The organism is Ascidiaceihabitans donghaensis, from assembly GCF_900302465.1.
Taxonomy (GTDB): domain Bacteria; phylum Pseudomonadota; class Alphaproteobacteria; order Rhodobacterales; family Rhodobacteraceae; genus Ascidiaceihabitans; species Ascidiaceihabitans donghaensis.
In genome coordinates this window covers 2,622,151-2,677,509 of record NZ_OMOR01000001.1, presented here as the reverse complement: position 1 = coordinate 2,677,509, position 55,359 = coordinate 2,622,151, and the positions used below count along the sequence as shown (strand labels likewise).

Below are 55,359 nucleotides of genomic sequence, written 5' to 3'. Positions count from 1 at the left end.
ATCAGGAGAACCTGACGGGGACGGCTTTGGCTTACGCTCCATCTGGATCCATTCGCCGCACCGAACCCAAATCACGCGATGACTATGAGGCGTGGACGCCCGAATAAGGCGGATCACTCAAGGGGCAAACGATGGCGGAAAATACAACTGAAGTGGCCGTTGGCGGTATCGTTTTGGCCGCTGCAATGGGTTTTGCGATCTACGCGACGCAATTGGCTGGCGTATCCGGCCCATCAGACAGCTACCCGCTGACAGCAAGCTTTCGCAGCATCGAGGGGGTGAGTGTCGGGACGGATGTGCGTTTGGCCGGTGTCAAAGTGGGCACCGTGACAGACGTGACGCTTAACACGCAGACGTTCCGTGCTGACGCCACTGTGAATGTACAACAAAGCGTCGAGATCCCTGATGACAGTGCGATTGTCGTGGCATCCGAAGGTCTTCTGGGTGGTAACTTTATTGAAATCGTTCCGGGTGGGTCGCCTTTCAACTTCGAAGAAGGGGCCGAGATTACGGATACCCAAGGGGCGGTTAGCTTGATTTCGCTTCTGTTGAAGTTTGTCAGCGGCGGTGACGCGGAATGATCCTGCGCCTGTCTTTGTTGATTGTTGCATTGGCCACTGCAGGGCATGCACAACAACAAACAACAAGCGCTTCGGGTGCTGTCTTGCGGGGTTTGGACAAGATCAACGGGACCACCAAAGACATTGAAATCAAATCGGGTTCAGCCGTCGCATTTGGTAGTCTGAACATTGCATTGCGCGACTGCCGCTATCCGGTGGGCAATCCGTCCGGCAACGCCTTTGCTGCTTTGGAAATCGCCGAAACCGGAAAATCAGGTGCTGTATTTTCCGGCTGGATGATTGCATCGGCCCCGGCACTCAGTGCTATGGATCATTCACGTTATGACGTCTGGGTCATGCGCTGCACCACATCCTGAGGTGACACAGGCTGCAAAAACGTGGCTTTGCTGTATTGGGCATCCCTGAGCCGTTGGTGGTATTGTGCGCGGCTGATTTCGACCGCGCCCAAAGACGCCAAATGATCTGTGATGAATTGCGTGTCGAACAATTTGAAACTGCCGCGTCCCAAGGCTTCGACCAAACAGGCTAACGCAGTTTTGGACGCGTTTGTCCGCCGTGAGAACATGCTTTCCCCAAAGAACGCAGCCCCCAAGACAACACCGTATACCCCGCCCACGAGCACGTCGTCTTCCCAGATTTCCAAGGAATGGGCATGACCGCGTTCAAACAGTCGCAGGTAAAGCTGTCTGATTTCGCCACTGATCCATGTGTCGATCCGGTCCGCACATCCGTCAACCACGCCTTCAAAGTCATGATCGATGGTCGCGACCATTGATGTGCGTCGCATGTGTTTTGCCAGTGATTTCGAGATATGAAAGCCGTCAACTGGCAAGATGCCACGCTTTTTGGGATCGACCCAAAACACCTCAGGATCATCACGGTGTTCGGCCATGGGAAAGATGCCCATCCCATAGCCGCGCAGTAAGATATCTGGGGTAAGCGCAGTCACCCGGCTTGCAAATTGCTTTCCAGCCAGTGTTCCAACCAGTGGATGTTGTAGTCACCGGAATGGACATCACCGTTTTGCAAAAGTGCATGGAACAACGGCACAGTGGTATCGACACCGTCCACAATCAATTCACCCAAGGCACGGTTCAAGCGCGCCAAGGCTTCGGGGCGGTCGCGGCCGTGCACAATCAATTTGCCAATCAAGCTGTCGTAATAGGGCGGGATAGAATAGCCATCGTACAGCGCCGAATCCATACGGACCCCAAGCCCGCCGGGGGCGTGGTACTGTGTGATTTTGCCAGGGCAGGGCGCGAAATTGGGCAAGCGTTCTGCATTGATGCGAACTTCAATGGCGTGGCCGTTGATTTCCAATTCATCTTGCGTAAACGACATTGGCAAACCTTCGGCCACGCGAATTTGTTCGCGCACCAGATCGACACCAAAGATGGCTTCTGTCACGGGATGTTCCACCTGCAAACGGGTGTTCATTTCGATGAAATAGAATTCGCCGTTTTCATACAGAAATTCGATTGTACCGGCGCCGATGTAGTTGATCCGTGCCACGGCATCAGCACAGATTTTGCCAATCCGCGCACGTTCGTCGGGGGTGATCGAAGGCCCGGGGGCTTCTTCGAAGACCTTTTGGTGGCGGCGCTGCAATGAACAATCGCGTTCGCCCAAATGGACCGCTTTGCCTTTGCCATCGCCAAAGACCTGGATTTCGATGTGGCGCGGCGTGGTTAGATACTTCTCGATGTAGACTTCATCGTTGCCGAAGTTCGACTTGCCCTCGGCGCGTGCCGTCATGAAGGCGCTTTCCATGTCAGCGGCAGTTTGTGCCACTTTCATGCCTTTGCCGCCGCCACCGGCTGTGGCTTTGACGATAACGGGATACCCGACCTCTTCGCCGATCCGTTGTGCGTCCGCCAATGTCGGCACGCCGCCGTCGGATCCGGGAACGCACGGCACGCCCAGTTCCTTCATGGTGTCTTTGGCGGTGATCTTGTCGCCCATCACGCGAATATGTTCTGCGGTGGGGCCGATGAATTTCAGGCCATGATCTTCGACGATTTGCACAAAGTTGGCGTTTTCGGACAAGAAACCGTATCCGGGGTGGATCGCTTCTGCGCCAGTGATTTCACATGCCGCGATGATCGCCGGAATAGACAGGTAGGACTGCGGAGACGCAGGTGGTCCAATGCACACGCTTTCGTCGGCCATACGCACATGCATGGCGTCACTGTCTGCGGTGGAATGGACGGCTACAGATCCGATGCCCATTTCGCGGGCGGCCCGGATGACGCGCAATGCAATTTCGCCGCGGTTGGCGATCAGAATTTTATTGAACATGGATCGCCCCTTATTCGAGGATGACGAGTGGTGCGCCAAATTCCACAGCCGCGCCATCGTCGACGAGAATGCGTTTCACTTTACCGCCGCGCGGGGCAGGGATGTGGTTCATTGTTTTCATGGCTTCCACGATCAGCAGTGTGTCGCCTTCGGCCACGGTGTCGCCGACAGATACAAAAGACGGGGCGTCCGGTTCGGCCTGCAAATAGACTGTGCCCACCATGGGTGACGTGACGGCGCCTGGATCAGAGGCCGGGTCATCTTGTGGTGCTGAAGCAGCGGCGGCTGGAGCAGCTGCAGGCGCTGCGGCCACTGGTGCTGCCGCGATGTGTTGCACTGCGGGGGCAACGGCCACTTGGCGGCTGACCCGAACATTCAGGCAATCAGATTCGCCGTATTCACGTTTCACTTGAACTTCAGCCAGATCATTTTCACGCAGCACTTCTGCCAGTGCCTGAATAAATGCTACATCTGCGTCACGGGTATTTTTCGCCATTCTTCCTCAGCCTTTTCCCTATCGGTGCCTGTCCCTGCACCTTGATGGTTATGGGGTATCGCGGGCCGGTTATAGGGCAAGGGTTGACCTAAGGAAAGCGCCGTGATGCGGTGAATATAGGCACGGGTTTCCCAGCCTGTAAGGGTTTTGGCAATCGAAGGGTAGGCTTTGCAGTGAATCTAGGGCTTTTGTTGGCGCGAATGGCGCAACATTCGGCAGCGGCACCTGCGTTGTTTCTGGGGGAAACGCTGGTGGCGCGATACGACCAGTTTCATGACGCCGCGGCGTGCTTTGGGGGCTGGCTGAAAGGACAAGGGGTGCGTCCGGGGGACCGTGTTGCCGTGTTCATGCCAAATGTGCCGCAATACCTGATCGCGCTGTATGGCATTTGGTATACAGGTGCTGTGGCCGTTCCGATAAATGCGAAACTGCATGGTCAAGAAGCGGCTTATATTCTGGATCACTCCGACTGTGCGTTGGCGGTTTGTGCCGCGGCGCAAACGGGCGTTTTGCAAAAGGCTCAAACGGCGGTGCCGGTGATTGACGTCACCAAACAAGTGCCGCAAGGCGAAGCCATCGATGTCGCGTCGCGCAATCCTGATGATTTGGCGTGGCTTTTTTATACGTCTGGCACGACAGGGCGCCCCAAAGGCGTGCAAATCACACATGGTATGTTGATGGCGATGGCCTATGCGTACCAGTCGGATGTCGATCAGGTCACATCAGAAGATGCCACTATATATGCGGCCCCCATGAGCCACGGAGCAGGGCTTTATGCTGTGATGCATGTACAAAAGGGCGCACGGCACATCTGCCCTGTGTCGGCTGGTTTTGACGCACAAGAGGTGCTGGATTTGGCGGCTCATTTTGGCCGTGCCCATATGTTTGCAGCCCCCACCATAGTGACGCGCCTGACGGCCCACGCGCAAGCAACAGGGCAAGACGGGCGCGGATTGCGTACGATCGTATATGCGGGGGCCCCGATGTATGTGGCGGATATCCTCAAGGCGCGATCGGTGTTTGGTGATGTTTTTGTGCAGATTTACGGCCAGGGCGAATGCCCTATGGCGATAACGGTTCTGCCACGCGAAGACCTTGCAAACGATACCCACCCTGATTGGGCCGTGCGCTTGGCATCTGTTGGGCGTGCGCAATCTTGTGTCGAGGTGTCCATTGGCGATGCGCAAGGTCAAGTTTTGCCAGTGGGCGCACAGGGTGAGATCATGGTGCGCGGTGCGCCTGTGATGCCTGGTTATTGGCGTGACCGGCAAGCGACTGATGCGGCGTTGCATGATGGGTGGTTGATGACCGGTGACATCGGTGTCTTGGATGCTTGTGGATATTTGACGCTGAAAGACCGCTCGAAGGATTTGATCATTAGCGGCGGATCCAATATTTACCCGCGTGAAGTTGAAGAGGTTTTACTACAACACTCAGGCGTCGTTGAAGCATCTGTTGTAGGGCGCCCCCATCCCGATTGGGGTGAAGAGGTTGTGGCCTTTGTTGTGGGGCACGCAACACAAGCTGAGCTGGATGCAACCTGCCGCGCATCTATCGCAAACTTCAAAGCGCCCAAGGCTTATGTCTTTGTAGATGCCTTGCCGAAAAACAACTACGGCAAGGTTCTTAAAACAGAATTACGGGACCGGCTGATGCGGCGCTCTTGAGCCGTTGGCTCAAGTCGCCCCACCCACCGTCCCAAATCAAAGAAGTTCTACGACCTCTACGGGCGGCAGTGCGTCCTGAGGTGTCCAGAAGTTGTCGCCTGTCAAGCTGTCGGGCGCGACATTCAGGAACGTGATTTCGATACCGTCCGCATTGGACAGAATTTCTGCCCCGTAGAAGGTGTTGAACGTCTGGTACAGGCCAGAAAGGTCGAGCACAGCGTTGCCGTCTGCATAGGTCACGAAATCCAGCACGTCGGCATCGCCGTACCATCCAACAACCCCTTGCGACACAACTTGCAAATTCACCACGTCAGCCCCGGTGTCGAAATCGGTGATGACATCTTCGCCGCTGTCGCCGCGGAAAACGAAGACGTCCGCACCAGATCCCCCAACCAAACGGTCTTCACCGCGTCCGCCGTTGATCCGGTCCTGTCCGGTTCCGCCGTTCAACGTGTCATCGCCGTTGCCGCCCTGAAGATTGTCGCGGCCGTCGTTGCCCATGAGGCGATCGTTGTCGTTTCCGCCTTGTAGCAAGTCTTTGCCGTTGCCACCTACCAGTTTGTCGTCACCGTCGTGGCCCCGCAATGTGTCGTTGTTGGCGTCACCATAGAATAGGTCATTCGCATCACCGCCGCGTATCTCGTCGTTGCCTATTCCACCGCGCACGATGATTGCAGATGCGTTGACGGCGCTGAAATCCAGGCTGTCATCGCCAATCGGATTGATTGCAACGTAAAGATCATTGCCGCTGCCCAGAAAAACGCGCCCCATTGAGCCTGCGTTTTGCACCAGATCGTCGCCAGACCCCATGCGCAACGGCCCGGTGACCGAACCGTATGTGTCGGTATTCTCCAGATCAAAGATATGGTTGATAAATGTGTCGTTGCCTGCGCCCATGCGAATGTCACCGTTCATGACACCGATGTTTCCGATCAACCCTTCGCCACCGCCAAACAGCACAGGCACGTCGATTTCACCTACGTTGATGACGATTTGGGTGTTTGTCCCAAGCAATGAAATCCGCCCATTTTCCCCGATGATTGCACCGCTGTTTAGGACAACGTTAAAAGTGTTGTCGAAGGATACAAGCGATCCCGTCAGGACTGTTTCGACCTCGATCAAAGCGTCAAAACCGGTGAAGTCGAAAAAGCCTGAGGCGCTTGCGCCGTCCAGAACCAGAGTATCGGTGAAGCTTGCGTTCACTGTAACTGTTGGAAGGATTTGCAATCCATTGCGTTCAATTGTGATGTCATCAAAAGCTGGCATAATATTTCCCCAAAATTACCCATGTATAAAATGTGCCGCAATTTTGCCTTAATTTATTGGGGAAAGCGACTGCAATCAGTCAATGTTTCAACAATGGAAACAATTCAATCAGGCGTAGTGCATAATGCAAAAAAACCGCCCGAATGAGGGGCGGCTTTCGTGTTCAGGTTGAGAAACGTTAACCTAGATTGCGAGGTACTCTGCCCGTAATTGTTCGTTCTCAAGCACTTCAGAGGCCAGACCGTCAAAAACGATCCCCCCTGTGTCCAGAATCACGGCCCGATCTGCCAGCTTTAGGGCGCGCACCGCGTTTTGTTCGACAAGGATGGTTGTGATGCCCTGTTCTTTGATGATCGAAAGCGTCTTTTCGATCTCGTCCACGATCACAGGCGCCAACCCTTCATAGGGTTCGTCCAACAGCAGAACTTTGATGTCGCGGCAAAGTGCGCGGGCGATTGCGAGCATTTGTTGTTCACCACCCGACAGTGTCACACCTTCTTGAGTGCGCCGTTCGCGCAGGCGCGGAAACAGGTCGTAGACGCGGTCGATGGACCAGCCGATAGGGGGGGCGATCTGCGCAAGCTTCAGGTTTTCTTCGACCGTAAGGCCGGGAATGATCGAACGGTCTTCAGGGACCAGACCCAGGCCCGCTTGGCTGGCTTGGTAGCTGGACATGGTGTGCAATGGTTGGTGGTCCAACCAAATCTCGCCGTGGCTGACCTGTGGGTCGTCCATGCGGGCAATCGCACGTAGGGTCGTCGTTTTGCCTGCACCGTTGCGGCCCAAAAGGGCAAGGATTTCACCCTCATGGACGTTAAAGTTGATGCCCTGCACAATGTAGCTTTCGCCGTAGTAGGCGTGCATGTCCCAGATGGACAAAAAGGCCGGCGCGGTGGCGGCGTGGTTGGCGTTGCTTGCGCTCATGGTGGTGTTCCTTATGCCGCGTCTTGTGTCTCGCCCAGATACGCTTCGCGTACCTTGGGGTGACCTTTGATGTTGTCAGGTGTGTCTTCGACCAAGGGCGTGCCCTGGGCAAGCACGGTAATGCGCTGCGCGAGGGAGAACACCACGTGCATATCGTGTTCGATAATGGCGATGGTGATGTCACGTTCGTCGCTGATTTGTTTCAGCAGGTCGATGGTGTTGTTTGTGTCTGCGCGCGCCATACCAGCGGTTGGTTCGTCCAAAAGCAACAGGCGGGGTTCTTGGCTAAGGCACATGCCGATCTCGAGGCGTCGTTTGTCGCCCCGTGACATGGCCGCCGCGTGCATTTCGCGTTTGTCGGCCATGTTCATGTCTTCCAGCATGTGTTCGGCTGTGTCGATGATTTCTTTGTCTTTCATCATGTTCTTGATGGCGCTGAGGTGAAAGGCACCGTCACGCTTTGCAAAGCACGGGATCATCATATTTTCCAACACGCTGAGATCACCGAAGATTTCAGGCGTTTGGAATACGCGGCTGATCCCCATCTGGTTGATCTCGTAGGGTTTGCGCCCCAGCACGGACTGTCCGTCAAACATGACAGAACCCGTGTCAGGGATCAGTTTACCCACAAGGCAGTTCAGCAACGTGGATTTGCCTGCACCGTTTGGCCCGATGATCGCATGGACCGAATTTTCGGCGACGCTGAGGTTCACATCACCCAAGGCCTGCAAGCCACCAAAGCGTTTGTTGACGTTTTTAACTTCAAGGATACCCATTGATTTCGTCCTTATTCCGCAGGTGTGGTTTTGCCGTCAGGCGTGGAGGGGTCGGATTTTTTGCGACGGAACATGCCCGCGATGCGTTGTCCGCCTTCCACAAGCCCACCGGGCAGGAAGATGACAACCAGCATGAACACAAGACCAAGCGTCAGGTGCCAGCCTTTCCCGATGAACGGGTAGACCAGAGTGATCAGCAAGTCTTCGATGCCGTCAGGCATGAAGGCAAACCACTGTTCCAGAATGCCTTTGTTGATCTTGGACACAATGTTTTCCATGTATTTGATCAACCCGGCGCCGAGAACGGGGCCAATCAAAGTACCAGCACCCCCGAGAATGGTCATGATCACGACTTCGCCCGAGGCCGTCCAGAACATGCGTTCAGCGCCCACTTGGGTGTCCATCGCCACCAGCAAACCGCCTGCAAGACCGGCGTACATGCCAGAAATCACAAAGGCCGCCAGCGTGTAGGGTTTGGAATTCAGACCGGTATAATCCAGACGCTGTTGATTGGACTTCACAGCTCGCAGCATCATTCCAAACGGTGAGCGGAAGATGCGGATCGACATGTAGAATGCCACAACCATCAACACTGCGGCCAGATAGTAGCCTGCGTTAAAGGTAAACACCCAATCGCCCATATTCATCTGAAATCCGCTGTTCATTTCCAAACCGAACAGGTTGGCACGCGGGGTTTGGCCCTGTGGCACAGCACCGTCAAGGATACGCGGGTCTGTGTACTTGGGCTGCAAACCCGTTTCACCGCCCGTGATCGGTGTCAGAACCGAATAGGCGAGGGCATAGGACATTTGCGCAAAGGCCAGTGTCAGGATCGAAAAGTAGATGCCGGAACGGCGCAGTGAAATCCAACCGACCAGTAGGGAAAACAGGCCTGCGATGACAACCGAAATGACGATGGCCGGAATGACATTCATTGTCAGCAGCTTCATCATCCAGATCGCCGCATAGGAACCGACACCCAGAAAGGCCGCGTGTCCAAAGCTGAGGTAGCCCGTGAGGCCAAAGAGGATGTTGAACCCGATGGCAAAGATGCCAAAGATCACCAGACGCTGCATCAAATCGGGATAGCCCGCGTTGAACTGCGCCATGGCAGAGCCTTCAGGGAAGGGGTTGAGGATGAAGGGTGCGAAGAGGGCAAGGATCACCACGATGATCAGCAGGCCGAAGTCTTTTTTGTTAAGTCCAAGCATGTGATTAGTCCTCCATCACGCCTTTGCGGCCCATGAGACCACGGGGGCGTGTGAGCAGAATGATGATTGCCACCAGATAAATGATGATTTGGTTGATGCCGGGCACGATCTCGAGCACGACAGACATGGATGCAAAGCTTTCCAGAATGCCCAGCAAGAAGCCTGCAAGAACAGCACCCGGAAGCGACCCCATGCCGCCTACAACAACAACCACGAAGCTTAGAACCAGAAAGTCCATGCCCATGTGATAGTTGGGCGAATTGATGGGGGCGTACATCACACCCGCAAGCCCCGCGACTGCGGCCGCAATGCCGAACATGATGGTAAAACGTTTGTCGATGTTGATACCCAGCAGGCCAACGGTTTCGCGGTCTGCCATGCCCGCACGCACCACCATCCCGAAGGTGGTGAACTGCAAGAAGGCAAAGACGGCCCCGATGATCACAGCGGCAAAGGCAAAGTATACCAAGCGCCAGTAGGGGTAGATGATGGTGTTGGGATCAAAGCCCAAAAGCGATCCGAAATCATAGGACCCCGCAAAGGCGGCAGGCGCCGGTGTCGGGATCGGGTTGGCACCATAGTAATACTTGATGACCTCTTGCAAAACGATGGCAAGGCCGAATGTTACAAGGATCTGATCCGCGTGGGGGCGTTTGTAAAAGTGCTTGATCAAGCCACGTTCCATGATGAAACCAATGGCGATCATGACAGGGATCGAGAACAGAATGGACAGTGGCACGGCCCAATCAATGATGACATCTCCGGTTGCCTGTCCAAACCAGTCATACAGATAAGGGACTTCGACCTTGAGCGGGTTGCCCAGGAAGTCCTTTTGGCTTTCGTCCACAACGATGTGGCTCCAGGTCAGGATGCGGCTGAGGGTCACGGCGCAGAACGCGCCAATCATGAACAAGGCACCGTGTGCGAAGTTCACAACACCCAATGTGCCGAAGATCAGGGTCAGGCCCAAAGCGATCAACGCATACGCGGATCCTTTGTCCAGACCGTTTAGAATTTGCAAGACTATTGCGTCCATGGTGCCACCCTCATGAAGCGAAAGACCGGCCCTTTATGGCCGAAAATCGGGAAAGATCGGCTTTGAAATGCCGCTTAAGAAGAGGGCGGAAACCAGTCCCGCCCTCAAAGTGTTACGCTTATGCGCCCGGGTTACATGCACCCAAGGAACCGCCTGCCACTTGTGGGTGGTCTGGCGCGTATGTCACTTGCTCAACTGGTGTGACTTCAACGATTTCGAGAAGGTCGAATTCGCTTGTCGGGTTCTCTTTACCCTTCACAACCAGAACGTCTTTGAAGCACTGGTGATCTTCGGCGCGGTACAGCGTTTTGCCGTTGCCCATGCCGTCGAATTCAAAGCCTTCAAGCGCTTCAACAACGCCACAAGGGTTGAATGTGCCTGCACGTTCACACGCATCAGCATAGAGCATAGTCTGCACGTAGCATGTGTGCGCTGCCTGCGAGGGTGGGAAGCCGTACTTGGTGCCGAAGGATTTAACGAAGGCTTTGGAACCTTCATCCGTCAAGGACCAGTGCCAGTTTGTAGAGCCGAAGATGCCCTTAACGTTGGCGCCCGCACCTTTCGCCATCAGGCGAGAGTACAATGGAACAACAATTTCGAAGTTCTTGTTGTTGATTGTTTTGTCACGCAGACCGAACTGAACGGCGTTTGTGAGCGAGTTTACCATGTTCCCGCCGTAGTGGTTCAGAACCAGAACGTCAGCACCGGAGTTCAAAACTGGCGCGATGTAGGACGAGAAGTCTGTGGACGCCAGTGGTGTTTTCACTGCGTTTACTGTTTCCCAACCCATGGCTTCCGTGGAAGAGCGAACCGCTTCTTCCGTTGTGTAGCCCCAGTTGTAGTCGGCTGTCAGGTGGTAGGCTTTACGGTCTGTACCGTAGTTTGCCGCCAAAACTGGCGCCAATGCCGCACCGGACATGTATGAGTTAAAGAAGTGGCGGAAGCCGTTGGCCCGCTTGTCTTTACCCGTTGTGTCGTTGGAGTGCGTGAGGCCGGCCATAAAGATGACGCCCGCGTCTTGGCAAAGTGCCTGAACCGCAACCGCAACACCGGAAGAAGAGCCGCCTGTGATCATCACAGCGCCGTCTTTTTCGATCATGGATTTGGCAGACGCACGCGCCGCATCAGACTTTGTCTGCGTGTCGCCTGTGACGTATGTTACTTTCTTGCCCAGGATACCGTTGCCCTTAAGGGCTTTGGACGAGAACGTGTTCATCATCCCGGCGTCGCCTTCGCCGTTCAGGTGCTCAACGGCCAGTTCGTATGCGCGCAGTTCATCGGCACCTTCGTCGGCATAAGGGCCAGACTGTGGTACGTTGAAGCCCAGAGTGACTGTGTCGCCCTGCGGTGCGTTGGTGTACGCATGGCCATCGGCGCTGAGGTAAGTTGGAAGCGCGAGGCCTGCACCAGCGGCAGCACCCGTCTTCAGCACGCCGCGACGTGTGATGTTTGATTTGGACATAAAAATCCTCCCATGGATTGATTAGCTCAGACGACGTCTCCTCAGCCGTGCCTGCGCGTGCATTTTACATGCAAAGAGGTTATCGCTTGCTTTGCGTAAATTGCGCAATAAGTCCCTTGAAAATCACGATTATTTTGTAAATATTTGCACAATACCTCGGTATACCTTGTAAATAGTTTTATGCCGCGTTGCAGAAAGTTGTTGAAAAGGCAGGGTTTACGCAAGATTTGAGTGGAGAAGGCAATGGCACGTGAAGGGCTAACCGGAAGCAGGATCAGAGAAAGACGGACCATGTCCGGCATGCGGCAAGCCGATTTGGCCCGTGAAATTGGCATTTCCGCGTCCTATCTGAACTTGATTGAACACAATCGCCGGAGAATCGGTGGCAAACTGTTGGTCAACATTGCTTCTGCCCTTGGGGTTGAACCGGCAGCCCTTAGCGAAGGTGCAGAGGCCGCTTTGATCGCCACATTGCGCGAAGCTGCCGTGGGCAACGCAATATCGGAAGCCGAATTGGAACGTGCGGATGAATTTGCGGGCCGGTTTCCGGGATGGGCCGAAATTTTGGCAGGCGCACACCGCCGCGTGAATGCGCTGGAACGCACGATAGAAACTTTGACCGACCGCCTGGCCCATGATCCCCAACTTGCCGCATCCCTGCACGAAGTTTTGTCAACGGCCGCTGCCATCCGGTCAACGGCCTCCATTCTGGCGGAAAGCAAAGACATTTCAGACGAGTGGCGGGACCGGTTTCACACCAATATTGATCAGGACAGTCGGCGATTGTCAGACAGTTCCAAAGCATTGGTTGGGTATCTGGATGCAACGGACGGTCAGGATGGGTCGGATCTTGCCAGCTCTCCGCAGGAAGAAGTCGACGCGTTTTTGATCGAACATGGCTATCATTTTGCGTTTTTGGAAAGTGGCGCACAAACTCCGGAAGCTTTGATAGAAGACGCAACCCAGTTGACCTCGATGGCGGGCAAGCACATTGCTTTGGGGATTTTGAAGCAAATGCAGCGCGATGCGCGTCTGGTGGATCTGGGGGCACTTCAACAGGCTTGGTCAGATGTGGGGCCAGACCCCTTGCAGCTTGCGCATCACTTCAATGCGCCTGCGTCTGTTATTTTGCGCCGGCTGGCCACGTTGCCGGATTTGGCATCCGGATTTGTTGCATGTGACAGGGCAGGCAGTTTGCTTGTGCGCAAACCGATTGACCATTTTGCACTGCCGCGTTTCGGGGCAGCCTGTCCGCTTTGGCCAATGTTTCAGGCGATTGCGACGCCGGGGGTCTTTGTGTCGCATACCGTTCAGCAGGTCGGGCGCAACAATGCAGAGTTTTCGTGTTATGCCGTGGCAGAGCAAACGCAGCCTGCGGGGTATAACACGCCGCCTTTGGTGCAGGGCATGATGCTGATCTTGCCTGCAACATTAAATCGCGAAGATCGTTCAAAGCAGGGAAGCGGATCGCACGAAGGCAAAGGCGGACACCAAGACGGGACCCAAACGCCTTTGCACGTTGGCTCGACCTGCCGTGTGTGTGCCCGCAGCGCCTGTCCCGGACGCCGTGAGCCTTCAATCTTGAGCGAAGGCTTCTAACGCGTTTTGACATGACGCATAAAAGCGGCGATAGTTTCAGGTGACGGAACCGTGCGCTTTTGGGGAGGAGACGCCGCGATGGGCAAGCATGTGCTGCTGGTAGAGGATGAGCCAAACATCATCGAAGCGGTGAGCTTTCTTCTGAGCCGTGACGGGTGGCGTGTCGACACACATGTGGACGGCGCAACGGCTGTGGCGCGTGTGCATGAACTTTCCCCGGATTTGGTTGTGCTGGATCACATGTTACCTGGCAAAAGTGGTATGGATATCCTGACAGAATTGCGCAGCGACGATGCATTCCGGGACTTGCCTATTCTGATGTTGACGGCACGCGGACAAATGCGAGACCGCGCCTTGGCCGAAGAGGCTGGAGTGAGCCGCTTTATGACAAAACCTTTTTCCAACACCGAAGTGCTGAACGCTGTGCGCGATTTGATGCGGGTTCATTCGGCTGATGGCTGATCAAAATACGCCGCCTGTGTTTCTGGATCGGCGCAGCTACCGCAAGCGCCGCATGATGGACGCGATACGGCTGACCCCTGTTCTGGGTGCACTGCTTTGGATGGTTCCGTTGCTTTGGGCTGAAGGGCCGCAAGGTGCTTTGGACGGTGAAACTGTGCAGACAACACTGTCCAGTGCAATCAAATACGTATTTTGGGTGTGGCTTGGTTTGATCGTGTTGTCGGCTGCCTTGTGGCGCATGACACGCGATGACGTGGCGCGCATCCACGCGCCGGACACCGACAGCTGATGGCAAGCGTCAATCTTCTGATCGGGGTGTGTCTGCTTTATGTGACGGGTTTGTTTGGCATTGCTTTCTTGGCGGAACGGGCCGCATCCAAGGGCCGCCGCCCGTGGTTAAGATCACCGCTGGTCTATACGCTGTCCTTGTCCATCTACTGCACAGGTTGGACGTTCTATGGCGCTGTGGGCTACGCTGCACGGTCCGGGATGGAGTTTGTCACGATTTATCTGGGACCATCCCTTGTGATGATTGGCTGGTGGTGGGTGTTGCGCAAACTGGTGCGGATCGGCCGTGCGCAACGCGCAACATCAGTCGCGGATTTGATTTCGTCGCGTTACGGTAAATCCAACGCATTGGCCATCGTGGTGACGGTTATGGCTGTGCTGGGCGTCACGCCTTATATTGCTTTGCAATTGCAATCGGTTACCACGTCATTGTCCATTTTTGCCGATCCATTTGAAACGGCCGCGACGGGCGTGCAGGCGGGCATGAACCAGATATCGGCAGGCTTTTGGATCGCCCTTGGCTTGGCTTTGTTCACATTGCTGTTCGGGACACGCAACCTCAATGCCAACGAACGCCATGACGGGGTTGTTATGGCCATCGCAGTGGAAGCTGTGGTGAAACTTCTGGCGCTGCTGGCTGTTGGTGTTTTTGTTGTGTGGGGGGTTGCCGGCGGCCCGTCGCAAATGATGGCGCGTATCGACGCGTCCCCCATCGGAGCCTGGCAAATGGATGGCAGCCGCTGGGCGGCTTTGACGGCTTTGGCGGGGGCTGCATTCCTATGCCTGCCACGCATGTTTCAGGTTCTTGTGGTCGAAAACGACGATGAACGACACCTGCAAACAGCATCTTGGGCCTTTCCACTATACCTGATGCTGATGAGCTTGTTTGTTGTGCCCATCGCGGTCGTCGGATTGGATCTTTTGCCCGCAGGCAGCAATCCTGACTTTTTCGTTCTGACTGTGCCTTTGTCGCAGGGGCAGAATACACTTGCGATGCTCAGCTTTTTGGGTGGGTTTTCGTCCGCCACGTCTATGGTGATCGTGGCGACTTTGGCCTTGTCTACGATGGTGTCCAACCACGTGGTGATGCCGATTTATTTGTCTGCACAAGGGCAGGGGGCCTCTGTGTCGGGCGACGTGCGCCACGTGGTCATCTTGTCGCGGCGACTGTCAGTTCTGGTGATTATTGCACTGGGCTACTTTTACTATCGCTTGTCGGGGGGCGGTGGGGCTTTGGCCGCCATTGGCTTGATTTCCTTTGTCGGCGTTGCGCAGTTTTTGCCTGCCATGCTGGGCGGTATCATTTGGCGTGGCGCCACCCGCATCGGGGCGATGTGCGGACTGGTGACGGGGTTCGCCGTCTGGAGCTTTACGTCGTTTCTTCCCAGCTTTGGCAGTGATGGTCTGATCAGCAGCGCGGTGTTTGAACACGGGGCGTTGGGATTGAACGTTTTGCGGCCTCATGCCTTGTTTGGCATTGAGGGGATCGACCCCACCGTCCATGCGGTTATCTGGTCTATCGCCCTGAATATTATCGCTTTTATTCTAGGGTCACTGGTGTCATTTCCAACGCCGTTGGAGCGGTTGCAGGGTGCGCAATTCGTGAATGTTTTTGCGCATTCCGGTCAGGCCAAGGGGTGGTCCGCGTCGGTGGCGGAAAGCGAAGATTTGATGATTATGACCCAGCGCATTCTGGGGGCAAAAGAAGCACAAACCCTGTTTCGGGATGTGGCGAGAACCCAAGGGGTGCAAGGATTTTTGCCCGAACCTACGCCTGACTTTTTGCAAAGACTGGAACGCGAGCTTTCCGCTTCGGTCGGAGCCGCAACCGCGCATGCCATGATAGGCCAGCTTGTGGGGGGGGCAACTGTGTCGGTGCAAGACTTGATGGCGGTGGCCGACGAATCCGCGCAGATGTTGGAATATTCCAACAGGCTGGAAGAGCAATCGGCCGAACTGAGCCAAACAGCGCGGAAACTGCGCAATGCCAATGCCAAGTTGACGCAGTTGTCGGTGCAAAAAGATGCATTTTTAAGCCAGATCAGTCATGAATTGCGCACGCCGATGACTTCTATCCGCTCATTTTCCGAGATTTTGCGTGACACAGATGGTTTGGACCGGTCCGAGCAGACGAAGTACGCGTCAATCATTCATGTCGAATCCATTCGCCTGACGCGGTTGTTGGATGATTTGCTGGACTTGAGTGTTCTGGAAAACGGGCAAGTCAGTCTGAACCAAAGCGTTGGATCATTGGGCGATGTGATTGAACACGCAGTGGCCACGTGTGGTGTGGGGCAACGCCAGAAACTGATCGTGACGCGGCATCGGTCGCGCGAAAATGTTGTGATTCATACTGATTTGGACCGGCTTGCGCAGGTTTTCATCAATTTGATTACAAATGCACATAAATACTGCACAGCCCCGCAACCCGAACTGACAATAGACGTGGAACAAGACGCGGACGGAACATTCGTGCGTTTCAGCGACAACGGAACGCCAATCCCCGGAAACGCCCGGGACGTGATTTTTGAGAAATTTGCGCGAATTAACGACCAGGAAGGCAAGGGAGCAGGCCTTGGGTTGGCAATTTGCCTCGAAATCATGACCCGTTTGCAAGGTGCGATTTTTTACGAACCCATTCCTGATGGCAATTGTTTTGTCGTGCGTTTGCCCCAGGCAAAATCTTTGGCAGCACAATAGGCGACATTTTTTGGGCAAACAAATTTGCTTAAAATGAACAGCTTAAATCCGATGGTAACGAATGGTGGTTTATCTGGTGCCATAACAGCATCCCGCGAAAAACGGGCGGAGGCGATGGGTTCAAGCGAAACACAAACCATCCTGCGGCGCAAAGCGTCTGTCGGGCTGCAAGAGCATCAGGCGCGGGCGATGACCGCCGCCAAGGCTTTGCGCTTGACCGTAGCAAAGATTGCCGATGAAATTTTCGATATGTCGATGTCAGTGATTGGTATCGTTTCCGAAAAACGTGACCTTGATGGTTGTTTGGAACTTTTGGATGAACAGTCCCTTTTAGCCGCTTTGGATGGTCCCAACCGGACGCGTGGCGGTGTGGTGATCGGTGCGGATATTGTTGGCGGGTTAATCCAACAACAAACGATGTCTTTGGTTTCGGCCCCCTTAGGGGATCCCAGAAAAATGACGTCAACCGATGCGGCGATGTGCGCACCGTTGGTGGATGCCTTGTTTGAACGCGTGCCACCCCAGTTAGAGGTGAAAGAAGAACAGGCCATGATGTCGGGGTTTGCTTTCGGGGCGCGGGCTGATGAAGCCCGCATTCTTAGCATGTGGCTGGAGGCCCCCGAGTTTCACGTCATTCGGATGACGTTAGATATGGCCGGGGGGGTCCGACAGGGGCAGATGGTATTTATCTTGCCCGTAGTTGAAGATTTCGATGCGATGTCCTCTGACGCGGGTGCGCAGGATGCAGATGGTGATCCCGAACAGGCACCCTCTCTGAGTGACGCTGTTTTGTCCGTTCCTGCTGAGTTGCGGGTAGATGTCTGTAAACTGACAATGCCTTTGATGGACTTGGAAGCCCTTAAAGTGGGACACGTCTTACAACTGCCGCAAAATGGCTTTCCAGAGGCGAATATCACAACATTGACGGGGCGCGTTATCGGCAGCGGAACTGTGGGACAAGTCGAAGGCACCCGCGCTATGCGACTTAAACAAGAACCGATTTATGCATCCCAGCCCCGCCGCCGAACGGCAGACCGTGCGGGATTGGACCTGCCTGAAATAGAAGCATTGCCTGGAACCAAACAACGAAGTGGAGATGCACCCGCAGCTCTGGATACAAGCCCGCCCGTGATTGAATCGCTGCCAGCACTCACACCGGACGCGGCGCCGACAGCACTTGAATTACCGGATCTAAACGATCTGCCATCCGCAGAAGACCCGGCATTGACGGAGTTGCCAGACCTGAACGATTTGCCTGACTTAGCAACACTTCCTGATGTGCTGCCCGAAGTAGACGCATTGCCTGAATTGGACGATCTGCCTGATCTGGCCAGCCTTCCGGATCTCGCTGATCTGACGAAAACAGGATAAGTGCTGCGGCCAAGACGAAACCGCGAACACAAAAGTTGGCTGACCAAACGCATCGTTTGAGAAAGCAGTTTTAACTTACTTCAAGACTGGGCGGCGGCCACTTCAAGCGATGGGCGTAAAGCATCCAGTGCATAGCCGGCAGCACTTGATTTTGTCAGAATTTCTGAAATATCCACGCCCTTTGCCGCAGATCCCAACGCCCAAGCAACTGTGCAACGGGTACCTGAGGCACAGTAGGCCAGAACGGGTGTGTTTTCTTCCGCATAGGCCATGTGTTGGGCGATGACTTCGGCTGTCATCGTATGATGCGTCAACGGCAGATTATAAAAGACCAAACCGGCTGCATGGGCTGCTTTTTGCATTTCTGCAGCATGATGGCTTGGCGGGATCTCAGGGTCCGGGCGGTTGCAAATCACAGCTTTGAACCCTGCGGCGGCAATCGCTGGGAAATCGTTTAGGTCGATTTGCGGCGCAACACTATAGGCGGGGGTGATTTCACGTATATCCATTTCGATGTATTAAGTCCCTGACGGATGGGTGTCCAGTTGCACACTGGTTTTTGACGCCAAGATCATATCCGTCAGAGCGGCTGCTAAAAATAATGTGCCCAAGGCCAGATGACAAAAATATTCAAAAACACTTGTTTCTTGCGGGTGCCGGTCCTGTCAAAGAATACAAAGGCGCCCCGATAGGCCACCTGCAACAGCCACATACCAAGCTTGCGTCAATTCCACCGACACTCTGTCCAGAGCCATTCAAAAGGAACATGGACGTCTCAAAATCTATGAGAATGCAATTCCGACGCCGACCATCATCAGCCCGATCACGGACAAAAACAAAGCGCCGAGATTCATAGGCAGAACAGATTGCATCACCGATTGCAGCGCCGCATCGTCCAGATCAGCACGTTTTGCGCGAGCCACCTTTACGATGCACCACAAAATTCCAACCAAACCGACGATTGAGACGCATGCGCCGCCCCAAATAATGCCTTCGAACAGAGATAGAGTTTTTGTTTCCATGCGGGCGGGCTACCCTAAATCATACATTGGGGCAAGATCACCCATTGCCCCGACTGGGACGGGGCGGTATCTCGAAGCCCTTGCCACAGAGTTATTCGACAAAGGAACCAAGGCCATGACCGACACCGCCACAAACGCCGAAAGCTACCGCGTGACCGCTGACGAATTGCGCCAGTTCATCGAACGGGTAGAGCGGCTTGATGCCGAAAAGAAAGACCTTGCCGAACAGCAAAAAGAAGTGATGGCTGAAGCCAAGGCACGTGGTTACGACACAAAAGTGATGCGCAAGGTGATTGCGTTGCGTAAACGCGACAAAGACGACATCGCGGAAGAAGAAGCGGTGCTTGAAATGTACAAAGAAGCCTTGGGCATGGGGTAAACGCGCCGTTTCAGGGCGTTATCATAGTAACGCCTGGAATGCGCTGAATTTCCAAAACGTCTTCGTCGTAGATGTCGCTCATCTCGTCTATCAGGGCTTCTGTCCAACCGTAGACGTCCAGTTCTTCTTCGATCTCGTCTTCCAAAGCGAATTTATCCAAAAACGCCGCTATGACACGGCGTTTTTGCATTTCTGACATGCCCTTGTGGGTTTTTAGGTAGGTTCGAAAACGCTTCATGCCCTCATCGCTCATGATGCTGCTGAGTAAATCGAAACCGCCCGTGATTTTTTCACCGTGCTCAAGACCTGACATATCGCGAATGATCTGTGACCAAATCAAAGGCGCGTCTTCATTGCACCAAACAGTGATAGAAAGGCGTGGAGCCGCTTCGCGAATGGCTTTCAATGTCTCCGACCAACGCACCATGCGCGGATCGGTCCCGCCGATGAAGCCGGCCATGTCATCTTTCGGCGAATGTTGTAACAGCGCAGGCAGCAATGTTGCCGGATTGCGAATCGCTATGAACATTTCGATGTCATCGTGTGGAAACAGATCGCAAAAATGCCGCATCCGTTCAGGCGCTGTGTGGAAAATCATCCCACGAGACACAGATGCACGCGGCGCTCCGAAAATAAAGGGATGGCTTAGAACAACCCGGTCAGCCGTTTCATCGTCCAGAATTGCGTCAAGAACCACGTCCCTTGCTGCATCCGAGGCGGGTGCTGTTTGCAAAGCATTCAGAATTTCTTTCAGCAATTTGCGGTATCTGCTTGGACCAGGGACAACGACGCCTTTTTTCGACAACATGCTTGTGTTGCGCAACAAACACTTCATGAGCCGTTCTTCTTCGGTGAAGTGCGCGCCTGTGTGAAGAACCAGTTGCATTTTGCGTCAATTTACCCTGCTGAACCTGATATTTCTTATATCTGGTTTACAGGTTAATAAAACCATCAAAGTCCGTGCATTTTTCGTCTTGCGCGGTACGAAAACTTCCCTTAAACGACGCTCCAGTGCCCCTATAGCTCAGCTGGTAGAGCAATTGATTTGTAATCAATAGGTCCGCGGTTCGAGTCCGTGTGGGGGCACCATACCATCACAACACCAGAGTGTTCATGTCCGAGTATTCACGCGGATTTCTGCTGTGTTTGGCATCTAGAGATGATGGATAGCTTAGAAGAATTGACGTTTCGATAGAGTGCAGGTTTTATTCGGCTGCTTCGGCGTATGCAGAGGCCAAAAAATGTGTAGTGGTTCAAATGTATGAACAGCGACCGACAGTACATCCGAATAGTGCGCTGAACGACACCGGCGTAGAGGATCTCTGGCGCCGGTGTTCAAGTTGGGGGCCGCAGCTTTAGACCAGCGTTAGGTCGCTCGCCATTTGTCGCCCATCGCGACCTTCGGACATTTCAAACGTCACTTTTTGATTGTCTGCCAGTCCGGTCAAGCCTGACTGCTCTACGGCTGAGATGTGAACAAAAACGTCATTGCCGCCACCATCAGGTGCAATAAATCCATAGCCTTTTGTGGTGTTAAACCACTTCACGGTGCCATTGGGCATGTCCGTGCCTCCTTTTACCTTTACGCCCACTCTGAAAGTACAGAGCCATTCCTGTGGGCGTTTCGAACAATTCGCCTTGCCAAAAAATCACCCACGGATAACAAGATTGTCCGATAACCAACTAAATCAAGGAAACGACTTGGTATTCTTTTGTATACCAAAAGCGCATCCCTGACCGAGAGGCACGAAATGAAACTGTACGGATTGAAGAACTGCGATACCTGCCGCAAAGCCTTAAAGGCTTTGCCTGCTTTGGAATTGGTAGATGTGCGTGCGGATGGTATGCCCAAAGACGTATTGGAACGTGCTTTTCAACAGTTTGAAGAGGCTTTGTTGAACACGCGGTCGACGACTTGGCGGGGCCTGTCTGATAAAGACCGCGAAGGTGCGCCGCTGGATTTGATCGCAGCACACCCTGCTTTGATGAAGCGCCCGCTGATAGATACGGGCGACGCGCTTTATCTTGGTTGGACCAAAGACACGCAAGCCGCTTTAGGTCTCTGAGCGCGGCTGTAAAGCACGGTCAAATGACAGCGGGCCCGCCCCTTTGATCACCAATATCAAAAGCAACAGAACCCACAATGCGCGTTGGTCGGCAATCAATGCACCAGACGCCTTGTCGAACCACGCGCCAAGGTCTTTGCCGCCCACGCCATGACCTGTGACATCCACGATGGATTGCACAGCAACGAAGCCGATCATGCCAAGGGCAGACAAACGCGTCAAAAGCCCGACGACAATCAGGACCGGCAGAATAAACTCTGCCCAAGTGCCGCCCAAAGCAATCAGATAGTGCAAAATGCCCAATTGGCTTGTGTCATAGCCCACGGCTTCAACCGCCTTGGGGAAGATCTGGATATAGGCGCTGTCGGACAGTTGGAAAATGCCCATAATCCCATCGCCCAGTTTGGTTTTTGCCGAGACCCAAAAATAGGAAAACAAAACACCTGCAAACACGATCCGTGCCAGTGTGGGCAAAATCCAGTCGTTGCGTTCGATCGCGCCAAAAATGGCAGTGTGCAGCTTTTTCATCAGTTCAGTCCTTTGTGGTCAAATCAGTCAATGCGTTGTTCTGGATAAGCAGCGTCAGAAGCGGGCCAAGATCGTAGTCAGGCGAAACAGCGGCGGCTGCGTCTTGGGCATCCCCCATTGATCCCCCTTTGGCTGTGATACTGAGCCACGCCGTGTCTGCAGCTGTTATGGCATGGGGTTCGGGGTCAAATTCGCGTCGCAAAATCAAAACCGATTGTGCAATATTGCGCGGTTTTTCCGCGCCGCTTACCATGTTGAAGCGCCAGATGTCATGCAGGGGCCATTCGGACGGTATCACCCGCAAATGCGGTGCAAGCAGCAAAGTCGCGTCGTTCAGCGCCTCTGCGGGCACCTCGGCAAAGCGGCCGGGATTCATGGCAGTGCTGTCTGCCGCATGATAACTTTCGCGGATTGCGATTTCCAGACGGGCCACATCCGGAAGATAACCGATATGGGCAAGTGGTGCGAAGCCATCCAGAAAATCAGGCATTTGCCCGCCATAGAACATCATCAAAGGCGAGGACGGAGGGTGGGACCTTAAAAATAGTCCCGCCAACATGTCAAAGTTCTGGTCGCCAATCAATTTGACAAGGACCGGAAAGCTGGCGCGCAGCGCATCGCGCAACGCCACAGACACGTTGTTGCGGTACACATCGTATCGACGACCGGCGGGGGCGCCTGCGCCGTCTTGCACGTTGTCCGGCACGGGGGCCGCGCCATCCAGTAGTGCGCTGCGAAAGGTAGACAGCGTGGTGGAAGGATGGCCCGTCATCGCGCTGCCAAGTGAACCAATGCATCGGCGCCGCGCTGGGCTTCAAGACGCAATGTCGCCCAATCCGGCACATCGTTGTCCCATTCGATCAACACAGGGCGGGGGCCGGTTTTTACCAGCGCATAGTCCAATAGATCCCAAACGGGGTCTGCTGCTTCACATCCGTGGCTGTCGATCAGCAACGGGGCGCCGTGATCATCTTGGTCTTCGTCGTGTCCACCAACGTGGATTTCGCCAACAGCTGCCAACGGATAAGCGTCGATGTAGCTTTGCGGGGAATACCCAAGGTTTGTGGCAGAGATAAAGACGTTGTTCACATCCAGTAACAACCCGCAGCCGGTGCGCTGGGCAAGCTCTGCCAGAAAGTCTGTTTCGGACCATGTGCTTTCTGCAAAGGCCAAATAGCTAGAGGGGTTTTCCAACAGCATTTGCCGTCCAAGCGTGTCTTGGACCTGGGAAACATGGGCCGCCACACGGGCAAGAGTGGCGTTTGTGTAGGGAAGGGGCAAAAGGTCGTTCATGAACTCTGCACCATGGGTGGACCAAGCCAGATGTTCCGAAAAACTTGCAGGATTGGCCCATGTAATCAGATGTTTAAGACGGGCAAGATGGTCGGGGTCTAACGGGGTTTCGCCGCCGATCGACAACCCAACCCCGTGCACAGAAATTGCAAATGTTTCTGCAAGGCGGCGCAGCTGCGCCAACGGCCTTCCGCCATCGCCCATGTAATTCTCGGCATGTATTTCCAACCACCGGACAGGACCGGGGGCGTGCAACAGGTCGCTGAAATGTTGGGATTTATAGCCGACGCCGACCGCGTCGGGCAAAGGGCGGTGTGCAGGTGAAGTGTCCAGCATGGCAGGCCCTTTCGTCTGTCGTATTGGGTGGTTTGGGCGTTGTTGAACGCCCAAACCAAAACCGTCCGGTCAGAAAATTACGCAGGAATGTCGCGTGACAGTTCTTTCAGCGACCCTTCACGGGCGGAGCCGTCTGCTTGTGCAGGCAATTCGATTTCTGCACATGTGCCTGCGTCGACAAGTGTCCATGCGTTACCTTGATAATCCACTGTAGAGGTTCCGGCGCATGTCGTGCCAGCACCTGCGGCGCAATCATTTTCGCCAGCCAAGGAAACGCCGTAGCATTTTTCTTTGGAAGCAGCGTGTGTTGTTGTTGTGGTGGCAGCTGTCATTGCAGCGGCAACAGCAGACGCGAGGGCTACAGATTTCATTGTGTTTGACATGTTTTACGTCCTTCTAGGGCAGGTTTAAACTGAACTTGTGAAGATCAGTCTGGATGTATGCAGGCGATATTACCATTCACGAGCCTGTGTGTCACATGCGCGTCAGGGAATGGACTTTTTTCCACCCATAAAACAGGTGTTTCGTGATGAAATGTTACAGTCGGGCAGGGTTGATCCGCCCGACCTTGTAATATTTCAGCGCAAGTCAGGCGGCGTTGCATCGGCCTGCAACGTTTTTGTTACAGCGTCCAACGCTTCGACGCGTGTCTGTTTTTCGCCAAGGCGGCGTACTGTGACAGTGCGTTCTTCAACTTCGCGCGCACCGACGGCCAAGATAACCGGGACTTTGCCCACGGAGTGCTCGCGCACCTTGTAGTTGATCTTTTCGTTGCGAATGTCGGCTTCCGCGCGCACGCCTGCGGCTTTCAGTTGTGCAACCACATCATGCACGTAGTCATCGGCGTCCGAAATGATGGAGGCCACAACCACCTGACGCGGAGCCAACCAAAATGGCAACTTGCCGGCGTGTTCTTCGATCAAGATGCCGATGAAACGTTCAAAGCTGCCCAACGTTGCGCGGTGCAACATGACAGGGCGGTGTTTGTCGCCGTCTGAGCCCACATAGGTCGCGTCCAAACGTTCCGGCAGCACGAAATCGACTTGGTGTGTGCCACATTGCCAGTCGCGCCCGATGGCGTCGGTCAAGACAAACTCCAGTTTGGGCCCGTAGAACGCTCCTTCGCCGGGGTTCATTTCGGGTTCGATCCCGGCGGCGCGTGTGGCCGCCAAAAGCGCTTGTTCGGCTTTGTCCCAAACCTCGTCGCTGCCAGAGCGTGTTTCGGGACGGTCCGAGAATTTCACGCGGAAGTTTTCGAACCCAAGGTCTTTGTAGATCGAGGTTAGAAATTCGATGTAGACGGCGGTTTCCGATTCAATCTGGTCTTCGCGGCAGAAAATATGCCCATCGTCTTGGGTAAACCCGCGCACGCGCATGATGCCGTGCAAAGCGCCCGAGGGTTCATAGCGGTTGCACGATCCAAATTCGGCCATCCGCAGGGGCAGATCGCGGTAGGATTTGAGGCCCTGATTAAAGATTTGCACATGGCAGGGGCAGTTCATGGGTTTCAGGGCGTTCACAGCCTTTTCGCGCGCATGATCTTCGTCGACTTCGACGATGAACATGTTTTCCTGGTATTTCTCCCAGTGGCCTGACGCTTCCCACAGCTTGCGGTCCACGACCTGCGGTGTGTTTACCTCAACATAACCGCCCGCGCGTTGTTTGCGACGCATGAAGTCTTGCAATTGGGTGTAGATCAGCCAGCCGTTGGCGTGCCAGAAAATCTGGCCCGGCGCCTCTTCCTGCATGTGGAACAGGTCCATTTCACGGCCCAGCTTGCGGTGGTCGCGTTTGGCGGCCTCTTCCAGCATGTGCAGGTGGGCTTTCAGTTTTTCCTTGCCGGTGAAGGCCACGCCGTAGATGCGTTGCAGCATTTCGCGGTCACTGTCGCCACGCCAATAGGCACCTGCGATGGACATCAGCTTGAACGCGTCACCCGGCACTTGGCCTGTGTGTTGCAGGTGCGGACCACGGCACAGGTCCTGCCAGTCGCCGTGCCAGTACATGCGCAGCGGCTCATCGCCCGGAATGGCGTCGATCAGTTCAACTTTATAGGGCTCGTTGTTGTCTTTGTAGAACTGCACCGCGCGGTCGCGGTCCCAGACTTCGGTGCGCACGGGTTCGCGTTTGTTGATGATCTCTTTCATCTTCTTTTCGATGGTCAAAAGATCTTCGGGTGTGAACGGGTCCTTGCGGTCGAAGTCATAGTACCAGCCGTCTTTGATGACAGGGCCGATGGTGACCTTTGTGTCGGGCCAGATTTCCTGCACCGCACGGGCCATGATGTGGGCCAGATCGTGGCGGACCAGTTCGTTGGCTTGATCTTCGTCGGCCATGGTGTGCAGGGCGATGGAGGCGTCGGCGTCGATGGGCCATTGCAGGTCATGATGTGCACCGTTCACGGTCGCGCTGATTGCCTTTTTGGCCAATGATTTGGAAATGCTCTCGGCAACCTGCGCGGGGGTGACCCCTGCGTCATAGTCGCGTGCATTGCCGTCGGGAAAGGTAAGAGAGACTGATGCCATCTGGGCACTCCTCGTCAGTTTGGCGCCTACGAAACGCCCGGTTGCGGGTTATGTGTTCGGGCGGTGTTTAGACGGGCGACAAGTCTATGGTCAAGAGGGGCCGTAACTGTTTGGTGGGAAGCGTGCCGAAATCACCAGATTGAGCAGCGCAAAGATCATGCAAAACCCAGCGGCATATCCAAGGGCATCGATGGACCATGTGGTGATGACGAAACTGCCAATCGCGGATCCAATAGCTGCGCCGATGTAGATACAAGCGGCGGTCAGGGCCAAAACCACCGGTGCTTTCGGGCCTGCCAACCCGATCAACCGCATCTGCTGGCCTGCCATAAACGACCAACCTGCCATGGCCCAGATCACAGACAAGGCAAAAAATGCGGGCACACCAACGGGCAGATGGGAATACAGCGGCATGATGATCATTTGTGCACAACACAGAATGATCAGGGTTTTGTACCACCCCAGCCTGTCCGCCATAAAGCCCCCAAGAATGTTGCCCATTACGGCCCCGACCCCTGCCACAATCAGCGTAATCGAGATCATGTCGCGCCCCATGCCCATGCTTTGGCTGAACAGGGGCGTCATGTAGGTGAAGATCACATAGATCGAGCCCAAAAATAGCCCCGTAAAGGCAATCGCAAACATCATGCGTCCGTCTTTCAGGGTTGTGCGCAGATCGCCAAAGGTCACCGCCTGAAATTTCAGACCTGCAGGTACGAAATGCCAGATCAGAAAGATGCAGGGGATATTCAGAACCACAACACCCCAAAATGCGAAACGCCATCCAAAAGTATAGGCAATCCACGCGCCGGCTGGCACACCAATGACCTGCGCCAAACTAAAACCGAACATGGCCGCGGCCAGAACACGCGCCCGTTGTTCGGGGGGGTACAGTCCCGCAACCACAGCCGCCCCGACGGGGGTGAACATGCCCGCACCGGCAGCCGCCAACACCCGCGCGGCCCCCAGCATGCCAAGCGACGTTGCGACAGCAGACAAGATGCCAGAGATCAAAAAGAGGCTTAGACCAAAGGCCATCACACGCCGCCGTCCGATATGCCCTGTCATGCTGACCAACACCGGCGACAAAACTGCGTAGGCCAACGCATACACGGTCATCAAGATACCTGCGCGTTCCGGCGCCACGTTCAATCCTGCGCCCAATGGCTCTAGCACGCCGATGATGACAAACGCGCCAACACCGATCAGGAAGTTGCATGTCGAAATGACGGGCAGGATCATTTTGGGGGGCGGGGTGTCGGTGGATGTCATGGCGCACGATACGAAGCGACACAAAAAAAGAGCAAGCACATCGTCGCGTCGCGCAACCCGTTTAGGGTGAATGGTGTAAAAAGCGACAAAATGTCCTTGATTTGCGACGATTTGCTGTGGACTCTGGGGGCCAGCCCCTTAAATAGTCCACTATAGGAAACTTTTCGCAACCAACGCCCGAGGGTCACATGCCTGCATACAACACGTCATTTGAACTTTCCGTCGAAGACCTCGAACTGATCGAGGACGCATTGCTCAAAAACAAACTGTCGCTGACGCAAAAGCAGTTGAAAGAAAACAAATCCGAAGCGCCGCAAGATGGCGGGGCCCGTCGCATCCATGATCTTCTGGGCCGTTTGCACAATCAAAAACAGTTTTTCCGCCCGCGTCAGGGTGTGTTTGTCAGCGGCTGACACAGACGACACCAATGGTGTTCTACAACCCTTGAACGCCGGAAAACTTCAACACCTGCATTGCACCTGATGGGTGCAACGCGCATTGTCTGTCCCAAAGGGAGAGACGGCATTGGCTGAAGTTGAATATTTAAACACCGACGCCGGACGGCGGATTGCTTACCACCGTACCGAAGGCAAAGGCCCTTGGTTGGTGTTCTTGGGTGGTTTGAAGTCTGATATGGAAGGCACCAAAGCCATCCATCTTGAAGCCTGGGCCAAATCCCGTGGACAGGCGTTTTTGCGTTTTGATTATTCCGGTCATGGACAAAGCTCTGGCCGTTTCGAAGAAGGCTGCATCGGGGATTGGGCCGAAGATACAGCCGCCGCACTTTCTGCACTGACAGAAGGGCGTGTTATTTTGGTTGGCTCCAGCATGGGGGGCTGGCAGTCTTTACTGTTCGCGCGGGCGCACCCCGACCGGATGGGCGGGTTGGTTACTATTGCTGCAGCCCCGGATTTTACCGAAGATGGTTATTGGGCATCATTTACGGATGCCCAGAAAGCTGCACTGCAGCAAGACGGGCAGGTAGAACTGCCATCAGATTATATGGACCCCTACATTGTCACGCGGCGCATGATCGAAGACGGCCGCACACAGCTTGTGTTGCGCACGCCGCTGGATTTGCCGTTCCCTGTGCGCATGCTGCAAGGCACCGCAGACTCCGCCGTGTCAACAGAGCGCGCCACTGCATTGCTGGACCATGCCACCAGCCCTGACATGCGGCTGACCCTCGTCAAGGATGCCGATCACCGGTTTTCCGATGGTACGTGTTTGAAACTTTTGGAAAATGCTGTTTTGGAGGTCATGAATCCATGAAATTGATAGGTCGGTTTTTTATCCGCTTTGTCCTAACGCTTGTGGCTTTGGGTTTTGCGATGTGGGTGTTCGGACCCTATGAACCCGTTGATTACGCGACAGACTTTGACGAAACACAACTGGAAGACGGCGTTGATGCCTATCTTGCCACACAAGAAGCACGCTTTGATGACATTCGCCCCGACAGCGAAAAACGCGTTGTGTGGGCAGGTTCGCAAAGGGCGAAAACGGACTATGTGCTTGTGTATTTGCATGGGTTCTCTGCGTCTTCGCAGGAAATCCGCCCGGTGCCTGATGCTGTTGCAACCAATTTAGGGGCCAATCTTGTTTACACACGCTTTCAGGGGCATGGCCGCACAGCAGATGCCATGGGTGAAGGCACCGTGAACGGATGGATGCGTGATACCGTTGAGGCCTTGGCCATTGCGCGGAAAATTGGTGACAAAATCATCGTCTTGACCACTTCGACCGGCGGCACTTTGGCGGCCTTGGCCATGACGCACCCCGAACTTCAACAACAGGTCGCGGGGGTTGCTTTCGTTGCGCCCAACTTCGGGGTGAACAATCCTGCCGCCGCGCTTTTGACCATGCCCGGTGTGCGCGTTTGGGGGCCTGTGGTTGCCGGAAAAACACGCAGCTTCACACCCTTGAACGACGGGCAAGGCCGTGAATGGACCACAACCTACCCAACCGTCGCCGCAGTGCCTATGGCCGCCGCCGTTCAGGAAGCCGTTGGGCGTGATTACAAGGATGTGGCTATACCTGCGTTGTTCTTCTACGCAGCAGAAGATCAGGTGGTGATTGCTTCCGAGACCGACAAGATTGTCGAAAACTGGGGGGGACCTGTCACGGTCGAACGCCCTGTGTTGGGGGCAGGTGTCGATCCGATGGGCCATGTGATTGCAGGCGACATCATGTCACCCGCCATGACGGCAGCAGCCACAACGACACTTTTGAACTGGATCGGCGGCTTGCAATGATGGAGCAACGCATCAGCTTGATCACGCTGGGTGTGTCGGACATCGGTTTGATGGCGGACTTTTACACTGCACTGGGATGGTCGCGGGTGGACACCCAAGACGGTGTGGTTGCTTTTGATCTGATCGGGCAAACATTGGGTTTGTACCCAATGCAGGCTTTGGCAGACGACTTGGGGCTCGCCCTTGAAGATTTGGGGCGCGGGGCATCGACCTTTGGCTACAATGTACGCGAAAAGGCCGATGTGGCCCCTATACTCGGCGCGGCTGAAGCGGCCGGTGGCAAAGTAGTTAAAGCCGCCCAAGACGTATTCTGGGGCGGGCATCACGGCTATTTCGCTGATCCTGAGGGAAATATCTGGGAAGTCGCCCACAACCCGTTCAGTCCCTTGGCCGCAAATGGTGCGTTTTGCTGGAACGGGCACGGCTGATGCGGCAACCGCGCAGCATGTGGAGCTTGGAAACACTCGGACGTGTGCGCTTGTCCAAACACTTCTATATGCGCGACTTTTTGATGTCGGAAATCAGTGCGTTTCACGGTGTGCCCAACATCCCCGAGAACCCTGATCTGACTGTGGAAAACGGAACTGCGTTTTGCACGCAATTGCTTGATCCATTGGAAGAGACCTTTGGACGGATCGCGATCCGCTCAGGCTACCGTGCGCCAGCTTTGAATGCCTTTGGCAATCAGAACAAATTGAATTGTGCACGCAATGACAATCCTTTGGAATGTCACATCTGGGACCGTGCGGACGGCGCAGACGCTATTGCGGGGGCGTCCATCGTGGTGCCGTGGTTTGCGGATCAGTACGACAAGGGCCGCGACTGGCGTGATCTGGCATGGTGGATCCACGATCACTTGCCCTATTCGGACATGTGGTTTTTTCCAAAACTCGCCGCGTTCAATCTGGTTTGGCGCAAGACACCTTTGGTGACGATTTCTAGCTATATCGCGCCGCGCGGGACGTTGTTGCGGGCCGGGCAAAGGCCAGAAGAAGACCCAAAGACCCGGGCCATGCGGTATTCGGATTTTCCAAAGTTTCGGGGGATCAGCTACCCCACTGCAACGCGCTGAAAAGCGCTTTGGGCCGCTTGCACAAAGTGCAGCTTCGGGCCAAAGTGCGCGAAAGTGCAATCAAACGGATGCGCGGATAAAACCGGCAACGATTCCAACTCAAAAGGCAGGCAGAATGGCTGAACCTCTGGTTCTTCTTCCCGGCATGATGTGCGACGCGCGGCTGTTCGGGCCACAAATCGCCGAGCTTTCTGCGGATATGACGGTGACGGTGGCCCCTGTAACACGCGGCGAACGCATCGAGGAAATCGCCTCTGGGCTGTTGGATGAATTGCCTGCGCGGTTCGCGTTGGCAGGGCTAAGCATGGGCGGGATTGTCGCAATGGAAATATTGCGCCGCGCCCCCGACCGTATCACGCGGCTGGCTTTGATGGATACGAATCCACTGGCGGAAACACCCGTTGTCGCTGCGGCGCGGGAACCACAGATTATCGGCGCCCGCACAGGGCGGCTTGAACAGGTGATGCGGGAAGAAATGAAACCAAACTATCTGGCGCCCGGACCTTACCGACACGAAGTGCTAGACTTGGTGATGGATATGGCCATGACGCTTGGCGCAGAGGTTTTTGTGCGGCAATCAAGGGCACTTCAACGCCGGCGGGATCAGCAGGGCACATTGCGCAAATGCAAAGTGCCGACAATGATCCTGTGTGGGGCACATGATGCGTTGTGCCCGATCAAACGCCACACGTTTATGGCGGAATTGATACCCTATGCGGAACTCGAAGTGATCGAAGACGCCGGACACCTGCCAACACTTGAGTGCCCGGACCAAACAACGGCAGCCCTTCGCAAATGGATGGCGATGCCGTTGGTGCTGCGGTAACCGCCCCCGTGCAGGCATTCTTTTCGCCAAAAATATTCCGGGGAGGCGCATAGCGCCGGGGCAGAGCCCCAATCAACGGAGCAACTCTTACACATCCCACCCGAAAAGCAGGTAAGGTGGGTCCAGACCCACCAAGCCTTTATGCGGCCGCGTTTTTATTGGCGGGTTTCTTGACCGGCTTTTTGGCGACGCCGCCATTTGCGTGGATAAAGTCCATCACCAAGGGACGGATATTGTTGCGCCAGCCGCTACCTGCAAAAATACCGTAATGGCCTGCACCGGGTTCAACGTGGCTTGCCTTTTTGGCGTCGGGCAATCCCGTGCACAGATCCAGCGCAGCGATGCATTGGCCAGGCGCGGAAATGTCGTCATTGCCGCCCTCGACTGTTTTCACCGCAACGGTGGTGATTTTACCGATGTCGATTTTCTTACCGTTGACCACAAATTCGTTCTTCGCGATTTCGCCATTTTTGAAAATGCGTTCAACGGTGGACAGGTAAAATTCGGCGGTCATGTCCATGACTGCCAGATATTCATCATAAAAGTTGTTGTGTTTGTCGTGCTCGGATGCATCGCCACGCGCGGCACGGGCAATCTGGTCAGAAAACGCTTTTGAGTGTTTTTCCGAGTTCATCGACATGAATGAAGACAGCTGCAAAAGGCCCGGGTACACCATGCGTCCCACGCCGGGGTACTTAAAGCCCACCCGTTGGATCATCATTTCTTCCAGCTGGCCCATCGTGACGCGGTGCCCGAAATCCGTAACATCGGTCGCATTTGCATCGGGGTCGATCGGTCCACCGATCAAGGTCAGGGACTTTGGCTGTGCGTCAGGTTCATCTTCAGCCAAATAGGCCGTCGCGGCCAATGTCAGCGGGGCAGGTTGGCACACTGCAATAACATGTGTGTCCGGACCAAGGTGGCGCAGGTAATCGACCAGATACATTGTATAATCTTCAACGTCGAATTTGCCTGCACTCACAGGGATGTCGCGTGCGTTGTGCCAGTCGGTGACGTAAAGTTCGCAATCGGGCAGCAAAGAATGCACTGTTGACCGCAGCAGCGTTGCGTAGTGACCCGACATTGGCGCCACCAGCAAGACGCGTGGCTTTTTGGATGTACGCTTTGCCACCTTAAAATGGATCAAATCGCCAAATGCGCCTTCGATCTCTTTTTCGACAGTAATAATGCGGTCCTTGCCGGACGCACCGACAATCGTGGGGATGTTCCAGTCGGGCTTTACGACCATGCGCTGGAAAGTACGTTCCGTCACTTCGCCCCACGCCCGCATCCATTCCATCGCAGGGTTTGGGAACAGTGACATTGCGGGGTATGCTCCAAGAGCAGCAGCAGATGCGCCAAGCCACTGATTCGTATTTCTGATGGTCTCCATCAGATCGTAAGTGGCCATGTACCGCATCGGTAACTCCTGTATTTACTGCCTTTGGGGCGACTTTGCGTCGTTATGTCCCTTAGCAACCAAACTATAAATGCTGCATTTGAACACAAATGCTGCAAGTGCGAAGATACGAGGGAAAAGTTAATATGACAACCAAAGACACCGCCAATACGGAGTTCTCTGGACAAAACCTCGAGAAAATGAACGAAAATCTACGTAAAGTAGAAGATTTATCGGCGCGTCTGACCCATGTCATGAAGAACCGTGCGGGGCACCAGAAAAGCCTGGATGGCCCGGACCAATCCTTGTTTGGGCAGGCCGCGACAGCCTATTGGTCCGAGGCCGTGCAAAACCCCGCAAAGGTACTCGAGCACCAATTGGATTACTGGTCCAAGACGGTGCAGCATTTTGTCGAAGCTCAACAAACCCTCGCCAAAGGGAAGCTGGAAGCGCCTCACGTCCCAGACGCTGGCCCGAAGGATCGCCGCTTTGCCAATCCGCTTTGGGACACGCATCCATATTTCAACTATGTCAAACGACAGTATCAACTGAACGCCGCAGCCCTTGAGCAAGCAGTTGATGATGTCACCGACATGGAACCATTGGAAAAGCAGCGTCTGGCCTATTTCAGCCGTCAGATCGTCGACATGATGAGCCCCACCAACTTTTTGGCCACCAATCCGGACGCATTGGAAAAGGCAGTGGCCACCGAAGGGCAAAGCCTTGTGACAGGGTTGGAAAACCTCGTGTCGGATCTTGAGGCCAACAATGGCGAGATGGTGGTGCGTCTGGCGGACGAAAGCGCGTTTGAACTTGGGGGCAACATCGCGACAACACCCGGTAAGGTCGTCTACCGCAATCGCATGATGGAGCTGATCCAATTCAGCCCGACCACGGACACTGTGCATGCCACGCCTGTGATCTGCTTCCCGCCCTGGATCAACAAATACTATATCCTCGACCTGAAAGAGCAAAACAGTTTTGTAAAATGGGTCACCGATCAGGGCTACACGTTGTTTATTGTGTCTTGGGTCAATCCGGACGCAACCTACGCGGACGTCGGCATGGAAGACTATATTGTCGATGGCTATCTGGCCGCGGTGCGCGAAGTCAAATCAATTACTGGCGAAGATCAGGTGAACGCAATCGGATATTGCATCGCTGGCACGACGTTATCTTTGACTTTGTCCTATATGAAGCAACAGGGCGACACATCGATCAAATCGGCCACATTCTTCACAGCCCTGACAGATTTCGGAGACCAAGGCGAATTCACGCCCTTCCTGACGGATGATTTCATTGACGGCATCGAAGCAGAGATCGACGACAAGGGCATGCTGCCGTCCGTTATTATGGCGCGTACATTTTCGTTTTTGCGCTCCAATGATCTGGTCTACACGCCTGCAATCAAAAGCTACATGCTTGGGGAAACTCCGCCAGCTTTCGATTTGCTGTATTGGAACGGGGATGGCGCGAACCTACCGGGCAAGATGGCGCGGCAGTATCTGCGCGGCTTGTGTCAGCGCAACGAATTGGCGACCACAGGATACGATCTGATGGGGCATCATCTGGTATTGGATGAAGTGGATGTGCCTTTGTGTGCTGTCGCCTGTGAAACCGATCACATTGCCCCGTGGAAAGACAGTTACCGTGGCGTGCAAAAGATGGGGGCCAAGAACAAGACCTTTATCATGACCCAATCGGGGCATATCGCAGGTATCGTTAACCCGCCGTCCAAAAAGAAATATGGCCACTACACAAACGATGACATGGGGCTTGGCCACGAAGACTGGCTGGAAGGCGCCGATTTTCATGAAGGATCATGGTGGCCGCGTTGGGAAAGCTGGTTGAAAAAACGATCCGGCAAACAAGTCGCAGCACGTGTTCCCGGTGATGCCTCTCATCCTGTTCTGTGTGACGCGCCCGGGACCTACGTTGTTGGTAAAGCGCCGCAATAGATCAGCTTTGCGGCCTTGCCACAGCGCTTTTGGTACGCCACGTTCACTGCAATGCTGTCGGAGGTAAAGTGATGAATATCGTGTTGGGTCAAATGACATCTCCCATTTCAGGGGATATCACGCAGTTGAACGCCATCATCTTGGCCGATGCGCGCAGAACGGAAGCCAATCTTGGCTTTCATCTGGGACGATTGTCGGGAGGATACAAAATACTGGTTCTAAACCGGCGTCCACAAGCCAGCGATTTTGAATTTTCCGGCACGACCCTGCGATCCGGCGGACGCGAGGGGCTGCCCGCAGACACCGACAAGAAAGACAAAGAGCGTACGCGCATCCATGACGGGATCATGGGGGCACGCGGGGCTGATGGATATGCGGCAATGCAACAAGCGGCGCTGCAAAATATTCAGGTCAAAGGGCCACAACGTCTGGTCAAGATTATGCCGGACATCCGGCACAACACAGACATGTCGCCCAGCCAGCAATACCCGATGGGCGGAGGTTTTTTGCAGTGGACGCTCAAGAAACCGGGGCTGTCGTTCTTTTGCGCCGCGCAGGTGGCAAAAGACGGTTTGGTTTCGGTGCCGGGACAGACCTTTCAGCTAAACAGCGGCAATTTCGCAAATGATTATCCGCAGCGCGCCGAATTTCAGAAATACCTTCAGCAGGCTTGATTCTATATTGCTGCATTGCAGCATTTCGCTTCGGTAAGTGCGGAAATTGTTGAAGATTTCTGTGCTTTGCTCGTGTGAATTTCGTCAAGGTGCTCGATAATCTATTGTATATAAACGATTTATTTCGGATTTATGCGGTTGCAGAAAAATTGCGCTGCAACGCAGAAAAACATTGCAATGCCGCGCTGCAGCATCTATAACTTTCTACAGAAGCGAAACGAGATGCTCTGAAACGGGGTCTCACAATGCAAAAGGAATTATGACAATGGCTAAGACACAAGACATGACAGCGATGTTCAAAGACGTTATGGGTTCTTTCCCTGTCGACATGACAGCAATGGATGACGCGTTCAAAACAACAGCGTCCCTGAACGAAAAACTGTCTACAGTTGCTCTGACAGCTGCTGAAAAATCCGCTGAAGTTTCCAGCAAATGGACACAAGACACGTTGGCAAAACTGTCCGACATGTCCAAAGCAAAATCCGAGCCAGCCGATTATGCAAAAGCGATGACAGACTTCGCGTCTGCTTCTGCCGAAGTTGCTGCTGAAAACATGGCCGCTTTCGCTGAAATCGCCAAAAAAGTTCAGATGGAAACAGTTGAGCTGATGATGGCCGCAGGCAAAGACATCTCCGAAGATGCAACAGCTGCAGTCAACAAAGCGACAAAAGACGTGACAACAGCCGCGAAAAAAGCCGCAGCGAAATAAGCGTCACAAGCTTAGTGTAAAGAGTTTTCGCGCACGTCTCCTCCCTGACACGCGCGAACAAATGGGCGGATCCTTTTTAAGGGTCCGCCTTTTGCATTTGGATCACTGACTTCAAGCCGTCCCGAAGCCCGTCGACAACCTTGCGAATACGGGCCGTGTTGCGCACCTCTGGATGCGCTGTCAGCCAGACGGGGATAGAGGCCACATTTTGCGATGGTATCAGATTGATGACCGTTGTGTCGGCGTCACCTATGGCAATTTGGTTAAACCCGACGCCAAACCCCGCACGCACCATTTGCCAACATACAACCTGATCGTCGGACCGGAATTTGAAGTGATCGCGCGTGGCTTCGATGCCTCTTTCGCGCAAACCGTCCAAGATCTGGGTGCTGCGATCATACCCGACCAAAGAATGATGCAGCAGATCTTGCGGTTCAGCCAGTCCGCCATTGCGCTGGATATAGGCAGGGGTGGCATAGGCCCCGATCAACATATCGCCCACATGCTGCGCCACCACATCGTTTTGCGTGGGGCGGTACATGCGGACAGCGATATCGGCTTCGCGTCGCGACAAGTTGTTTGTTTCGTCCGATGCGACGATTTCAAACGCGATTTCAGGGTGTTTCAGATGCAGGGCTGTCACCAGATCCGGCAGAATGTACGTGGCCATGATCTGGCTGGCAGTGATGCGCACCGTGCCAGTCAGGCCATCGTTTTGACCTTCATGCGCCATTGTCAATTTATGGGCGGCATCCGCCATGTCCCTTGCATGCTCGACCAAACGGAAACCGGGGTCAGTAAGGGTGACACCGGTTTTGCTGCGTTCAAACAGTCGGGTGCCAAGTTGTTGTTCAAGAACGGAAATATGTCTGCTTAATGTGGGTTGCGTGGCGCCAGTGGCCTGTGCCGCTGCTGTCAATGAACCATGCTGCGCAACAGCCGCGAAAGATTGTAACAAGGACCAGTCCATAGTCTACGCATCCATTTTTGAATGATATAATCCGAATTTCCCCAAATGATATTCAAATTGCGGTGGGTTATCCAGTCTTCATTGAAACACCATTTCGGGAGAAAACAAATGAAACAAGTCGTGGTTCTTGGGGCAAAAGGGCGTTTTGGGCGCTCTGCTGTGACGGCATTTCAGGCCAGCGGCTGGCAGGTGCGGGCATTTGGGCGCAATTGGACCGGCATAGCGGAAGCAGGCGTGAAGCGGATAACCGGTGACGTGATGGACGAAGCGGCCCTGAATGCGGCCTGTGCGGGGTGCGACCTGATCATCAACGCGGTCAACCCACCCTATGAAGACTGGGCCGCTACGCTGCCTTCGATCACAAACGCCGTAATAAAGGCCGCAAAGAAGGCAGGCGCCACCGTGGTCATTCCAGGCAATCTTTATAACTACGGGGCAGGGTGCCCGCCTGTGTTACGTGAAGACACGGCGTGGCGTCCGACCGCACGAAAGGGGCACATGCGAGTGGACATGGAAAATGCCTATCGCGCTTCCGGGGTGCGTACCATTGTGGTGCGGGCGGGCGACTATATTGATACGGAACAATCGGGCAATTGGTTTGACGTGCAGATTGCCAAAAATGCGCACAAAGGGCGCACAAGCTATCCGGGCGTGTTGGATGCTTTGCATCCTTGGGCGTTTTTGCCGGATGTCGCTGCGGCAACTGTTCTGCTATGTGAACAACGCGACGCTTTTCACGCATTTGAAGAGTTCGGATTTGACGGGTACAGTTTGACAGGCCAGCAATTGGCCGATGCGATCGCCGTCGAAGCAAATCGCCCACAAAAGGTGGTTGGAGTGCCTTGGAAACTGATCAAAGTGATGGGGTTGGTTAATCCAACAATGCGAGAGTTGGCAGAACTGCGCTATCTTTGGAATGTGCCCCACGTGATGGACGGGCGAAAACTGTTGCAAGCTTTGCCCGGGTTCACGCCAACGCCACTAAAGGATGCGATGCGCATCGCTTTGCGAAAAGACATACGGTAGCGTATGCGCAATACCCTTTCCTTTCGCCAATGATCTGCCTAAGCTGCGTTGCAGCACTATTTATGGGTGCAGCGCAGCACGCGTTCGGGGAGAATTTTTGTGGCAGCCACTCAAACACCATTGTTGATCAAGCGTTACGCCAGCCGTCGGCTGTATAACACCGAAACAAGTGATTACGTGACACTGGAAGATATCGCAGGATTTATCCGCGACGGGCGCGAAGTCAAAATCGTTGATTTGAAATCTGGTGATGATTTGACCCGCCAGTATCTGCTTCAGATTATCGCAGAACACGAGAGCCGTGGTGAAAGCGTATTGCCCGTAGATGTTTTGAACGATCTTGTCCGCAGCTATATGGGCGGTGGTGCATCGGTCGTGCCTCAATTCCTGCAAGCGTCTTTTGACATGCTGCGGGATGGGCAAAGCAAGATGATGAACAATATGTCTGCCATGAATCCGATGTCCAAAGTGCCCGGTTTCGACATGATGCAAGCGCAGCAAGAAGCGTTCATGAAAGCCATGACTGGCGGCATTGGAACACCCGGTTGGGCAGGTGGCACTGCAGATACGCAAAATGAAACGCCATCGCAGCCGTCTGGCGATACCGAGGATCTGGATGCGATCAAGAAGCAGTTGGCGGATTTGCAGGAAAAGCTGTCAAAGCTGTCTTGAATTTGACCAAGGGAAGGGTGGGTTTAAACCCACCTTACTGCCCCCTATTGCGGACCTCAAAATTGATACATCAAGTGCCGTAAGCTCTTGGTGAGTCAACACTTTCAGAAATCGCTTGCAACAAGACGCTTGCCACTTCATCCAATTCGGATTGGGTCAAACGCACAGGCAGACGTACGTCACACGCCCGCATTAACATGCGCTTGGTCTGCGGCAATTTTGGCAGGTCGGGAATGAACTGCCAATTCCAAAACGCCCGTGCGTTGTCGTCAGATAAGCCGAAAATTTGTACTTTGACGCCTGCTTGCGCTGCCACTTCTGCAAATCCATACGCCTGCGTATCATCCATGCCTATCAGATTGAACTGAATAGAGTCAGGCGCGCGTTCCTCGCCGGGCAAAGGGTTTGGCACGGTGATATGCGGCGATTGTTCAAGGATCTCAGCCAGATAGTCATGGTTGCGTCGTCCGTCTGCAACACGCTGTCCTAACGCGGGAAGTTGCGGCCGGATCACGGCTGCTGACAAATTGGACAGACGCAAGTTATACAGCGGCAACTTGTTTTGCCATGTGGCAAAGGCATCCTGCAGCACCGGGTGTTTTTTCCAGTTATGCTCGTATGCGCCCGACATGATAATCGCACGTGCCACAAGGTTTGCGTCATCCGTGATCAAGATGCCGCCTTCGCCTGCATTAATCATCTTGTAGGACTGAAAGGAAAAGCAACCAACTTTGCCGATCGTCCCGATTTTGCGGCCATTCCAAAGGGTGCCCAAGCTGTGCGCTGCATCTTCTATCACCGGAATGTCGGCCGCGTCACAAAGCGCCATGATAGCATCCATATCGGATGTATGACCCCGCATGTGGCTGATAATGACAGCTTTGACTGTGGGTAGCTTGGCCTCAAAGTCTTTTAAATCAACGCGGTAGTCGTCGCCCACTTCACACAGCACTGGCAGGCAGTCGGCATGCATGACGGCAGAGGGCACAGCGGCAAATGTAAAGCCAGGGATCAAAACCCGGGCGTCGCGGGGCAGATCAAGCGCCTTGAGCGATAAAAACAATGCGGCAGAACATGACGACACAGCCAGCGCATACTGACTGCCCATCATTTGAGCGAATTCAGCTTCAAGCAAAGAAACCGGAGCACCCTGTGCTGCTGTATAGCGGAATAGGTCGCCACTTTGCAGCAAACGGTCAATTTCTGTGCGTGCGGCGGCTGGGATTGAATCAGCATCATGCATATTTGGCAAAGTCATATTTCATATTCCTTATGTGCATCTTTGATGATGCTTAATACACAAGGAAAGCTTTTCCAAATTGTTTTAACACGCGTGGCGTTTTGGCGCGGTCCCTAGATCCCCAAACGGTCCCTCAAAGCGTACCAGGTCATCGCAAGGGCCAGCAAAGGTGTGCGCATTGCACCACCTCCAGGAAAGGGTGTCGATGGAATCGCAGCCATCGCATCAAAGCCGTCTGTTTGTCCTTCAACGGCCTGCGCCATCAATTGTCCTGCTTGCACAGCATTCCCCAACCCGTGTCCCGAATACCCGCCTGCACTTAAAACATTGGGGGCTGCTCGGTACAAAAATGGCAACCGTTTCATCGTGATGGCCAATGTGCCGCCCCACGCATAGTCGATGGGAATGTCTTTCAAGTGAGGGAACACTTGTGTCATTGGCCCACGCACTTTGGCCGCGATGTCTTTGGGAAAACGGTAGCCATAGCTTTCACCTCCGCCAAACAAAAGCCGGCGATCATGGCTGAGGCGGAAATAGTTGACCACAAACCGACTGTCGGCGACGGCAACATCACGCGCTAGAACACGTACTGCTTCGTCACCCAAAGGGGCGGTGGCTGCTATGAAATTATTGATGGGCATCACGCGACTGGCAACTTTGCGGTCCAAATCCCCCAAATACCCGTTGCCTGCCAGAACCACATGCGTGGCGGTGATACGTCCTGCATCGGTGCGCACTGTAGCTGGTGTGCCATGTTCAATTGACTGCGCGTGCGTACCTTCGAAAATGCGCACTCCGGCTGCAACGCAAGCGCGGGCCAGACCCAGCGCGAATGCCAAAGGATGCAGGTGGTAACTGCCCATATCCAAAATCCCGCCCTTGTAGTCGGGCGAGGGGCAAATCTGGGCGAAACCCTGTGCATCAAAACGTTCCAAAGAATAGGCGTAATGCGTGTCCATATGATCTGCGTACCGATGTAAATCGTCCACATCGGCTTGGCTGGACCCGCTCCAAGCCACGCCTGGTTTGACGTGGGCATCGATGGAATGATCCTTGATCAGATCCAGACACAGGGCGACGGCATCCAGGCCCATGCCCCACAAATGTTTGGCGTCATCGCGGCCGACCAGTGCCTCAAGACCCTTTTGGTCTACACGCTGCCCTGTGCCCAACTGCCCGCCATTGCGCCCAGAGGCGCCAAAACCTACGCGTTGCGCATCGATCAAAACAACATCGCGCCCAGCTTGGGCCAAGTGCAAAGCAGTTGAAAGGCCTGTGTATCCAGCGCCGACGACACAAACATCCGCTGTCGCAGAACCTTTCAATGGGGCAAAGGGCTGCAAGGGCGTGGTTGTCGCCGCGTACCAACTGTCAGGGTAGGCCCCGCGCCGGTCATTGGAATAAATCAACTGCATGGCACCCCCCGGGTCCGCTTCACCTTGCTTAATAAACCTCCCCCGGAGGGTCCCAAGCCAGAAAACACCTAGACATTGATCAAAAGATGCTCACGTTCCCAAGGAGAGATTTCTTGTAAGAACTCATCATACTCGGCTCGCTTCACGATGGAATACACGCGGGCAAATTCTGTGCCCAGAACCTCGTGTAAATCGGTCGCTTCATCAAAAACGTCCAAAGCTTCACCCAAAGTACGCGGAATGTCACCTTCGCCGTCATAGGCGTCGCCTTTGAATTGCTTGTCGGGGCGACGTTCTTCCATAAGGCCCAAATACCCACAGGCCAATGATGCAGCGATGCCCAGATACGGGTTGCAATCCATGCCAGCCAAGCGGTTTTCAACGCGACGCGCATTGGGGTCTGACAGCGGAATACGAATGCCGGTGGTGCGATTGTCACGGCCCCATTCAAGGTTGATGGGGGCCGCGTGATCTTTGACGTAGCGGCGATAGCTGTTCACGTAAGGCGCCATAACAGCCAGCGCGTTTGGCATATGGTTTTGCAGACCTGCAATGTAATGGAAAAACGCATCAGTTTCTCCGCCTTGCGGCCCGGAAAAGATGTTTTGCCCCGTTTCGATGTCCAGAATGGAATGATGGATGTGCATGGCTGAACCGGGTTCATCTTTGATCGGTTTCGCCATGAAGGTGGCAAAGCAATTGTGACGCAATGCGGCTTCGCGGATCAGACGTTTGAAATAAAACACCTCGTCGGCAAGCTTTACGGGGTCTCCATGCAGCAAATTGATTTCCAACTGCCCTGCGCCGCCTTCCTGTGTGATGCCGTCAATCTCAAAGCCCTGCGCTTCGGCAAAGTCATAGATGTCATCAATCACAGGACCAAATTCATCCACAGCCGTCATCGAATAGGCCTGACGCGCCGCGGCCGGACGGCCCGAACGCCCCATCATTGGTTCAATCTGTTTGGCGGGATCAATGTTGCGCGCAACCAGAAAGAACTCCATTTCAGGGGCGACAACAGGTTCCCACCCTTGGTCACGATAAAGCTGCACAACACGTTTCAATACATTGCGCGGACTAAACCCAACGGGGTTGCCTTTGCGGTCGTACGCGTCGTGGATGACCTGCAAAGTCCAGTCCCCGGTCCATGGGGCCGCGGTTGTTGTGGCCATGTCCGGCTTTAAGATCATGTCCTTTTCAGTGAACCCTTCTTCACCCGCAGCTTCACCCCAACCTCCTGTGATTGTTTGATAAAAGATGCTGTCTGGCAAATGAAAGTAATCTTGACGTGCGAATTTCTTTGCAGGAACTGCTTTGCCGCGCGCAATGCCGGGCAGGTCTGAAATGATGCATTCCACCTCGTCCAAAGTCCTGCCATTCAAATACTCTTTGGCAGGAGCGGGAAGTTTGGAAATCCAGTCGGAGGCCATCAGGCCCTCTCTTTCTTGAAAAATTCGGCCATGTATTGACCCATTGTGGCGTTGTTGTTGGCCGCGTCCAGTTGCGATGTGGCGTGGGCCAGTCGGTCTTCTTCGACGCCGTCGCCTTTCAGGCGGATCAGACCTTCGATGGCGGGGCTTTCAAATTCGGGATGGGGCTGGATTGTCCAGATTTGGTCGCCGTACACAAGCGATGCATGGGCGCAAAAATCGCTGCGACCAACGGTACGCGATCCGGGGGGCGGGGTCACAACCTGATCCTGATGCCACGCATTCAAAGCAAGCTTTTGCCCGTTGATGTCATATTCTACGCGTCCAACGGACCACCCGCCGTCAAATTTTTCGACGCCTCCGCCGAGGGCTTGGGCGATAATCTGGTGGCCAAAACAGACCCCGATCATGGGTTTGCCACTGGCGTGAATGGCGCGGATTAAATTTTCCAGCGGATCTATGAAGGGATGGCTTTCGTAAGCCCCGTGTTTAGATCCGGAAATAAGCCATCCGTCAGCGTCATCCGGGCCTGTCGGGAACTGCATATCTACAACGCTGAAAGTCTCGAATGTGAAGCCGTGACCCTGCAGAAGTGTGCTGTAAAGCGCTTCGTAGTCGCCCAGCTCTGGCTGCAATTCGGGAACGAAATGGCCCGCTTGCAAAATACCGATCTTCATAGAAACCTCTTTGTTTTTGGCAGTCTAGGCATGGATGGATGCCGCGGCAATGGGGTCAGACCCGTTCCAGCATAGCTTTCCACCGCTGATCAGCCGGAACATCCATCATCTTTTTCAACTCTTGGCGTTTGGTCATGATCAGATTGTCGATCAATTGCGGATGAAAGATGCGGGCCATGAAGGGGTCCGTTTCAAAGGCGTCGATGGCATCTGATAAATTGGTGGCAAGGCCCGGCAGATTTGCGTCATAGGCATTGCCGACAACCGGGGCCGGAGGCACCATCTGGTCGTCTATTCCAATCATAACACTACCCAACACGGCGCTTAGCAACAGATAGGGGTTGATGTCTCCGCCAGCGGTGCGGTGTTCAACACGCCGCGCTGCGTTTGGACCGCCCGGAATACGGACAGCGACGGTGCGGTTCTCATAGCCCCAAGCGGCAGCGGTGGGCGCATGGGCCCCCGCGACAAACCGGTCGTAAGAATTGGTGTGTGGTGCAAAGATCAACGAACTGCCGGGCATTGCGGCCAAACATCCGGCAACGGCCTGTCGCATGGTTTCGGTGCCGTCTGGGCCGCCATTGTCAAATACGTTGTTGCCGTCCTGATCCACAACCGACACATGCACATGCATGCCATTGCCAGCATCGCCGGGATATGGTTTCGCCATAAAGGTGGCAGCCATTGCGTGTTTGCGCGCCAATCCCCGCACCAAGGCTTTGAAGGCCCAGGCGTTGTCCGCCATCTCCATTGCTGGACCATGGCGCATGGTCACTTCGAACTGGCCGACGCCCGCTTCGGAAATGGCGGTTTCGGCAGGGATGCCCATCGCAAAGGCACCCGCATAAAGATCGTCAAAAAATGGCGCAAAAGCGTCCATCTGGGACATGGACAAGATGGCAGACCCATCCAGCGGACGCCCACTGCGCGGGTTAACGGGGGCTTGGGGATGCGCACCGCTGTCGTCGAGAAGGGTAAATTCCATTTCAGTGGCGGCGATGGGTGTCCAGCCGCGCGCTTTGAAACGGGTTAAAACACGGGCCAATGCGTGGCGCGGGTCGCCTTCAAAAGCAGCCCCTTCATCGGTGTACATCGACATTGGCACCAAAGCGGATTGCGCATCTAGCCAAGGCACGGGCATCGGTGCGCGGCCCGTGGGACGCAAAACGCCGTCTGCGTCGCCGGTTTCAAAGACCAATGGGCTGTCTTCGATGTCTTCCCCCCACAGGTCCAGATTTAACACGGACAAGGGCATACGAACCGCGCCGCTTTCCAGTTTCTCAGCGTAGGATCCAGGAACCACTTTGCCACGCATCTGTCCGTTCAAATCACATGCAGCGACCCGAAACGTTTGAAATTGTCCTAAGTCCATGGGCCTTCCAGTCCTAAATTCTCGGATTCACCGGATAAGATTTGGGCGCAAGCGTAGTTTTGGGCGTACGTTTGACGGCAAATGACGATTTAAACGGCGGTTGATCGCGCCAAAAATAGAAATCACGATCAACGTCAGAACAATGAAGTACATTGCCAGAATGGGATAGGGAATAAACGGGTTGAAGGTCTTGTCGGCAAAGTAGCTTGCATAGTAAAGGGCATCGCCGCGTTGCTGCCACGCCGGAAAACCACTGAAAAAGACCAATGTGGTGGCGTGAAACAGAAAGATGGCTTCGTTGGTATAAGCAGGCCACGCAAGACGCAGCATGGTGGGCCAGATCACGCGTTTGAAGCGTGACCAACCCGATAGCCCATAGGCATCTGCGGCTTCAACGTCACCTTTGGGGATGGACTGTAGTGCGCCGTAAAAAATCTCGCCCGAGTAGGCAGCCGTGTTGCAAAACAAGACGATCAAAGCCCCCAGCCATGCGGCCGTGAACGCATCAAAGAAGGGGGATACGGTCTTTAGCTGCAAAAACAGGAAGTACCCGAAAAAGAACTGGATGAACAAAGGTGATCCGCGAAACAAGAAGATGAACCATTCTGCGGGTTTGCGGAACCAGATATTGCCAGAGGCCTTGCCGACAGCCAAAGCCGTTGCAAAGACAAATCCCGCGATCAGGGCGACAATGCCGAAGTACACGTTCCAGATCATGCCGGACCCGATCAATGTAAACTGCTGGCACAGCGTAAAATCATCACGCGGCAGCAGGCGTTCTCCGTAGCCTACAGCACGCAGCCCGTAGGCCATAATGGTCTCGTAGCAGGTCATGCCGCTTTCCTTTGGGCTTCACCGCCAGATGTGGCTTGGCCTTTGGTCAACCGGGTCATGATCCGAGACAAAATAACTTCGGATACTTTGGTGAAGGCCAAATAAAACACCAGCAATGCAAGGAAATACCACATCCGCCAATCGCCGTGCGGATAATCCGTGAACCGCGCAGTTTTATTGCCACCCAGTTCGCGGGCCCAATAAACGATGTCTTCGATACCCAGCAGGAAAAGCAACGGGGTGGCTTTGATCAGGACCATCCACAGGTTTGACAAACCGGGCAGGGCATAGACCCACATCTGTGGCACCAAAATGCGCCAGAACGTTTGGCGTGGCGTCATGCCGTAGCTTTCGGCGGTTTCCAACTGCGCCTTGGGCACGGCGCGCATCGCACCGAACAGAACATTTGCGGCAAAAGCACCAAAAACAATCGCAAAGGTGAACACCGCGATCATAAAACCATAACTTTCATGAACCCATTGCGGCGCGTTCCCCAGCGGCATTTTGGCCGCTTGGCAAACAACAAAATCGCTGCCCTGACGGATGGGTTGATCCCAATCGGGGCATTTGATTTTGTGGCGGGCCCATTCGATCATTTGATCAAGAGCGATCACGAAAAACAAGAAAAACGCGATGTCAGGTACGCCGCGCACAACGGCGATATATCCGCGGCCCAACCACGACAGCGGAGTCAAGCGGCTGCGTGCGGCGGAGGCACCGGCAAAGCCGAATGCAAGGGCTGCAGGGGCTGTGATGGCAAGAAGCAACAGAACCGTCAGCACCGACCAATAAATCGACATATGTTTGCCGGTGGTCAGGTAACACGCCATCCATTGCCAATCAGGCAAGAGGCTTGGATCTGTGCAAAAGCTAAAAATGGGAATGCCTCGTGGTGCGGCGCGATTAAAGAACTAAGAGACGGCTGTAGAAAGGAAAGAGGGGGCTGAAATTCATCCAGCCCCCGCCGTTTGAGGTCTTAGAATTGACCGCCGATTTCCCATTTGGTCAACAGAGCATTCAAGGTGCCGTCTTCTTTCATGGAGCCGATGGCCGCATCGAATTTGGCGCGCAATTCGCCGTCGCTTTCACGCAGACCCATGCCGACGCCGCCGCCGATCATTTCTTCTTGGGCCAAAAGCATCATATCCGCTTTTTCGTCTGCGATCGGCGTCAGGAACGCTTTGTCGGCCAGAACAGCGTCTGCTTCACCGTTTTCAACGGCCGCGATTGTTTCTTCTGGCGTTGCAAATTCAACCAAAGTCGCACCGGACGCTGCGATGAAAGACGCCTGAATGGTGTTTGTTTGGGCCGCAATCACGCCACCTTTGATGTCTGCGTCTGCGGACATTGCCAAGTATGCGGAGGGGTCAGGCAATGTGTAGCCTTGTGTGAAATCAATCACTTCGTCACGCTCGGCTGTGATGGACATGCCCGCGATGATCGTGTCGTAGTTGCCAGACACGAGGTTCGGGATGATGCTGTCCCACTCGTTTGTGACCCATTCGCAGGTCAGTTCCGCGCGCTTGCACAGCTCGTCGCCCAATTCGCGCTCAAAGCCGTCAACTTCGCCTGCGTCATTGATGAAGTTGTAGGGGGGGTAGGCGCCCTCTGTGCCCATGCGCACGGTTTTGCCGTGGCCGTCTGCGAATGCCATGCCAGCTGTCAGTGCCAGCGCGGCGGTGCCCAAGATCAGTTTTTTCATACGTATTCTCCCGTTTTGGTTTTTTAGTTTACGTCAGTGCGCGGTGGATGAAAGAAAGCCGCGCAGGCGTTCGGATTTGGGTGCGCCAAACAGTGCCTTTGGCGCCCCTTGTTCTTCAATAAGACCTTGATGCAGAAAGACCACGTGGTCTGATACATCAGCGGCCAGTTTCATATCGTGTGTGACGATGATCATGGTGCGGCCTTCTGCGGCCAAGTCTTTGATCACTTTGATAACTTCTTGTTCCAGCTCAGGATCCAGCGCACTTGTCGGCTCATCAAACAGCAAAGCTTCGGGCTCCATGCAAAGTGCGCGTGCAATCGCCGCACGTTGTTGTTGCCCACCCGAAAGCTGTGCGGGAAACACGTCGCATTTGTCGCCAATGCCCACCTTGTCCAGATACGCTCGTGCGGACTTTTCCACTTCGGCCTTGTCACGTCCCAATACGGTCAGCGGCGCTTCCATGACATTTTGAAGAATTGTCATGTGCGACCAAAGATTAAACTGCTGAAAGACCATCGACAGGTTGGTGCGAATACGCAAAACTTGGCGGCTGTCTGCGGGGCGTCGCCCATGCCCCTGGCCCTTCCAGGACACGGGTTCGCCTTTGAAGACGATCTCGCCTTTCTGGCTGTCTTCCAAAAGGTTGCAGCATCGCAGCAGCGTTGATTTGCCGGACCCCGAGGAACCGATCAAAGACACCACGTCGCCACGTTTCGCTGTGATATCAACGCCTTTAAGCACCTCAAGGGCGCCGTATGCTTTGTGCAAGCCGGATATGTCTATGACGGGTGTGGTTGTGTCTGTCACGATGTGAGATGCATCTTTGCTGAGTCTGTCGATGAAATATAAGGCGGCAAATTGTGTTACTTTGCAACTTGAAAACGACGGTTTTTCAGCAATTTACCTTTCGCTTGCCGTCAGGGCAACTTTGGAATGTCCAACGCGAGGTACGCAGCCTTCGGGATATGAACCAACCCTTTGAGGTGCAAAAGACCCAAATCTTCGGGGGTCGTGGCTTTGATCCCGGCTTGAACAGCACGCGCGATCATATCAGCGTCCGCTGAACACGACGTGATATAGGGCAGGCCCGGCGTCGGGACGGTTTGGTCGATAACACGCAACTGCTTCACAAGCTGTGGATCCTGACGATGCAACATGCGCCATGTCAGCGCGTCCAGCGATGCGAAATCCGCATGTCCCTTTGCGACAGACTGAGCGGAAAGCGCATGGCCCCCTGTGGCAGGGCCGGTTTCGAAGGCAATTCCAGCCTGTTTGAAATGCGCCACAGGTGCTGCCCACCCCGATTGCGAAAGCCCTTCGTTATACGCCATGCTGCGATGTTCAAGATCGCAAAGCGCGTGCGCGGCATCGTTTTTGCGCACCACGATGACGCTGCGGTAAAACCCCGGCGGGCAGCCTTCAATCGCGTAATCCGGCGTGCCGACAAGCTGCACCTTCGCGTGCAAATGGGCGCGGTAGGGCAGGCCACAGGTTTGGGCCAACAGTAGATCCGGGCTTTGCCAGATGTCCCAAGCATCTCGGCCGCGCGTCAGATCATTGGGGGCGTCGCCCAGTGTTTCGCTGATGTTTCGCCACAAAGCGTCTGTCGCAGCGGTGGCATAGGGCATGTCATACATGCCCAAAAAAGCGATCAAACTGAAACCCTTTGCCGTGCCAGCGCACTGTCACGATCCGTGACACCCAAAAGGTTGGCAACAAGGCGCAAAAGCGCATCTTCTTCATCGGACCGGCTGCCATCTGCCAACGCGACTTGCCATAGTGCTTCGATCACAGACAGGCGTTCATCGTAGGCAACAGCGTCTTTGATTGCGCGGGTAAAGCGAACGGTGTCCGGGGCTTCGGTTTCAAGTTGTTCCGCATTTTCGCAAAGTGCTGCGACGGCCGCCGGATCAAGATCATAACGCATTTTGGCAATGGATTCGACGCGTGCGCGTTCGGCGGCATCATAGTGACCATCCGAACGGGCAACCCGGATCAACAGCGCAGTCAGCGCAAGTCGGGCATCGGTTTCAGGCAAAGGGGCGGGCTCGGGCTGTGTCAGCCTTTTTAAGAAATCTCCAAACATACGAACGGACATAGCCTTACTGTCCGGCCGCGCCAATGGTTAACCCAAAATATTGATGTTTCCAAACCGCAGGTTGTCCAGTGCCAACCCCTGCGGGTCATCGTTCATTATGATGACGCCTGCAATATCGACGACGCCATTGCTGCGTTCAAAACCAACGGCATACTCATGCAGCCGCTGGACACGCAAAGTTGTGATAACCGAACCATCACGGCGCAGAAACATCACGCGGGCGCGTCCGCCTTCACCGCCGCGAATATCAAAAGCCAACGCCGCTTGGTCTTTATCAAACAGGATGGAAATCGCCCCTTCGCCTTGACCGTCACGGGACGGAAACGCTGCGCGGCCATAGCCGTTTAGCACCTTGTTGCCGCTCATCATAACCAGTGACATCGTCTGGCCCGGCAGACCTGCCTGAGGGGTCAGCGGATTGTTCGCAGGCCCGCGAACTGTGTCGAAATCGCCTGTGTAGCCCAGCGTTTGCCCAACAAAACGCTCTGCCAGAACCACGCCGGGCAGAACCCATGGATCGTTTATCAGATGACCGGGACCCATCGTGGCGCTTTGATCTTCAAACGTGATGACACGGGGCAAGGCAAGCGTATTTGGATCGACCTGACAAACCGGTGTCTCACAGGCAAATGCGGGCGCGGCAAAAAGGGCAAAAGGCAGGGCAAAGCGTAACATGCCTGCCTTATACCACAGGTTGGCTTTAGCCCAAATAACCTTCGACGATGATCATATTGCCGTCTGAGACGTCGACGCGCATGGCCTTTGCCAATTGGTAGCCGTCACTTTCATAGCAGGCCACGGCGTCGGCATAGCTGGGAAATTCAATGACAACGGTGCGTGTGTTCCAGGTGCCTTCGCGTACCTCTTGTTGGCCGCCGCGTACCAGAAATTTGGCGCCGTATTCAGCGAGCGGTGCGGCGTTGGCGGCGCGATACTTGTCGTAAGCTTCGACATCGTGCACGACGTTATGCGCGATCCAATATCCTTTTGCAGTCATGAGGCAGACCTTTCTAAATCTTTGAGAATATCTTCGATATGCGTTTTGCTTCTTCGGCCGCGCCATAAGGAGGGTTTAGCACGAACATGCCGGACCCGGTCATGCCATGGCCGGGTTTTGCGGGGGCAAATCGCACCTCATGGCACAGCGCATCGGGATAGGTTTGACGTAGCAAATTGACCATGCCCTCCTGTGCGTTGTTGGCCAGAACCGGATACCAGATTGCGATGATGCCGACATTCCAAGCACGTGCATATTTGCGCAAGTCTTTGGGAATGCTGACGTAATCTGCTTTAATTTCATAACTTGGGTCAATCAGCATGACACCGCGCCTCGGGGTGGGTGGCAGCAGGCTATGCGCCATCGCAAACCCATCCGCCTTGTGGCAGGTGGCAGGGTAGGGCGACATGTTCAACTCCAGTGCCGCATGTTCTGCTGGATGCAATTCGCACAGATGAATGCTGTCTGTGGGACGCAACAGGCTGGACGCGATCAACGGCGATCCGGGATAGGCGTTTTCTCCGTAGGTCTCGGCGATTTGCAACAACGCATCCCCGTATGGATGATCCACAAATGCTTGGCGCAGCCGTTGAATACCGGCAGCCGCTTCGGCGGTCTTCAAAGCCTCCGCGTCGGTCAAATCGTACAATGCGCGCCCCGCATGTGTTTCAATGTAGCTTAACGGTTTGTCCTTGGCCGCTAGATACCGCAGCATCCAAGCCATCAGGCTGTGTTTATGGACATCCGCAAGATTTCCGGCGTGGTAGATATGTTGGTAACTGAGCATGTCGGCGATATGAGGCGAAGCAGCTGCCGTGCGCAATGGAAAACGCAGTGGCGGACTGGGTTTTTATGCGGTTAGGGGGCGGCCAAGCGCCCCAAAGTGTCTTCGCGCAAACTGGTGATGTATTTAGTCCCGTCCGCGGCCTCGATCACGCCCGTTGTAAATGCAAAGCCCCCATCCGGGTCGTGTAGGGTTTCCAGAACCTCACCGGTTTCGCTGATCCGTGCAACCAATCCATAGCGTGTGGCCTTGGGGCGCATTGCGGCGGGCAGGCGCATCACCAGTTTGCGCAAGAAGGGCTTGGGGGCCAAATCGTCTGCCTGTTGTGATCTGGGGCTGACGAACCCCATCCAGAATGTGCCGTCGGGGGCGCGGCTGATATTGTCAGGAAAGCTTGGGGTATTTTCCAAAACGGTTTCAACGGATGCCCCGTCAAGGGACACGCGTCGTACGGCATAGGCGCCGGTTTCGATCAACAGAAAATGTGTCCCTGCGGCGTTGATCGCCAGCCCGTTTGCAAATTGTAAGCCATCCAGGATCACACGGGTCTGGCCTGTTGCAGGGTCATAGCGCAGCACGCGGCCATGGCCGCCGTGTTCCATCAGATCCAGAAAAGATGCCGGAAAGGTGCCGCCGTTGGCCACAGCCCCGAATTTTGTGGAGGCATCGGTGAAATACACGGAGCCGTCAGGCGCAATATCCAAATCATCGGCGTAGTCGATAGGGGTGCCGTCGACGGTATTTGTCAGCACAGTTACAGTGCCTGCCGTATCCACTTGTACCAACCCTTTTGCGGCGTCTGCGATGTACAAAACCCCGTCATCTGTAGCCGAAATGCCCAAAGGCAACCCGCCCGTGTTTGCAAATTCGCTGACTGTGCCGTCTGTAGGATCATAGGCCAGAATTGCACCGGAATGGCTGGCCATATAAAGCCTGCCATCTACACCGATGGCCGCATCTTCGGGGCCAAATTCACCGTTCAGCGCAATGCGGTCTATGGCGTGTAGGGCTGTGTTGGGGGAAAACGCCCCTGTGTATCCTTGATTTTGCGGCGCTTCCCATGGCTGCGGATCAATAGGGACGGGCCAAAGCGTCAGATACAACGCCCCCGCCCCCAAAAGAACGGCACTTGTTTTTAAGATAGGTTTCAACATGTGATCAATCTCCGATCCAACGGCCAAGAAAGCGGCCCTTGACCATCCACGACAGCCCGAACGCCCATAGTGCAGCAGCTTCTACCCAGAAGGTGACATTGTACAGGTTCCACCACGTCGGTTTGAACACAAAACTAACGGCCAACGCCCCAATAGATGCAATCATCACAGCGCCCATGGCATAGTAAAGCGCGTTGCGGATGCGTTTTGTCTGGGTCAGACTGCCATCGCTGTTTTTTTGATGTGGATCTGCGGCGGTGAACACAAACAAGGCAAACCACGCGAGAAACACAAAGAGTATCGCAGCGCTTAGGTAATGCAAGCTGTCTGCGAACGAGAAAAGCGCAAAAGGCGTCACCACATCCGGCAGGGCGGTTGCGTCGCCCGCGCCTTGCGAAAAGGCCATGATGGGGCGGGCCAGAAATGTCGGATCGTCACAGCCATCACCGCTTGTGGGAAACAGGGCGACACCGATGGCCGCGATCCCGGCCAGACCGGACAACCGCTTTTCCGCGCCCTTTTCGTCTTCGCCCTGATAGACCAGCAAGTACCCCCCGATGAACACGAGTGTGCCGATAAAAATACTGCCCAGAAATGGCGAATAGTAGGTGTGGCTGATGGAATCTCGGAAGCAGGCAGGCGGAATGCCGGAAATAGGGCCAGTGAATGTTTGGTAGTGGGCACCAACAATCATCACAAAGGGCAGACACAAGGCCAAAAGGCCAACAACAAAGGCCAGCTTCTTTGAGCTGATTGCAGCATATCCGTTGTGATCGGGGGCTTGTTGGTAACGGTGGCTGCTTGTTTGAAAAAGGGACATGGGAAAACTCGTTTGTTAAATGCAAACAAGTTTACCCATTTTAGTCAGTTTGGCGAGTGTCGCGTTCTATCCGGCTGGCGATTGAACAACCGCGGGACGGTTTAGACCAACCGTGACACATCCTTGGCGGCCCGTACAAAGTCGCGGAACAAGGGGTGTGGATCGAAGGGCTTGGATTTCAATTCGGGGTGGAATTGTACGCCGATAAACCATGGGTGATCCGGCCATTCCACGATTTCAGGCAAAGAGCCATCCGGAGACATGCCCGAAAAACGAAGTCCGGCCTTTTCAAGCTGTTCGCGGTAGGCGATGTCGACTTCGTAACGGTGGCGGTGACGTTCGTCGATGGCGGTTTTTCCGTAAACTTCGGCCACTTTAGACCCGGCCATAAGCGTCGCATCATAGGCACCAAGGCGCATGGTGCCACCTTTGTCGTCGCCCAGTTTGCGGCTGACTTTGGCATTGCCCTGAACCCATTCCTTCAGGTGATAGACCACGGGTTCAAAGCGTTTTTTCCCTGATTCATGGTCAAATTCTTCTGAGCCCGCAGTCTTGATACCCGCCACATTTCGGGCAGCTTCAATAACGGCCATTTGCATGCCCAGACAGATGCCCAGATAGGGGACATTGCGTTCGCGGGCAAATTGCGCCGCTTTGATCTTGCCTTCGGTGCCGCGTTCGCCAAAGCCACCAGGGACAAGGATCGCTTGAAAACCTTCCAGCTTGGTGGCGACGTCGTCCGATTTGTCGAACACCTCGGCATCGACCCATTCGACGTTGACCTTTACGCGGTTGGCCATGCCACCATGGGTCAGCGCCTCTTTGATGGATTTGTAGGCGTCTTCCAACTGTGTGTACTTGCCCACAATCGCCACGTTCACTTCGCCTTCCGGATTGTTCACGCGGTCCGACACATCGCGCCACACGCTGAGGTCCGGTTTGGGCGCAGGCGAGATTTGGAAGGCATCCAGAACAGCCTGATCCAACCCTTGGGCATGGTACGCCAATGGCGCATCGTAAATCGACGGCAGATCATAGGCTGCCACCACGGATTCTTTGCGAACGTTGCAGAATAACGCGATTTTCTCGCGCTCCTTTTCGGGGATCGGGTGTTCCGAGCGGCACACAAGAATATCCGGTGCGATGCCAATGCTTTGCAATTCTTTGACAGAGTGCTGCGTCGGCTTTGTTTTCAATTCTCCGGATGCTGCAAGATAAGGCAGCAACGTCAGATGCATGAAGATACACTGCCCACGCGGTTTGTCGTGGGAAAACTGACGGATGGCTTCAAAGAAGGGCAGCCCTTCGATGTCGCCAACGGTGCCGCCGATTTCGCACAACATAAAGTCCACATCATCACCGCCAACATTCAGGAAGTCTTTGATTTGGTTGGTGACGTGGGGGACGACTTGGATGGTTTTTCCCAGATAATCGCCGCGCCGTTCCTTTTCGAGAACCGTGGAATAAATGCGCCCGGAACTGACGGAATCGGTGTTTTGTGCAGGCACACCAGTGAAGCGTTCGTAGTGGCCCAGATCAAGGTCGGTCTCAGCCCCATCGTCGGTCACAAAGACTTCGCCATGTTCAAACGGTGACATCGTGCCGGGATCAACGTTCAGGTAAGGATCAAGTTTGCGCAAACGTACCGAAAATCCACGGGCTTGCAGCAAAGCCCCCAAGGCGGCAGATGCCAGTCCTTTGCCCAATGAGGATACAA

At 54.6% G+C, this 55,359-nt stretch carries 60 protein-coding genes and 1 tRNA gene (2 of these 61 cut by a window edge); 23 read left to right on the top strand and 38 right to left on the bottom strand.

Annotation, left to right across the window (positions count from 1 at the left end):
- The 3 genes in view from ASD8599_RS13355 to ASD8599_RS13345 are tightly spaced (at most 24 nt apart) and all read left to right on the top strand, a layout consistent with a single transcriptional unit that may run on beyond the window.
- Nucleotides 1-107 carry the final stretch of an NADH:ubiquinone oxidoreductase subunit NDUFA12 gene (locus ASD8599_RS13355; RefSeq protein ID WP_108828991.1) on the top strand. It extends 277 nt beyond the left edge of the window, so only the last 107 of its 384 coding nucleotides appear in the window; its start codon lies beyond the left edge, outside the window; its stop codon occupies nt 105-107.
- Nucleotides 108-131: 24 nt separating this feature from the next.
- Entirely contained in the window at nt 132-581 is a 450-nt protein-coding gene (gene mlaD / locus ASD8599_RS13350) for an outer membrane lipid asymmetry maintenance protein MlaD (RefSeq protein WP_108828990.1), read from the top strand.
- Complete coding sequence (locus ASD8599_RS13345) at nt 578-937, top strand: DUF2155 domain-containing protein (protein WP_108828989.1); 360 nt, start codon at nt 578-580, stop codon at nt 935-937. Before mlaD ends, ASD8599_RS13345 begins: the two co-directional genes overlap by 4 nt.
- Here ASD8599_RS13345 and aat read toward each other — a convergent pair.
- The 3 genes from aat to accB are packed head-to-tail and all read right to left on the bottom strand — an operon-like array spanning nt 901 to nt 3,375.
- Nucleotides 901-1,530, bottom strand: coding sequence for a leucyl/phenylalanyl-tRNA--protein transferase (gene aat, locus ASD8599_RS13340; RefSeq protein ID WP_108828988.1), 630 nt, complete (start codon nt 1,528-1,530; stop codon nt 901-903). The genes ASD8599_RS13345 and aat overlap by 37 nt on opposite strands.
- Nucleotides 1,527-2,879, bottom strand: a complete 1,353-nt coding sequence (gene accC, locus ASD8599_RS13335) for an acetyl-CoA carboxylase biotin carboxylase subunit (protein WP_108828987.1) — start codon at nt 2,877-2,879, stop codon at nt 1,527-1,529. The genes aat and accC overlap by 4 nt, the downstream gene beginning before the upstream one ends.
- 10 nt (nt 2,880-2,889) lie before the next feature.
- Nucleotides 2,890-3,375 carry an acetyl-CoA carboxylase biotin carboxyl carrier protein gene (gene accB, locus ASD8599_RS13330; protein ID WP_108828986.1) on the bottom strand — a complete coding sequence of 162 codons (486 nt, stop codon included), beginning with the start codon at nt 3,373-3,375 and terminating at the stop codon, nt 2,890-2,892.
- Between the two features lie 200 nt (nt 3,376-3,575).
- Here accB and ASD8599_RS13325 point away from each other — a divergent pair, with 200 nt between their 5' ends.
- Nucleotides 3,576-5,042: a class I adenylate-forming enzyme family protein gene (locus ASD8599_RS13325; protein ID WP_108830182.1), complete on the top strand. Its 1,467-nt coding sequence runs from the start codon at nt 3,576-3,578 to the stop codon at nt 5,040-5,042.
- A gap of 36 nt (nt 5,043-5,078) precedes the next feature.
- Here ASD8599_RS13325 and ASD8599_RS13320 read toward each other — a convergent pair whose 3' ends face one another.
- From ASD8599_RS13320 to ASD8599_RS13295, 6 genes are all read right to left on the bottom strand, one after another.
- Nucleotides 5,079-6,308 (bottom strand): calcium-binding protein, encoded by a 1,230-nt coding sequence (locus ASD8599_RS13320; protein ID WP_108828985.1) that lies wholly within the window; start codon nt 6,306-6,308, stop codon nt 5,079-5,081.
- A gap of 183 nt (nt 6,309-6,491) precedes the next feature.
- Complete coding sequence (locus ASD8599_RS13315; RefSeq protein ID WP_108828984.1) at nt 6,492-7,232, bottom strand: ABC transporter ATP-binding protein; 741 nt, start codon at nt 7,230-7,232, stop codon at nt 6,492-6,494.
- Nucleotides 7,233-7,243: 11 nt separating this feature from the next.
- Nucleotides 7,244-8,008, bottom strand: coding sequence for an ABC transporter ATP-binding protein (locus tag ASD8599_RS13310; RefSeq protein ID WP_108828983.1), 765 nt, complete (start codon nt 8,006-8,008; stop codon nt 7,244-7,246).
- 11 nt (nt 8,009-8,019) lie between these two features.
- Nucleotides 8,020-9,219, bottom strand: coding sequence for a branched-chain amino acid ABC transporter permease (locus ASD8599_RS13305; RefSeq protein WP_108828982.1), 1,200 nt, complete (start codon nt 9,217-9,219; stop codon nt 8,020-8,022).
- 4 nt (nt 9,220-9,223) lie between these two features.
- Nucleotides 9,224-10,255 (bottom strand): branched-chain amino acid ABC transporter permease, encoded by a 1,032-nt coding sequence (locus ASD8599_RS13300; RefSeq protein WP_108828981.1) that lies wholly within the window; start codon nt 10,253-10,255, stop codon nt 9,224-9,226.
- Between the two features lie 118 nt (nt 10,256-10,373).
- The gene (locus ASD8599_RS13295) at nt 10,374-11,717 is read right to left on the bottom strand and encodes a substrate-binding protein (RefSeq protein ID WP_108828980.1); all 1,344 of its coding nucleotides are present in this window, start codon (nt 11,715-11,717) and stop codon (nt 10,374-10,376) included.
- Between the two features lie 243 nt (nt 11,718-11,960).
- On the opposite strand from ASD8599_RS13295, the gene ASD8599_RS13290 reads away from it, so the two are divergent.
- The 5 genes from ASD8599_RS13290 to ASD8599_RS13270 all read left to right on the top strand — a co-directional run bounded on the left by ASD8599_RS13290 (nt 11,961) and on the right by ASD8599_RS13270 (nt 18,137).
- Nucleotides 11,961-13,316 (top strand): helix-turn-helix domain-containing protein, encoded by a 1,356-nt coding sequence (locus tag ASD8599_RS13290; RefSeq protein WP_108828979.1) that lies wholly within the window; start codon nt 11,961-11,963, stop codon nt 13,314-13,316.
- 78 nt (nt 13,317-13,394) lie between these two features.
- Entirely contained in the window at nt 13,395-13,778 is a 384-nt protein-coding gene (locus ASD8599_RS13285; RefSeq protein WP_108828978.1) for a response regulator transcription factor, read from the top strand.
- The gene (locus tag ASD8599_RS13280) at nt 13,771-14,067 is read left to right on the top strand and encodes a hypothetical protein (RefSeq protein WP_108828977.1); all 297 of its coding nucleotides are present in this window, start codon (nt 13,771-13,773) and stop codon (nt 14,065-14,067) included. The genes ASD8599_RS13285 and ASD8599_RS13280 overlap by 8 nt, the downstream gene beginning before the upstream one ends.
- Complete coding sequence (locus tag ASD8599_RS13275) at nt 14,067-16,766, top strand: sensor histidine kinase (RefSeq protein ID WP_108828976.1); 2,700 nt, start codon at nt 14,067-14,069, stop codon at nt 16,764-16,766. The genes ASD8599_RS13280 and ASD8599_RS13275 overlap by 1 nt, the downstream gene beginning before the upstream one ends.
- A 114-nt stretch (nt 16,767-16,880) precedes the next feature.
- Entirely contained in the window at nt 16,881-18,137 is a 1,257-nt protein-coding gene (locus ASD8599_RS13270) for a FliM/FliN family flagellar motor switch protein (protein WP_181364486.1), read from the top strand.
- Between the two features lie 80 nt (nt 18,138-18,217).
- Here ASD8599_RS13270 and ASD8599_RS13265 read toward each other — a convergent pair whose 3' ends face one another.
- Nucleotides 18,218-18,646, bottom strand: coding sequence for a protein tyrosine phosphatase family protein (locus ASD8599_RS13265; RefSeq protein WP_108828974.1), 429 nt, complete (start codon nt 18,644-18,646; stop codon nt 18,218-18,220).
- A 273-nt stretch (nt 18,647-18,919) separates the two neighbouring features.
- The gene (locus tag ASD8599_RS13260; RefSeq protein WP_108828973.1) at nt 18,920-19,159 is read right to left on the bottom strand and encodes a hypothetical protein; all 240 of its coding nucleotides are present in this window, start codon (nt 19,157-19,159) and stop codon (nt 18,920-18,922) included.
- 115 nt (nt 19,160-19,274) lie between these two features.
- Between ASD8599_RS13260 and ASD8599_RS13255 the strand changes: the two genes are divergently transcribed.
- On the top strand, nt 19,275-19,538 hold the full coding sequence (locus ASD8599_RS13255; RefSeq protein ID WP_108828972.1) for a DUF2312 domain-containing protein: 264 nt from the start codon (nt 19,275-19,277) through the stop codon (nt 19,536-19,538).
- A gap of 10 nt (nt 19,539-19,548) precedes the next feature.
- Here the strand turns inward: ASD8599_RS13255 and ASD8599_RS13250 are convergent, their stop codons facing one another.
- On the bottom strand, nt 19,549-20,424 hold the full coding sequence (locus ASD8599_RS13250; RefSeq protein ID WP_108828971.1) for a hypothetical protein: 876 nt from the start codon (nt 20,422-20,424) through the stop codon (nt 19,549-19,551).
- Nucleotides 20,425-20,551: 127 nt separating this feature from the next.
- On the opposite strand from ASD8599_RS13250, the gene ASD8599_RS13245 reads away from it, so the two are divergent.
- Nucleotides 20,552-20,627: transfer RNA gene (locus ASD8599_RS13245), tRNA-Thr, on the top strand.
- Between the two features lie 266 nt (nt 20,628-20,893).
- On the opposite strand, the gene ASD8599_RS13240 is transcribed toward ASD8599_RS13245, so the two are convergent.
- Complete coding sequence (locus ASD8599_RS13240; protein WP_108828970.1) at nt 20,894-21,100, bottom strand: cold-shock protein; 207 nt, start codon at nt 21,098-21,100, stop codon at nt 20,894-20,896.
- Between the two features lie 189 nt (nt 21,101-21,289).
- Here ASD8599_RS13240 and ASD8599_RS13235 point away from each other — a divergent pair, with 189 nt between their 5' ends.
- Nucleotides 21,290-21,604 (top strand): arsenate reductase family protein, encoded by a 315-nt coding sequence (locus ASD8599_RS13235; RefSeq protein ID WP_108828969.1) that lies wholly within the window; start codon nt 21,290-21,292, stop codon nt 21,602-21,604.
- On the opposite strand, the gene ASD8599_RS13230 is transcribed toward ASD8599_RS13235, so the two are convergent.
- The 6 genes from ASD8599_RS13230 to ASD8599_RS13205 form a co-directional block, all read right to left on the bottom strand.
- On the bottom strand, nt 21,593-22,132 hold the full coding sequence (locus ASD8599_RS13230) for a DoxX family protein (RefSeq protein ID WP_108828968.1): 540 nt from the start codon (nt 22,130-22,132) through the stop codon (nt 21,593-21,595). The genes ASD8599_RS13235 and ASD8599_RS13230 overlap by 12 nt on opposite strands.
- A 4-nt stretch (nt 22,133-22,136) precedes the next feature.
- Nucleotides 22,137-22,904 carry an HvfC/BufC N-terminal domain-containing protein gene (locus tag ASD8599_RS13225; protein ID WP_108828967.1) on the bottom strand — a complete coding sequence of 256 codons (768 nt, stop codon included), beginning with the start codon at nt 22,902-22,904 and terminating at the stop codon, nt 22,137-22,139.
- Nucleotides 22,901-23,761, bottom strand: a complete 861-nt coding sequence (bufB, locus tag ASD8599_RS13220) for an MNIO family bufferin maturase (RefSeq protein ID WP_108828966.1) — start codon at nt 23,759-23,761, stop codon at nt 22,901-22,903. The genes ASD8599_RS13225 and bufB overlap by 4 nt, the downstream gene beginning before the upstream one ends.
- Before the next feature lie 77 nt (nt 23,762-23,838).
- Complete coding sequence (locus ASD8599_RS13215) at nt 23,839-24,144, bottom strand: BufA1 family periplasmic bufferin-type metallophore (RefSeq protein ID WP_108828965.1); 306 nt, start codon at nt 24,142-24,144, stop codon at nt 23,839-23,841.
- Nucleotides 24,145-24,339: 195 nt separating this feature from the next.
- Complete coding sequence (gene thrS, locus ASD8599_RS13210; protein ID WP_108828964.1) at nt 24,340-26,286, bottom strand: threonine--tRNA ligase; 1,947 nt, start codon at nt 26,284-26,286, stop codon at nt 24,340-24,342.
- A 90-nt stretch (nt 26,287-26,376) separates the two neighbouring features.
- A complete protein-coding gene (locus ASD8599_RS13205) occupies nt 26,377-27,558 on the bottom strand; it encodes an MFS transporter (RefSeq protein ID WP_108828963.1) in 1,182 nt (393 codons plus the stop codon).
- Between the two features lie 188 nt (nt 27,559-27,746).
- On the opposite strand from ASD8599_RS13205, the gene ASD8599_RS13200 reads away from it, so the two are divergent.
- The 6 genes from ASD8599_RS13200 to ASD8599_RS13175 all read left to right on the top strand — a co-directional run bounded on the left by ASD8599_RS13200 (nt 27,747) and on the right by ASD8599_RS13175 (nt 31,708).
- On the top strand, nt 27,747-27,971 hold the full coding sequence (locus ASD8599_RS13200; RefSeq protein WP_108828962.1) for a hypothetical protein: 225 nt from the start codon (nt 27,747-27,749) through the stop codon (nt 27,969-27,971).
- Between the two features lie 112 nt (nt 27,972-28,083).
- On the top strand, nt 28,084-28,830 hold the full coding sequence (locus ASD8599_RS13195) for an alpha/beta fold hydrolase (protein ID WP_181364485.1): 747 nt from the start codon (nt 28,084-28,086) through the stop codon (nt 28,828-28,830).
- Nucleotides 28,827-29,810 carry an alpha/beta hydrolase gene (locus ASD8599_RS13190; protein WP_219928857.1) on the top strand — a complete coding sequence of 328 codons (984 nt, stop codon included), beginning with the start codon at nt 28,827-28,829 and terminating at the stop codon, nt 29,808-29,810. Before ASD8599_RS13195 ends, ASD8599_RS13190 begins: the two co-directional genes overlap by 4 nt.
- The gene (locus ASD8599_RS13185) at nt 29,810-30,238 is read left to right on the top strand and encodes a VOC family protein (RefSeq protein ID WP_108830179.1); all 429 of its coding nucleotides are present in this window, start codon (nt 29,810-29,812) and stop codon (nt 30,236-30,238) included. The genes ASD8599_RS13190 and ASD8599_RS13185 overlap by 1 nt, the downstream gene beginning before the upstream one ends.
- 17 nt (nt 30,239-30,255) lie before the next feature.
- Nucleotides 30,256-30,882, top strand: a complete 627-nt coding sequence (locus ASD8599_RS13180) for a hypothetical protein (RefSeq protein WP_108830178.1) — start codon at nt 30,256-30,258, stop codon at nt 30,880-30,882.
- A 115-nt stretch (nt 30,883-30,997) separates the two neighbouring features.
- Entirely contained in the window at nt 30,998-31,708 is a 711-nt protein-coding gene (locus ASD8599_RS13175; protein ID WP_108828961.1) for an alpha/beta fold hydrolase, read from the top strand.
- A gap of 139 nt (nt 31,709-31,847) precedes the next feature.
- Here the strand turns inward: ASD8599_RS13175 and phaZ are convergent, their stop codons facing one another.
- Nucleotides 31,848-33,128, bottom strand: coding sequence for a polyhydroxyalkanoate depolymerase (gene phaZ, locus ASD8599_RS13170; RefSeq protein ID WP_108828960.1), 1,281 nt, complete (start codon nt 33,126-33,128; stop codon nt 31,848-31,850).
- Nucleotides 33,129-33,253: 125 nt separating this feature from the next.
- Between phaZ and ASD8599_RS13165 the strand changes: the two genes are divergently transcribed.
- From ASD8599_RS13165 to ASD8599_RS13155, 3 genes are all read left to right on the top strand, one after another.
- The gene (locus tag ASD8599_RS13165; protein WP_108828959.1) at nt 33,254-35,065 is read left to right on the top strand and encodes a PHA/PHB synthase family protein; all 1,812 of its coding nucleotides are present in this window, start codon (nt 33,254-33,256) and stop codon (nt 35,063-35,065) included.
- A gap of 71 nt (nt 35,066-35,136) precedes the next feature.
- Entirely contained in the window at nt 35,137-35,739 is a 603-nt protein-coding gene (locus ASD8599_RS13160) for a hypothetical protein (RefSeq protein ID WP_108828958.1), read from the top strand.
- Between the two features lie 265 nt (nt 35,740-36,004).
- Nucleotides 36,005-36,448 (top strand): phasin family protein, encoded by a 444-nt coding sequence (locus ASD8599_RS13155; protein WP_108828957.1) that lies wholly within the window; start codon nt 36,005-36,007, stop codon nt 36,446-36,448.
- 76 nt (nt 36,449-36,524) lie between these two features.
- On the opposite strand, the gene ASD8599_RS13150 is transcribed toward ASD8599_RS13155, so the two are convergent.
- Nucleotides 36,525-37,406: a LysR family transcriptional regulator gene (locus tag ASD8599_RS13150; RefSeq protein WP_181364484.1), complete on the bottom strand. Its 882-nt coding sequence runs from the start codon at nt 37,404-37,406 to the stop codon at nt 36,525-36,527.
- A 120-nt stretch (nt 37,407-37,526) separates the two neighbouring features.
- Between ASD8599_RS13150 and ASD8599_RS13145 the strand changes: the two genes are divergently transcribed.
- Together ASD8599_RS13145 and phaR are read left to right on the top strand one after the other, a co-directional pair.
- Nucleotides 37,527-38,444 carry an NAD(P)H-binding protein gene (locus tag ASD8599_RS13145; RefSeq protein WP_181364483.1) on the top strand — a complete coding sequence of 306 codons (918 nt, stop codon included), beginning with the start codon at nt 37,527-37,529 and terminating at the stop codon, nt 38,442-38,444.
- A gap of 99 nt (nt 38,445-38,543) precedes the next feature.
- Nucleotides 38,544-39,116 (top strand): polyhydroxyalkanoate synthesis repressor PhaR, encoded by a 573-nt coding sequence (gene phaR / locus ASD8599_RS13140; RefSeq protein ID WP_108828954.1) that lies wholly within the window; start codon nt 38,544-38,546, stop codon nt 39,114-39,116.
- Between the two features lie 70 nt (nt 39,117-39,186).
- Here the strand turns inward: phaR and ASD8599_RS13135 are convergent, their stop codons facing one another.
- The 17 genes from ASD8599_RS13135 to ASD8599_RS13055 all read right to left on the bottom strand — a co-directional run.
- Entirely contained in the window at nt 39,187-40,374 is a 1,188-nt protein-coding gene (locus tag ASD8599_RS13135; RefSeq protein WP_108828953.1) for a DegT/DnrJ/EryC1/StrS family aminotransferase, read from the bottom strand.
- Between the two features lie 95 nt (nt 40,375-40,469).
- On the bottom strand, nt 40,470-41,771 hold the full coding sequence (locus ASD8599_RS13130; protein ID WP_108828952.1) for an NAD(P)/FAD-dependent oxidoreductase: 1,302 nt from the start codon (nt 41,769-41,771) through the stop codon (nt 40,470-40,472).
- Nucleotides 41,772-41,839: 68 nt separating this feature from the next.
- Complete coding sequence (locus ASD8599_RS13125) at nt 41,840-43,201, bottom strand: glutamine synthetase family protein (RefSeq protein WP_108828951.1); 1,362 nt, start codon at nt 43,199-43,201, stop codon at nt 41,840-41,842.
- Nucleotides 43,201-43,878: a type 1 glutamine amidotransferase gene (locus ASD8599_RS13120; RefSeq protein WP_108828950.1), complete on the bottom strand. Its 678-nt coding sequence runs from the start codon at nt 43,876-43,878 to the stop codon at nt 43,201-43,203. Before ASD8599_RS13120 ends, ASD8599_RS13125 begins: the two co-directional genes overlap by 1 nt.
- 55 nt (nt 43,879-43,933) lie before the next feature.
- Nucleotides 43,934-45,250: a glutamine synthetase family protein gene (locus tag ASD8599_RS13115; protein ID WP_108828949.1), complete on the bottom strand. Its 1,317-nt coding sequence runs from the start codon at nt 45,248-45,250 to the stop codon at nt 43,934-43,936.
- Between the two features lie 27 nt (nt 45,251-45,277).
- Entirely contained in the window at nt 45,278-46,084 is an 807-nt protein-coding gene (locus ASD8599_RS13110) for an ABC transporter permease (RefSeq protein WP_108828948.1), read from the bottom strand.
- Complete coding sequence (locus tag ASD8599_RS13105) at nt 46,081-46,962, bottom strand: ABC transporter permease (protein WP_181364552.1); 882 nt, start codon at nt 46,960-46,962, stop codon at nt 46,081-46,083. Before ASD8599_RS13105 ends, ASD8599_RS13110 begins: the two co-directional genes overlap by 4 nt.
- Nucleotides 46,963-47,060: 98 nt before the next feature.
- Nucleotides 47,061-47,786 (bottom strand): transporter substrate-binding domain-containing protein, encoded by a 726-nt coding sequence (locus tag ASD8599_RS13100; protein ID WP_108828946.1) that lies wholly within the window; start codon nt 47,784-47,786, stop codon nt 47,061-47,063.
- A 33-nt stretch (nt 47,787-47,819) separates the two neighbouring features.
- Nucleotides 47,820-48,596, bottom strand: a complete 777-nt coding sequence (locus ASD8599_RS13095; RefSeq protein ID WP_108828945.1) for an ABC transporter ATP-binding protein — start codon at nt 48,594-48,596, stop codon at nt 47,820-47,822.
- A 110-nt stretch (nt 48,597-48,706) separates the two neighbouring features.
- Nucleotides 48,707-49,444 (bottom strand): phosphate/phosphite/phosphonate ABC transporter substrate-binding protein, encoded by a 738-nt coding sequence (locus ASD8599_RS13090; RefSeq protein WP_108828944.1) that lies wholly within the window; start codon nt 49,442-49,444, stop codon nt 48,707-48,709.
- Entirely contained in the window at nt 49,441-49,875 is a 435-nt protein-coding gene (locus ASD8599_RS13085; RefSeq protein WP_108828943.1) for a tellurite resistance TerB family protein, read from the bottom strand. The genes ASD8599_RS13090 and ASD8599_RS13085 overlap by 4 nt, the downstream gene beginning before the upstream one ends.
- Before the next feature lie 39 nt (nt 49,876-49,914).
- Nucleotides 49,915-50,562, bottom strand: coding sequence for a hypothetical protein (locus ASD8599_RS13080; protein WP_108828942.1), 648 nt, complete (start codon nt 50,560-50,562; stop codon nt 49,915-49,917).
- A 25-nt stretch (nt 50,563-50,587) separates the two neighbouring features.
- A complete protein-coding gene (locus tag ASD8599_RS13075; RefSeq protein ID WP_108828941.1) occupies nt 50,588-50,884 on the bottom strand; it encodes a DUF1330 domain-containing protein in 297 nt (98 codons plus the stop codon).
- A gap of 13 nt (nt 50,885-50,897) precedes the next feature.
- Nucleotides 50,898-51,671 carry a 23S rRNA (adenine(2030)-N(6))-methyltransferase RlmJ gene (locus ASD8599_RS13070; RefSeq protein WP_108828940.1) on the bottom strand — a complete coding sequence of 258 codons (774 nt, stop codon included), beginning with the start codon at nt 51,669-51,671 and terminating at the stop codon, nt 50,898-50,900.
- A gap of 71 nt (nt 51,672-51,742) precedes the next feature.
- Entirely contained in the window at nt 51,743-52,822 is a 1,080-nt protein-coding gene (locus ASD8599_RS13065; protein WP_108828939.1) for an SMP-30/gluconolactonase/LRE family protein, read from the bottom strand.
- Nucleotides 52,823-52,826: 4 nt separating this feature from the next.
- The gene (locus tag ASD8599_RS13060) at nt 52,827-53,642 is read right to left on the bottom strand and encodes a hypothetical protein (protein WP_108828938.1); all 816 of its coding nucleotides are present in this window, start codon (nt 53,640-53,642) and stop codon (nt 52,827-52,829) included.
- A 101-nt stretch (nt 53,643-53,743) separates the two neighbouring features.
- Nucleotides 53,744-55,359, bottom strand: partial view of a CTP synthase gene (locus ASD8599_RS13055; protein ID WP_108828937.1) — the 3' portion only. It continues 31 nt past the right edge of the window; only the last 1,616 of its 1,647 coding nucleotides appear in the window; its start codon lies beyond the right edge, outside the window; it ends in the stop codon at nt 53,744-53,746.

Bases quoted from the DNA above. Each gene is read 5' to 3' on its own strand.
- mlaD (WP_108828990.1), top strand. From the start codon at position 132: ATGGCGGAAAATACAACTGAAGTGGCCGTTGGCGGTATCGTTTTGGCC.
- ASD8599_RS13345 (WP_108828989.1), top strand. From the start codon at position 578: ATGATCCTGCGCCTGTCTTTGTTGATTGTTGCATTGGCCACTGCAGGG.
- accC (WP_108828987.1), bottom strand. From the start codon at position 2,879: ATGTTCAATAAAATTCTGATCGCCAACCGCGGCGAAATTGCATTGCGC.
- accB (WP_108828986.1), bottom strand. From the start codon at position 3,375: ATGGCGAAAAATACCCGTGACGCAGATGTAGCATTTATTCAGGCACTG.
- ASD8599_RS13325 (WP_108830182.1), top strand. From the start codon at position 3,576: ATGGCGCAACATTCGGCAGCGGCACCTGCGTTGTTTCTGGGGGAAACG.
- ASD8599_RS13320 (WP_108828985.1), bottom strand. From the start codon at position 6,308: ATGCCAGCTTTTGATGACATCACAATTGAACGCAATGGATTGCAAATC.
- ASD8599_RS13315 (WP_108828984.1), bottom strand. From the start codon at position 7,232: ATGAGCGCAAGCAACGCCAACCACGCCGCCACCGCGCCGGCCTTTTTG.
- ASD8599_RS13310 (WP_108828983.1), bottom strand. From the start codon at position 8,008: ATGGGTATCCTTGAAGTTAAAAACGTCAACAAACGCTTTGGTGGCTTG.
- ASD8599_RS13305 (WP_108828982.1), bottom strand. From the start codon at position 9,219: ATGCTTGGACTTAACAAAAAAGACTTCGGCCTGCTGATCATCGTGGTG.
- ASD8599_RS13300 (WP_108828981.1), bottom strand. From the start codon at position 10,255: ATGGACGCAATAGTCTTGCAAATTCTAAACGGTCTGGACAAAGGATCC.
- ASD8599_RS13295 (WP_108828980.1), bottom strand. From the start codon at position 11,717: ATGTCCAAATCAAACATCACACGTCGCGGCGTGCTGAAGACGGGTGCT.
- ASD8599_RS13290 (WP_108828979.1), top strand. From the start codon at position 11,961: ATGGCACGTGAAGGGCTAACCGGAAGCAGGATCAGAGAAAGACGGACC.
- ASD8599_RS13285 (WP_108828978.1), top strand. From the start codon at position 13,395: ATGGGCAAGCATGTGCTGCTGGTAGAGGATGAGCCAAACATCATCGAA.
- ASD8599_RS13280 (WP_108828977.1), top strand. From the start codon at position 13,771: ATGGCTGATCAAAATACGCCGCCTGTGTTTCTGGATCGGCGCAGCTAC.
- ASD8599_RS13275 (WP_108828976.1), top strand. From the start codon at position 14,067: ATGGCAAGCGTCAATCTTCTGATCGGGGTGTGTCTGCTTTATGTGACG.
- ASD8599_RS13270 (WP_181364486.1), top strand. From the start codon at position 16,881: ATGGGTTCAAGCGAAACACAAACCATCCTGCGGCGCAAAGCGTCTGTC.
- ASD8599_RS13265 (WP_108828974.1), bottom strand. From the start codon at position 18,646: ATGGATATACGTGAAATCACCCCCGCCTATAGTGTTGCGCCGCAAATC.
- ASD8599_RS13260 (WP_108828973.1), bottom strand. From the start codon at position 19,159: ATGGAAACAAAAACTCTATCTCTGTTCGAAGGCATTATTTGGGGCGGC.
- ASD8599_RS13255 (WP_108828972.1), top strand. From the start codon at position 19,275: ATGACCGACACCGCCACAAACGCCGAAAGCTACCGCGTGACCGCTGAC.
- ASD8599_RS13250 (WP_108828971.1), bottom strand. From the start codon at position 20,424: ATGCAACTGGTTCTTCACACAGGCGCGCACTTCACCGAAGAAGAACGG.
- ASD8599_RS13240 (WP_108828970.1), bottom strand. From the start codon at position 21,100: ATGCCCAATGGCACCGTGAAGTGGTTTAACACCACAAAAGGCTATGGA.
- ASD8599_RS13235 (WP_108828969.1), top strand. From the start codon at position 21,290: ATGAAACTGTACGGATTGAAGAACTGCGATACCTGCCGCAAAGCCTTA.
- ASD8599_RS13230 (WP_108828968.1), bottom strand. From the start codon at position 22,132: ATGAAAAAGCTGCACACTGCCATTTTTGGCGCGATCGAACGCAACGAC.
- ASD8599_RS13225 (WP_108828967.1), bottom strand. From the start codon at position 22,904: ATGACGGGCCATCCTTCCACCACGCTGTCTACCTTTCGCAGCGCACTA.
- bufB (WP_108828966.1), bottom strand. From the start codon at position 23,761: ATGCTGGACACTTCACCTGCACACCGCCCTTTGCCCGACGCGGTCGGC.
- ASD8599_RS13215 (WP_108828965.1), bottom strand. From the start codon at position 24,144: ATGTCAAACACAATGAAATCTGTAGCCCTCGCGTCTGCTGTTGCCGCT.
- thrS (WP_108828964.1), bottom strand. From the start codon at position 26,286: ATGGCATCAGTCTCTCTTACCTTTCCCGACGGCAATGCACGCGACTAT.
- ASD8599_RS13205 (WP_108828963.1), bottom strand. From the start codon at position 27,558: ATGACATCCACCGACACCCCGCCCCCCAAAATGATCCTGCCCGTCATT.
- ASD8599_RS13200 (WP_108828962.1), top strand. From the start codon at position 27,747: ATGCCTGCATACAACACGTCATTTGAACTTTCCGTCGAAGACCTCGAA.
- ASD8599_RS13190 (WP_219928857.1), top strand. From the start codon at position 28,827: ATGAAATTGATAGGTCGGTTTTTTATCCGCTTTGTCCTAACGCTTGTG.
- ASD8599_RS13185 (WP_108830179.1), top strand. From the start codon at position 29,810: ATGGAGCAACGCATCAGCTTGATCACGCTGGGTGTGTCGGACATCGGT.
- ASD8599_RS13180 (WP_108830178.1), top strand. From the start codon at position 30,256: ATGTGGAGCTTGGAAACACTCGGACGTGTGCGCTTGTCCAAACACTTC.
- ASD8599_RS13175 (WP_108828961.1), top strand. From the start codon at position 30,998: ATGGCTGAACCTCTGGTTCTTCTTCCCGGCATGATGTGCGACGCGCGG.
- phaZ (WP_108828960.1), bottom strand. From the start codon at position 33,128: ATGCGGTACATGGCCACTTACGATCTGATGGAGACCATCAGAAATACG.
- ASD8599_RS13165 (WP_108828959.1), top strand. From the start codon at position 33,254: ATGACAACCAAAGACACCGCCAATACGGAGTTCTCTGGACAAAACCTC.
- ASD8599_RS13160 (WP_108828958.1), top strand. From the start codon at position 35,137: ATGAATATCGTGTTGGGTCAAATGACATCTCCCATTTCAGGGGATATC.
- ASD8599_RS13155 (WP_108828957.1), top strand. From the start codon at position 36,005: ATGGCTAAGACACAAGACATGACAGCGATGTTCAAAGACGTTATGGGT.
- ASD8599_RS13145 (WP_181364483.1), top strand. From the start codon at position 37,527: ATGAAACAAGTCGTGGTTCTTGGGGCAAAAGGGCGTTTTGGGCGCTCT.
- ASD8599_RS13135 (WP_108828953.1), bottom strand. From the start codon at position 40,374: ATGACTTTGCCAAATATGCATGATGCTGATTCAATCCCAGCCGCCGCA.
- ASD8599_RS13130 (WP_108828952.1), bottom strand. From the start codon at position 41,771: ATGCAGTTGATTTATTCCAATGACCGGCGCGGGGCCTACCCTGACAGT.
- ASD8599_RS13125 (WP_108828951.1), bottom strand. From the start codon at position 43,201: ATGGCCTCCGACTGGATTTCCAAACTTCCCGCTCCTGCCAAAGAGTAT.
- ASD8599_RS13120 (WP_108828950.1), bottom strand. From the start codon at position 43,878: ATGAAGATCGGTATTTTGCAAGCGGGCCATTTCGTTCCCGAATTGCAG.
- ASD8599_RS13115 (WP_108828949.1), bottom strand. From the start codon at position 45,250: ATGGACTTAGGACAATTTCAAACGTTTCGGGTCGCTGCATGTGATTTG.
- ASD8599_RS13110 (WP_108828948.1), bottom strand. From the start codon at position 46,084: ATGACCTGCTACGAGACCATTATGGCCTACGGGCTGCGTGCTGTAGGC.
- ASD8599_RS13100 (WP_108828946.1), bottom strand. From the start codon at position 47,786: ATGAAAAAACTGATCTTGGGCACCGCCGCGCTGGCACTGACAGCTGGC.
- ASD8599_RS13085 (WP_108828943.1), bottom strand. From the start codon at position 49,875: ATGTTTGGAGATTTCTTAAAAAGGCTGACACAGCCCGAGCCCGCCCCT.
- ASD8599_RS13080 (WP_108828942.1), bottom strand. From the start codon at position 50,562: ATGTTACGCTTTGCCCTGCCTTTTGCCCTTTTTGCCGCGCCCGCATTT.
- ASD8599_RS13075 (WP_108828941.1), bottom strand. From the start codon at position 50,884: ATGACTGCAAAAGGATATTGGATCGCGCATAACGTCGTGCACGATGTC.
- ASD8599_RS13070 (WP_108828940.1), bottom strand. From the start codon at position 51,671: ATGCTCAGTTACCAACATATCTACCACGCCGGAAATCTTGCGGATGTC.
- ASD8599_RS13065 (WP_108828939.1), bottom strand. From the start codon at position 52,822: ATGTTGAAACCTATCTTAAAAACAAGTGCCGTTCTTTTGGGGGCGGGG.
- ASD8599_RS13060 (WP_108828938.1), bottom strand. From the start codon at position 53,642: ATGTCCCTTTTTCAAACAAGCAGCCACCGTTACCAACAAGCCCCCGAT.